This window comes from Candidatus Macondimonas diazotrophica (assembly GCF_004684205.1).
Lineage (GTDB): Bacteria > Pseudomonadota > Gammaproteobacteria > UBA5335 > UBA5335 > Macondimonas > Macondimonas diazotrophica.
Window position 1 is genome coordinate 54,573 of the sequence record NZ_SRIO01000011.1, and the last position, 43,266, is coordinate 97,838.

A 43,266-nucleotide genomic window follows, 5' to 3' on the forward strand; every position below is an offset into this window, starting at 1 on the left:
CATCGACGGACTCCAGCCCAACGGACAGGCGCAGCAGGCCGTCGCCGATTCCCGCGGCGTGCCGATCCTCGGGGCTGAGCCGCCCGTGGGTGGTGGTTGCCGGGTGAGTAATGGTGGTCTTGGTGTCGCCCAGATTGGCGGTGATGGAAATCAGCCGGGTGGCGTCGATCAGCCGCCAGGCAGCGGCCTGCCCTCCGCTCAATGAGAAGGAGACGATGCCGCCGAAATCCGACTGCTGCGCTGCGGCCAGATGGTGCTGCGGGTGATCGGGCAAGCCCGGGTAGTGCACACGCGCAACGCCGGGCTGCTGCTGTAGCCAGCGCGCCAGGACCAGTGCGTTTTCACTGTGGGCGCGCATGCGCAGGGCCAGCGTTTCGAGCCCTTTCAGAAAGACCCAGGCATTGAATGGACTCAACGTGGGTCCGGCCGTACGCAGGAAGCCGAAGATGTCCCTGCCGACCGTTTCGGCATCCCCGACCACCGCGCCGCCCATGCAGCGTCCCTGCCCGTCGAGGTACTTGGTCGCGGAATGGATCACGATATCGGCACCCAGCGCCAATGGGCGCTGCAGTGCGGGCGTGCAGAAACAGTTGTCCACGATCAGGCGGGCGTCGGCCGCATGGGCCATCGCGGCAAGTTTTTGAATATCCACAACTTCGGTCAGGGGATTGGTGGGGGTTTCCACGATCAACAGCCGCGTGCGCCCGGCCTCGATCGCCTCGGCCCAAGCGGCATAGTCGGTAGCCGGTACGAAACGGACTGCAACCCCGAAGCGGGTCAGGTACTGGTTCAGCAGGCTGGTGGTCGTGCCGAACAGCCCCTGCGCGGCAACGACCTGATCTCCCTGGCGTAGCAGGGCCATGCACACCGAGAGAATCGCCGACATTCCAGAACTGGTGGCGACGCAGGATTCGCCGCCCTCCAGCGCTGCCAGCCGGCGTTCGAACATGCGCACCGTGGGATTGGTGAAGCGGCTGTAGATATTACCGGGGCGCTCGCCCGAAAACCGGGCCGCTGCCTCCTCCGCGCTCTCGAAGACGAAACTGGAGGTGGCGTAGATGGCCTCGGCGTGCTCGCCCTGGGCGCTGCGCTCGATACCCGCGCGGATAGCGCGTGTCTCGAAGGCGAATTCGTCCAGATCGTGTTCATCCATCGACTCAGATCCCGTTGTAGATTTCGATCACCGGAAAATCGCTACCCGGCGCATTCCCCTTGGCCCCGTCGGAACGCCGCATCGCCAGGCTGTCGAGATAGGCGGGCGTGACATCACCAGTGACATATTCACCCGAAAAGCAGGAACTGTCGAAACGATCGATGCGCTCACCGTCCTTTTCCCAGCGCACGGCGCGCTCCAGATCAGTCAGATCCTGATAAATGAGCCGATCGGCGCCGATGGCCCGGCAAATCTCCTCTTCGGTGCGACCATAGCCGACGAGCTCGGAAGACACCGGCATGTCGATACCGTACACGTTCGGATACCGAACCGGGGGCGCCGCGGAGGCAAAGTAGACTTTCCGGGCGCCTGCTTCTCGGGCCATTTCGATGATCTGGCCCGAGGTGGTGCCGCGTACGATGGAATCATCCACCAAGAGGACGTTCTTGCCGCGAAACTCCAGATCGATCGCGTTGAGCTTCTGGCGGACCGATTTCTTACGCAGCTGCTGGCCCGGCATGATGAAGGTGCGCCCGATGTAGCGGTTCTTCATGAAACCTTCGCGGTATTTCACGTTCAGGTGGTGCGCCAGCTGCACCGCCACCGTCCGGCTGGTGTCGGGAATCGGAATCACCACATCGATATCCCGGTCATGCCATTCACGCTCGATCTTCTTGGCCAGATAGTCGCCCATGCGCAAACGCGCCTTGTAGACCGAGACGTTCTCGATGATCGAATCGGGCCGCGCGAAATAGACGTATTCGAAGATGCAGGGCGAATGCAGGGTATCTTCGGCGCAGACCTTGCGATGAATCTGCCCGTTGAGGTCGATGAATACCGCTTCCCCCGGCATGACGTCAGCGACCGGTTCGAAGCCGAGCACCTTCAGTGCCACGCTTTCCGAGGCGATCATGTAACTGGTGCCCTTGGGCGTTTCGCGCCGCCCGTAGATCAGCGGCCGAATCCCGAAGGGATCACGAAAACCGACGATGCCATAGCCGGTGATCATGGCCACGACGGCATAGGCGCCACGGCAACGGCGATGCACTCCGGCCACAGCGGTAAAGATATCCTCAGGCTGAATGCGGATCTTGCCCTGCCCCTGCAGTTCGTGGGCGAACACGTTGAGCAACACCTCCGAGTCCGACGAGGTGTTGATGTGACGCATGTCCTGTTCGAACAATTCCCGCTTGAGCACCTCGGCATTGGTGAGATTGCCATTATGGGAAAGCGAAATCCCGAAGGGGGAATTGACATAGAACGGCTGCGCTTCGGCCGCGGTGGCGCAACCGGCCGTGGGATAGCGGGTATGGCCGATGCCCATGTTGCCCAGCAGGCCGTACATGTGCTGTGCCTGGAAAATATCGCGCACCAGACCATTGTCCTTGCGCAGATAGAGGCGATCACCATCGCAGGTCATGATGCCCGCGGCGTCCTGTCCCCGGTGCTGAAGCACCGTCAAGGCATCGTATAGATCCTGGTTCACTGGCGCTTGGCCAACGATGCCGACTACACCGCACATAATCTTCAATCCTCGGAACTGTGAAGCAACAATGTCGTTACCGGGTATCGGCTTCGGACAGGAAATCAGTGTGCGCATCCATGGGAAGCTTTTCCCGCAGCTGCGTTGCCAAGGGCAAGAAATAGGGAATCAGTCGCGATTGGAGCCACCAGTCGCCTCGCGGCAGGCTGGTGAGTTGAGCCAGCAGGATGGCGACCGTGATCAGGGCGGTCGCTCGAAATGCGCCGAAGCCCATGCCCAGCAGGCGATCCATGCCGCTCAATCCCAGACGCCGCACGCTTTGCGACAGCAGGCGATTGAGGATACCGCCCAGTATGAGCACCAGCACGAAGACCACAACCCCGGCCAGGACCCGGCGCGCGGTCTCATGGGCGATCAACCAGGACAGATACGGCGCAGCTGGCTCAGAGCCCCAGTAGCCGGCAGCAGCGGCAGCAATCCAGGTGGCCAACGACACGCTCTCCTGAACCAAGCCGCGCAGAAAGGCCACACCCAGAGAGACCGCCAGGACCACCAGGATAAACGCATCGATCGGATTCAGCATCGCCACCTTTTCAGGGAATCGTACAGACCGCCATCACGGATTCGGCACGACCCGACCGTTCAAGCCCATGGATTGCTCGATGCGCGCGCGTAGCGCCTCGGCTTCCTCCCGCCGGGCCATATGGCCCACGCGAACCCGATACAACGTTCGCCCATTGAGTACCAGCGTGCTCACCTGGGCACCGTGTTGATGTTGTCGCAAGCGCGCCGCCAGACTCTGGGCATTTTGCAGATCTCCGAAACTGCCCACCTGGACGGACCATCCCGCACCCTTGGTGGCCGCCGGGGCGCGGCTCACGGACGGCGCCGAAGATGACGCCGCTCTGGGAATATCAGAAGCGCGCGGCGGTGCTGATCGGTTCGAGGCGGCGACCTCATCGGCCGGCCGTGCGGGTTCGACTGGTGCGGAGACCGGCTGGGCCGTATCGGTCACGGCCTCTGCCGTCCCATCCGGCTGCCGCTCGGCCGGCGCCAACCGGGCCAACTCAGGGGGCGCCCCCTCTGCAGGCCTGCTCCCTTCGGACGGAACCGTTTCACGCAACGGCGGCGGTGCGAGATCAATCGTTCGCATCTCGCGCTCCGGATCCTCCGCGGCCACGAAGGTGGTTTCCGCCCCTTCTTCGGGATTCTGATCCAGAATCCAGGGCAACAGCAGCATGGCGCCAAGCCACAATACCGCCGCCCCAGCCAACCGCCGCTTCAGGACCGGATCCATCATGATTCTCCCTGCCTGATCATGGACGCGCATCCACAACCGCCTATTATACGGGCGCGGGACTCGCAAGAGCCACGGTCAGGAACGAGCCGGTTACCACCACGCGATCCGTTGGCCCGCTGTCCGCCAGTGCCTGCGTACGCGCCTCTGACGGGGTCGCGAACTCAGTCACCGGTGCATGCGGCGCGAGCGCCCGTACCAGGGCCGCCAGCGCCACGGCCGTATTGCCCCGGGACCCGGGAAGGTCCGTCACATACCAGACATCGGTCTGGGGCCGCAGGGTTTCGATCATGGCTGAGGCGTCCTTGTCCTGGAGGACACCCAGAATCGTGCGCCGCGTTCCGGCAACGGGTATCGTGGCCAGGTGCGCCGCCAAGGCCGCTGTGCCGGCCGGATTGTGAGCAACGTCGTACCATTGCGTGACCGGACCGGCGCGACGTTCCAGCCGCCCGGGAAGTCGCGCGTGGGTCAACCCGTCGACCACCGAGCGCCGATCCGGCTGGAGTCCCGATGGCAGCAAGGCCAGCACGGCCAAGGCGCCTGCCGCATTTGCGTACTGATGTTCACCCGGTAAGGCCGGGGGCGGCAGATCGCTCCAGCAGACCGTGGCGCTGAGGAAATCCCAGCGACGGGCCTCGCGCCGCAAGACTCGATAATCTGAGCCTGCACACCATCGCGGTGAGCCCAGCCCATGCTGCAGCAGTCCGAGCGGTGGCTCCGGGTCGGTGCAGACCAGCGGCCGGGTCGCCCGGCTGATGCCGGCTTTTTCCCGACCGATGGCGTCTCGATTCGGGCCCAGCCAGTCCATATGGTCGAGCGCAATCGGCGTAATGAGCGCGACATCGGGATCCATCACGTTGACGGCATCCAGGCGCCCACCCAGGCCGACCTCGAGCAGCGCCACTTCGAGATCGGTGCGGGCGAATAGATCCAGCGCCGCCAGTGTGCCGAACTCGAAATAGCTCAGGCTGACTCCGTCGCGTGCCTGTTCGACCCGCTCGAACGCCGCGCACAGCGCCGCATCGTCTACTGGATGGCCATTCAGCCGGACCCGCTCGTTGTAGCGCCACAAATGGGGAGAGGTATAGCTCCCGACTCGCCGCCCCGCAGCCACGAGAATGGCCTCGAGAAAGGCTACGCTGGAGCCCTTGCCGTTGGTCCCGGCCACGGTAATGACCGAAGGCGCCGGTCGTGGCGCACCCATGGCCGCATAGACCGCCCGGATTCGCCCCAGTCCGAGGTCGATCTCGCGCGGATGCAGCTGTTCGAGATGCGCCAGCCATTGCGCCAGCGTGCGTGCCTCGGGAGTTGCGCTCACTCGGTTGGGGCGGCCGGCATCCCCATCAGGACGCGCAGTAGCGTAGCGAGGCGATCACGCATCTGACGCCGATCGAGGATGAAATCCACGGTACCGTGTTCGAGCAGAAACTCACTGCGCTGGAATCCTTCGGGCAGAGTCTGACCGACCGTCTGCTGAATCACACGCGGGCCCGCGAAACCGATCAGGGCGCGCGGTTCTGCCACATTGACATCCCCCAGCATGGCGAGCGACGCCGACACGCCGCCGGTAGTGGGATGGGTCAACACCGAGACATAGGGCAGTCGGGCAGCCGACAGCTCGGCCAGCGCAGCGCTGGTCTTGGCCATCTGCATCAAGGAAAACAGGTTTTCCTGCATGCGCGCCCCACCACTCGCGGAAAAACAGACCAGTGGCGCCCGGTCGGCGAGACTTTGGCGAACTGCGCGGGCGAATTTCTCGCCGACGACGGCGCCCATGGAGCCAGCCATGAACCGAAAATCGAAGGCAGCCGTGACGACCGGCAGATGCTTGAGCAGGCCTTTCATGACCAAAAGTGCGTCCTTTTCGCCGCTCGACTTCTGCGCCTGCGTCAAACGATCCTTGTATTTTTTACTGTCCCGAAATTTCAGGGCATCGACTGGCTCGATGCCGGCAAACAGTTCCACGGCCGAATCCGTGTCAAGGAACTGTGCCAGCCGGCGCCGCGGCTCGATGGGGCCATGATGTCCACACTTGGGGCAGACCTCCAGATTACGCTCGAGCTCGGGGCGATACAGCGTCGCCTCGCAAGCCTCGCAGCGATGCCATACGCCCTCGGGAACCGCGCGTTTCTGCTCTCCCTCGGTGCGAATGCGTGAGGGCATCAATTTGGTAAACCAGTTCATCGCTCATCCTCCAGGGCCGGCCGCGCCACCCCATCCATGGCCACACGCAAGGCCCGAACCTGGGCTTCAAGCTGATCCGGCAACGTCTCGGGTACACCGCCCGCGATCGTCTTGACCAGTGCACTGCCGACAACAACCGCATCGGCAATGGCCGCCATCTTCCCCGCCTGTTCGGGGCCCGAAATTCCGAAACCCACACCCACCGGGAGGCGCGTCAGGCCTCTCACGACGGCGAGACGATCGCCGACGGCGTCCATATCCAGGCTGGCCGCGCCCGTCACGCCCTTGAGTGATACGTAATAGACGAAGCCTTGTGCCTGATCACAGATCCAGGCCATGCGCCGGTCCGTCGTGGTCGGTGAAACCAGAAAAATGGGCGCCAACTGGGTCTCGCGCAGTGCCGGCAGCAATCCATCGCCTTCCTCGGGCGGCAGATCCACGGTCAATACGCCGTCCACGCCGGCACTTGCCGCGGCCTGGGCAAATGCATGGTAGCCCATGCGTTCGATGGGATTGAGGTAGCCCATGAGAACGACCGGCGTATGTGAATCTTTCTCGCGAAAGCGGCGCACGACATCGAGCACGCCCAGCAGCGTCATCCCCGAACGCAAGGCGCGATCGGCCGCCAGCTGAATGGCAACCCCATCGGCGACCGGATCGGAAAACGGCACGCCTAGTTCGATCACATCGGCGCCGCCGGCCACCAGGGCATGCATGAGTGCAACCGTGGTGTCGGCATCCGGATCGCCAGCCATGAGATAGGTGACCAGTGCCGCTCTACCCTGCTCGCGCAGGTCTGCAAAGCGGTGATCGATACGCAACGGCGCACGGCTCATAGCGCGATGCCCTCCCGCGCGGCGATGGTGGGAATGTCTTTGTCGCCTCGACCGGAGAGGTTGACGACGATGATCTGTTCGGGCGACATCCGCGCCGCGAGACGCTCGGCATACGCCAGCGCGTGCGAACTTTCCAGTGCGGGAATGATGCCTTCGGTACGCGTCAGTCGGTGGAAGGCTGCCAGCGCCTCTTCGTCATCGGCGTAGACATACTGTGCGCGCCCGCAATCCTTCAGCCAGCTGTGTTCCGGTCCGACGCCGGGATAATCAAGACCGGCGGAGATCGAATGCGCCTCCTGGATCTGGCCGTCCGCATTGTCGAGCAGATAGGTCCGGCTGCCGTGCAGCACGCCCGGCCGGCCCGCCGAGAGCGGTGCCGAGTGCTGTCCCGATTCCAGCCCATGGCCGGCCGCCTCGACACCGTAGAGCGCCACTTCTCGATCGTCCAGAAACGGATGAAACAGCCCCATGGCGTTGGAACCGCCGCCGACACAGGCGACCAGGGCGTCGGGTAGACGGCCTTCCAAGGCCAGCATCTGCTCACGGGTTTCACGGCCAATGATGCACTGGAAGTCGCGCACCATCATGGGATAGGGATGCGGTCCCGCGACCGAGCCGATGACATAGAAGGTATCGTCCACATGGGTGACCCAGTCGCGCATCGCCTCGTTCATGGCGTCCTTGAGCGTGCGGCTGCCGGACTCCACGGGCCGCACCTCGGCGCCCAAGAGCTTCATGCGATAGACGTTCGGCGCCTGGCGCTTGACATCCTCGGCACCCATGTAGACCACGCAGTCGAGCCCCAGCCGGGCCGCCACGGTCGCGGTCGCCACGCCATGCTGACCGGCGCCGGTTTCGGCGATGATGCGCCGCTTGCCCATGCGCTGGGCGAGCAGGATCTGGCCGACGGTGTTGTTCACCTTATGGGCCCCGGTATGGTTCAGATCCTCTCGTTTGAGGTAGATGCGGGCACCACCCACCTCGCCGGTCAAGCGTTCGGCCAGATACAGTGGCGAGGGTCGCCCCACGTAATGCGCCAGATCCACATCGAGTCGGCGGCGGAACTCGGCATCCAGCCCGATCTCGTGATAGGCCTCGGCCAGCGCCTCGAGCGCGGCCATCAAGGTCTCGGGGACGAAGCGCCCCCCATAGGGGCCGAAATGCCCCCGCGCGTCGGGAAGCGAATTTCCTGCACCATCAAGCTTCGGCATCGGCACGTCTGATCCTCTCCATAAATTCACGCATGCGCTGCGGATCCTTGATTCCGGGCGCGCACTCCACCCCGCTGCTCACATCCACTGCCCAAGGCCGTACCTGGCGAACGGCATCGGCGACATTCGTCGCGTCCAGTCCGCCCGCAAGAATCAGCGGCAACGGCCGCTCGGTAGGGATCTCCGCCCAGGCGAAACGAAGCCCCCGCCCCCCCGCCTCGCCGGGCGCATGGCTGTCCAGGAGCATCCCGCGCGCATGCGCATGGGAACGGGCTTGCGCCAGGACATCCGTCCCAGCACCGCCCATGCCCAATGCCTTGATGTAGGGCCGTTGGTGACGCTGGCAATCGGCCGGCGTCTCGACACCGTGAAATTGCAGCATATCCAGATCGATCTCGGCCAGCACGTCGTCGACAAAGGCCGGATCGGCATTCAGGAACAGGCCGACCACCGTCACGAAGGCCGGCACGCGATGGATCCACTGCGCCGCAGTCGTAGCCGCAAGATAGCGTGGGCTTTTCGGGTAAAACACCAACCCGATGGCATCCACCCCCAACTCCGCTGCCTGCAGGGCATCGTCGAGACGGGTAATGCCACAGATCTTGACCCGTGTACGGATCGCCACCTGGCCTCCCAAAAGTGGTGAGCTTACCAAATGCGCCGCCAAACCGGGACCGGCCCCGCTGCGCTGCCCATGCGCCTCGTCGGCCAGCCCACCAATCATGCGCGAATCTTCTGCCTTACGGACGCCTGATTCGGCGCGGCCAGAGGTAATCGATGCGCGCGGCCTCGATCCAGTTCTGGTACAACCCCTGCAGGGCAGCATCGCCGGTCGACTCGAGAGGAAGCGGCGCCCCGATCTCCAGGTGCGGGCGGCCGCCCTCGCGCCGGCATCCCACGGGGAGGACTATGGCGCCGGTCCATTGCGCCAGGCGCGCGATGCGTTCCGCGGCCGGCGCCGACTGGGGACTCTGATCCAGGGGATAATCCGCCAGGATCAGCACTGTCCCGCCGCGCTGCAATGCTCGGACAATGGCTTTGGGGTTACCGCCGTCGATCAGACAGCCGCCCGTCCGCTGGGCCAGACGCGCTACGGGACGACGAAACGCCGGATGCCGGAACAGACGCGCGACCAACTGGACCGGCACCCGTTCGGCCAGTGCACGCACCCCGGCGGGCAGATCGATGAAATGACCGGCGATCAGGATCACGGCGACGCCTTGACGCTGATACTGCACCAACTGTGGCCAACCGGTCACCGACGCCTTGTCGAGGATGCGCGCCGGTCTGCCCCACAGCGCCTCTACGAGACCGAACACCCCGGCCGCACGGCGATACAGATGGGCCTGCAGCAGGCGCGTGACATCGTGTCGCGCCAATGCGGGAAGTGCTTCGACCAACGTTTCGTGTATCACAGGATGGCGCGCTTCGGCGCTCTGCAGTACCGCGTTCAGCAGCCGGCTTCCGCCCCGCTGGGCCATCTCGGGCAAGCGGGCCAGCGCCCAACCGAGGCCGTCGATTGCCGCGGCGGTTACCGATTTCGGTGACCGCGCGCGATCCGCTGTATTGCGCTCAAGCAGGAAGGGGCGCCACATGCAGCGATTCAAGCGCCTGCTCGACCACCGGCCAGCCTGCCCCCGATCGACAACCGTTTTCACTCAGGTGTCGACGAAACGCTCGCGCGCCCGGCATTCCGTTGAACAGCCCCAGCAAAGGCCGCGTCAGCGCGCTGAGCGGCGTGCCGGCGCGTAGCGCTTCCTGGGCATACACGCCATAGGCCTCGATCACCGCGTGACGGCTCGGCGCCGGCCGCGGATCGCCGTAGAACATGGCGTCTACGCCGGCCAGGCAATACGGGCTGCCATAGACGGCCCGTCCCAGCATCACCCCGTCAAGGCCGGCACCCGCCGTGCGTGCGCTTTCGAGGTCAGTCAATCCGCCATTCAGGATGATTTCCAGATGGGGCATTGCCGATTTGAGATGATGAACCCGTTCGTACTGCAGCGGCGGTACCGTACGGTTTTCATGCGGGCTCAAACCCTTGAGCCATGCCTTGCGCGCATGGAGGATAAAGGTGCGGCAACCGGCGCTGGCCACGGTTTCGACGAAATGATGCAAATGAGCGTCATGATCGAGCTCGTCGATGCCGAGCCGGGTCTTGACCGTTACCGGGATGGTGACCGCCGCGGCCATGGCGGCCACGCACTCGGCCACCAGCGCCGGTTCGGCCATCAGGCAGGCGCCGAACCGTCCGCCCTGAACGCGATCGCTGGGACAACCCACGTTCAGATTAATTTCATCGTAGCCATAGTCCTCGGCTAGCCGCGCACATTGCGCCAATGCCGTCGGGTCACTGCCGCCGAGCTGAAGCGCCAAAGGATGCTGAATGGCGCTATAGCGCAGCCAGCGCTCAGGCTGCCCGCGCAACAGCGCAGGCGTGGTGATCATTTCGGTATACAACCACGCATGGCGGCTGATCAGCCGCATGAGATGACGCGCATGGCGATCGGTACAATCGAGCATGGGCGCTACACAGAACCGGCGGGTGCGAAGCAGACTCATTCGGCGATTTTATCAGGCCTGCAACCGGGCCGCGCGGGAACCTCGGGGGACGGTTATCGGTCTTTTGGACCCAAGCCGGTCGCCACAGGAAGCCAGACATCATGCAATTCAAAGACTACTACCGGATCCTGGGCGTCTCGCGCGAGGCAAGCGCCGACACCATCAAGGCAGCCTATCGTCGCCTGGCGCGGAAATATCACCCCGATGTCAGCCGCGAAACCGACGCCGAGTCCCGCTTCAAGGAAATCAACGAGGCCTACGAAGCGCTCAAGGATCCGGAAAAACGCGCAGTCTACGATCGGATCGCCACAGGCCATCATGCGGGCGAGCCCTTTCGTGCGCCGCCGGGATGGGACAGCGGACCCGGTTCCGCCCATGCGTCGAACGGCTTCAGCGATTTTTTCGATGCGCTGTTCCGGGGGTCACGGCAACGCGGCGGCGTCAAAGGGCAGCGCGGCGGCGACCAAGTCGCTGCCGTAACACTGACCCTCGAGGAAGCCTTCCGGGGTGGTTCCCGACAAGTGTCCATCACCGGTCCGCGCGGATTGCGCACTCTGAACGTCCAGATCCCGCCTGGGGTCACGCCCGGACAGCGGATCCGTCTTGCCGGACAGGGAGAAGTCGGCCTTTCCGGCGGGCCGGCCGGCGACCTTTACCTGACGGTGGAAATCGCCCATCACCGGTGGTTTCGACTGGATGGGCGGGATGTCTACCTCGACATTCCCCTCGCCCCTTGGGAGGCCGCGCTCGGGACGATGATCACCGTCCCGACACTGGGCGGTCCCGTGCAGGTGTCGATCACGCCCGGGAGTCAGAATGGTCAGCGCTTGCGTCTCAAGGGGCGCGGCTTTTCCGGCACGCCGACAGGCGATCAGTATCTGACGCTCAAAATTCACATTCCGCCGCTGTACTCGGAACGTGAAAAAGCCCTCTACGAAGAACTAGCCCGGGCAGCGACGGTGGACATCCGCAAGGATTGGCCGGTCTGAGCCGGCGCTGTCAACGGCCTGGTGAATCCAGAGCGGGTCCGAGCGCAGGCAAGGACCGGCTCACGCACCAATGAGCTGCGCTTCGATGTCCTGACGCAGCGTTGCATCCTCGGGCGGGGTCTGGGGCGCATACCGCGCTACCACGCCACCGGATGCATCGACAAGGAATTTCTCGAAATTCCAGCGGATGGGGCCGGGATGGCCCTGCTCCGGTGCGGTCAGCCATGCATACAGGGGATGGGCGCCGGCGCCGTTCACTTCAAGCTTCGCGCTCAGCGGAAAACTGACCCCGTAGTGCGTCTCGCAGAATGACCGGATCGCTTCGGCATCGCCCGGTTCCTGATCCATGAACTGGTTGCAGGGGCATCCGAGCACCACCAGCCCTCGATCCCGGTATTCCCGATACAGCGCTTCGAGCCCGGCATACTGAGGCGTCAACCCACAACGGCTGGCCACGTTCACGATCAACACGGGCTGCCCGTGAAAACGCGACAGCGGCAGCGCTTCGCCTTCCAGGCTCTGCACTGCAAACTGGTGAAATTCGTCCATGGCCATTCCTCCGTTGGTTTTCGGTGCCGGCGCGGCACCCCGCCCGCCTCAGGCCGTCGCCTGCACGTCCGGCAGTCGCGCCGGCAATGCCCCCTTCAACTTGAATCGCAGTTCCCGCAGCAGCTTCTCGGTAGTTTCCCAATCAATGCAGGCATCGGTGACCGACACCCCGTAGGTCATGCGGCTGCGATCGGCAAGAATCTTCTGGTTTCCCCACCCGATGTTGCTCTCCAGCATCAGTCCCACAATCGACTGATTGCCTTCCAGGATCTGATTGGCGACGTTTTCGGCCACGAGCGTCTGCAATGCCGGATCTTTGTTGGAATTGGCGTGGCTGCAATCGATGACGATATTCTCAGGGAGCTTCGCCTCGCGCAACGCGCGTTCGCACAGGGCCACACTGACCGAATCGTAGTTTGGCTGGTGTCCACCCCGCAGCACGACATGGCCGTAGGGATTGCCGCGCGTGCGGATGATGGCGCTTTTGCCGTCGCGGTCGATGCCCAGAAAACTATGGGGACTGGAGACCGAATGCAGGGCGTTGATGGCCACGGTCAGACTGCCGTCAGTGCCGTTCTTGAACCCGACGGGCGTCGACAGGCCGCTGGCCATCTCGCGGTGGGTCTGCGATTCGGTGGTGCGTGCCCCGATGGCCGTCCAGGTGATCAGATCCGAGAGATACTGCGGGACGATCGGATCCAGCGCTTCGGTGCCCGATGGCAGGCCCATTTCCGCCAGATCGACCAACAGCCGGCGCGCGATGTGCAGGCCGTCCTCGATGTGGAAGGAATCGTCCAGATGCGGATCGTTGATCAGACCCTTCCAGCCCGTGGTGGTGCGCGGCTTTTCGAAATACACGCGCATCACGATGAGCAGGGTATCGCTCACCTCGCTGGCGAGCGCCAGCAAGCGGCGCGCATAGTCATGCGCCGCATCAACATCGTGGACCGAACACGGACCGATGACCACCAGCAACCGATGATCCTTGCGATCCAGGATCTGTCGGACGCTGCGGCGGCCCTCGAGCACCGTGCGCTCACCCGTCGCGCTCAGCGGGATCTCGGCCTTCAGCTGCCCTGGCGTGATGAGTACATCCTGCGCCACGACGTTGACATTGTTCAGCAATTCATCAGACATCCGATAACCCATTCATTAAAGGTCTTTGCCCGGAAAGGCACCTTTCACATGCCGATCGGTCCAACTGCCACACCGGGGTCATCATGCTCGTCCCGAGTAGGATAAACTCGTGCGACCCCTCATCATTGCGGCAGTCATGACCGAACAACATCACCTCAAACTGTTAACGTACAACATCCAGGTCGGTATCGAAACCAGTCGGTATCGCCATTATCTCACCCGCGCCTGGCGTTACGCCCTGCCGTTCCGCTCGCGGCGGGAGAACCTGAACCGTATCGCCCAGATCCTTGCACCCTATGACCTGGTTGCGCTACAGGAAACCGATGCCGGCAGCCTGCGCAGCAACTACGTCGACCAGGTCGCCTATCTGGCAGACCAGGCGGACTTCCCATTCTGGCATACGCGCATCAACCGCCGTCTCGGTCCCTGGGCACAGCACAGCATGGGCCTGCTCAGCCGCTACCGTCCGACCGAGGTGCGTGAAGTCAGCCTGCCCAGCCGGATCCCGGGCCGGGGTGCGCTGATCGCCCGCTTCGGCGAGGAGGCCGACGGGTTGTTGGTCGTGGTCGCCCACCTTTCGCTCGACCGGCGCACCCAGGCCCATCAGCTCGCCTTCCTTGGGAGTCTGATCGGCGACCAAACCCACGCCATCCTGATGGGCGACCTCAACTGTAGTTGGGATGCCATCCGCGCGCATGGTGCGCTCGCGGGATTGCGTGGCGCGCCCCATCCGCTGCCGAGCTACCCGAGCTGGCGGCCGACCCGCAGTCTGGATCACATTCTGGTCACGCCCAGCCTGGATATTCAGCACACCCAGGTCGTGAGCCATGTCACCTCGGACCATCTGCCGTTGGCCATGCATGTCGCGCTTCCGCGCGATCTGCGTCTGGCCGACGATCCGGCAGTCTGACCCGCACGAAGCAACGTGGTGGATCTCAGGGCCTACATCCGCCAGATCCCCGATTTCCCCCGGCCGGGGATCGTGTTCTACGACCTTGCGCCGCTCCTCGCCAGCCCGGATGCCTGGCCTGTTGCGCTCGGCCGCCTCACCCGAGGCGTGCTCGCCCATGCGCCGGACGTTTTGGTCGGGATCGAATCGCGCGGCTTCCTGCTCGCCGCACCCTTGGCGCTGAAGCTGGGTTGCGGATTCGTCATGGCACGCAAGCCGGGCAAGCTGCCCGGACCGTGCCTCGGTCATGACTACGCCCTCGAATATGGCAAGGACCGCCTTGAGATTCAGCAGGGTCTGCTTGCGCCGGGACAGCGCGTGCTCGTGGTCGACGATGTGCTGGCTACCGGCGGGACGCTCGCCGCTGCCTGCGCATTGGTGCGCCAGAGTGGCGCCCAGGTGGTGGCGGCAGCCACCCTGATCGAACTCGGTTTTCTGGCCGGACGCCAGCGCCTCGCGGTGCCCTATATCCACGTCATTGGCTACGACTAAGGGGCCATACCGGATGCCCCGCAGCGGCGACTCCGCTCAAACGCCGTAATAAGCCCGGTACCAGGCGACGAAGCGGGTGATGCCCTCGCTCACCGGCGTGGACGGCTTGTAGCCGGTATCGCGCTGTAAGGGCGTGCAGTCCGCCCAGGTGTCAGGCACGTCCCCGGGCTGCATGGGCTGCAGGTCAAGGCGCGCCGATCGCCCCAGCGCGGCTTCCAGGGTGCGGATGTAGGTGATGAGATCGACCGGCTGGCCGTTGCCGATGTTGTAGAGACGATACGGCGCGCTGCTGGCCGCAGGGTCGGGACGCGCCGGATCGAATGCGGCATCGGACTGCGCCGGACGGTCGAGCACGCGCACGATGCCCTCGACCACATCGTCGATATAGGTGAAATCGCGCTTGTGGTGCCCGTGATTGAACACGGGAATGGCTTCACCAGCCAGAATGGCACGGGTGAAGCTGAACAGCGCCATGTCTGGCCGTCCCCAAGGCCCGTAGACGGTGAAAAATCGCAGGCCGGTGGTCGGAATACCGTACAAATGACTGTAGGCATGTGCCATGACCTCGTTGGCCTTCTTGGTCGCCCCATAGAGCGCGAGCGGGTGATCGGCCGCCGCCTCGGCTCGGAACGGCATGGCGGTGTTGCTGCCGTAGACCGAGCTGCTGGACGCATAAACCAGATGCACCACACCACGCACCCGGCAACCTTCCAGGATGTGTAGGAACCCCGTCAGATTGCTCTCCGCGTAGGCATGTGGATGGGTCAGGGAATAGCGCACGCCGGCCTGCGCCGCCAGATGCACCACCCGGTCGATCGACTCGTCTCGGAACAGCGCCTCCATCCCGGCGCGGTCGGCCAGGTCGAGCCTCTGAAACGTGAAACCTGGCCGTTCCCGGAGCTGCGCCAGGCGCGCCTCCTTGAGGCTGACCTCGTAGTAGTCGTTGACGTTGTCCAGCCCGATGACCGTCTCGCCACGCGCCAGCAGGCGCTCGGCCAGATGAAAACCGATGAAACCGGCCGCGCCGGTAACCAGAATCGCCATTTACAGATCCTTAGCTGAGTGGACGGCTGTCACAGGCCGGCGTTGTTGCGAGCAAAGACCCGCTCGGCGCGGTAGCTCGAACGCACCAACGGCCCGGCGACCACCTCGAGGAATCCCATCTCCAGACCCCAAGCCCGGTAGCGCGCGAAATCCTCGGGTGGCACATAGCGCTCGACCGGCAGGTGGTTGGCCGTGGGGCGCAGGTACTGGCCGAAGGTAACGATGTCCACATCGGCTGCCCGGGCATCGGCGAGCGTCTGCTCGATTTCGGCATCCGTTTCGCCCAGGCCCAACATCAGGCTGGTTTTGGTCAGCACCTCGGGCGCCGCGGCCTTGGCCATTTGCAAGACATCGAGCGTCTGCTCATACCCCGCCCGCGGATCGCGGACCGGATGCGTCAATCGGCGCACGGTTTCGAGGTTCTGGGCGTACACCTGAAGACCCGAAGTGGCCACTGCCGCTACGGCCGCCTGCCGTCCCCCGAAATCGGGGGTAAGCGCCTCGACGGCGGTCTCCGGACTGGCGGCGCGGATCGCGTGCACGCAGGCGGCATAGTGCGCCGCGCCCCCATCGGACAGATCGTCACGATCGACCGAGGTCAGGACGACATACTTGAGCCCCATGAGCCGGACCGCCTCGGCAGCATGGGCCGGCTCGTCCGCATCCAGGCGTCCCTGCGGATTACCCGTCGATACTGCGCAGAACCGGCAGGCACGAGTACACACGGCCCCCAGGATCATCAGCGTGGCCGTGCCGTGACTCCAGCATTCGGCGAGGTTGGGGCACAGCGATTCCTCACACACCGTCGCCAGACGGTTTTCGCGCACGATCTGCCGCACCTCGACATAGCGCCCGGCTCCGGGCACCGACACCCGCAACCACGGGGGTTTCTCCCCTCGAGCTACAGGGGTTCCGTTTCGTTGCACCTTGACGCCGTGCTTGATGGCGGTGACCCCATCCTGGGAGAACTTCTCACCGCTACGCACGGAAGCTTTGGCCGGAGGGGGGACTTCAGGCATGGAATGCTTCCTCGGAATATGCTTTGGCCGCGTCCAATGATATCAGGCCGAGGCTTGGCAAGCGGGTGACCCGCATCTCATAATGCCAAGCCTTGTCCGGTTGATAACGTCTTTATTCCAAAAATCTTATAACCTTACTTCGCGCCAAATACCCGTCGAGGAGCCTTCGGAATGGATTGGGCTGCGTGGATGACGCTTGCCATCGTTGCCGGCATGGTCGGAACGCTGATTTTTTCGCGCCTGGCTGCCGATGCGGTTTTCCTGGGGGCGGTTACCGTGCTGATGATCTCCGGCATCATTACGCCCAAGGAAGCCTTTTCCGGTTTCGGAAACGAAGGTCTGATCACCGTTGGCGTACTGTGCGTCGTGGCCGTGGCGCTCGAGGAAACCGGCGGCATCCACTGGCTGGTGCAGAACGTTCTCCGCAAACCCTTCTCGTTTCGCCATGCCCTCTGGCGCACTATGGCGCCGACTGCCGTATTCAGCGCATTTTTGAACAACACCCCCCAAGTCTCCATGATGATTCCGGCGATCAACAGCTGGGCCAAGAAGTTCAACCTGCCGGCATCCAAGCTGCTGCTTCCCATGAACTACGCCACCATCCTCGGCGGAACCTGCGCGCTGATCGGAACCAGCACGAATCTGGTGATCTCGAGCATGCTCATTGGTGAGAACATCCACCTCAGCTTGTTCAGCATCGCGCCGGTCGGCATTCCGGTCGCCATCGTTGGCATCCTTTTCCTGCTGTTCTTTACGGACCGCTTGCTGCCGGATCGACGCCCCACCATCAGCCAGCTTGCCGATCCACGCGAATACAGCGTTGAAATGCTGGTCGAAGCAGCTGGCCCGCTCGTGGGACAGACCATCGAGCAGGCGGGACTCCGTCATCTGCCCGGGCTTTATCTTGCGGAGATCGACCGCACCGGCCAGATTTTAGCGGCCGTCTCACCGCAGGAAACGCTTCAGGCCGGCGACCGGCTTCTGTTCGTCGGTATCGTCGATTCGGTGGTCGAACTTCAGAAGATCCATGGGCTGGTTCCCGCCACAGAACAGGTGTTCAAACTCGACGGCCCCCGATCGGGCCGTTGCCTGGTCGAGGCCGTTGTCTCGGGTCAGGGGCCGCTTTCCGGCAAGAGCATCCGCGATATCGGTTTTCGACGCCGCTACAATGCGGTCGTCATTGCCGTCGCGCGCAGTGGCCAGCGTCTTGATCAGAAAATCGGGGACATCGAACTCGAACGCGGTGATACCTTGCTGCTGGAGGCACGCCCCAATTTCTTCGAGGAGCATCGCAACTCGCGGCATTTTCTGCTGGTGCGGCGCATCGAGGATTCAAGCCCCCCGCGACACGACCACGCCCGCCGCGCGATCCTCATCATGCTCGGCATGGTCCTAACCGCGGCGTTCGGCATCTTCAGCATGCTGGAAGCCGCCTTGTTGGCAGCAGGCCTGATGATCGCGACCGGTTGCGTCAGCCCTGAGACCGCCCGTCGCAGCATCGATTGGCCAACCCTCATCGTGATTGGTGCCTCTTTTGGTCTGAGCGCCGCGCTGGAGAAAACCGGGGCCGCACGCGCCGTGACTGAAACATTGCTGACCTTGACCGGACCGGGGCCGATCAGCAACCTTGTGATGATTTATGTCGTGACGGCAGTGATGACCAATATCATCACCAACAATGCCGCCGCAGCGCTGATGTTCCCATTTGCCGTCAGCGTGGCGAACAACCTCGAGGTGAGTCTGCTACCTTTCGGCATCGCGATCATGATGGGCGCTTCGGCCGCATACGCCACGCCCATGGGCTACCAGACGAATTTGATGGTGATGGGCCCGGGGGGCTACCGGTTCATCGACTACTTGCGGCTGGGTCTCCCGCTGACATTCATCACGTCAATCGTTACGCTCTTGTTGATTCCCCAGATTTGGTCCTTCTGACCCAGCCATTGTAGGTTCTGCTCACTTTTCCTGTAGTCATCTGACAAGCGAGTAATCATGTCTGAACTCATCTCTCCACACGGCGGTGTTCTCAAACAACTCTATCTCGACGGTGACTCGCGCCAGAGAATGCGGGATCAGGCGCGCACCTACCCGGGCTGGCACCTGACGCCTCGTCAGCTGTGCGACCTGGAATTGCTGCTCAACGGCGGCTTCTCTCCGCTTGAAGGCTTCATGGGGCAGGCCGATTACGCGGCGGTACTCGCCGACATGCGACTTGCCGACGGAACCTTGTGGCCCATGCCGATCACTTTGGATGTCGATGCGACCTTCGCCGACAAGCTCTCGATCGGCGACTGGATCGGGCTGCACGACCCCGAGGGCGTACTGATCGCCGTGATGCGTGTCGACGAGCGCTGGCAGCCGGACTTCGGCGCCGAGGGCGAAGCCATCTTCGGGACACGCGATGAGGCCCATCCCGGTGTTGCGTATCTGCTGCACCGCAGTCATCCGGTCTATATCGGCGGTCCGGTTCATGGCCTGGATGCACCAACCCATTATGACTTCAAAAGCCGCCGCCACACCCCGGCCGAATTGCGCGCGCTGTTCGACAAGCTGGGCTGGCGCCGCATCGTGGCGTTCCAGACGCGCAATCCCATGCATCGCGCGCACCAGGAACTGACCATCCGCGCCGCACGTGAAGCCGAGGCCAATCTCCTCATCCAGCCCGTGGTCGGCATGACCAAACCAGGCGACATCGACTATTACACCCGGGTGCGCTGCTATGAGCAGTTGCTCAAACGCTACCCGGAGCAGACCACCCAGCTCAGCCTGTTGCCGCTGGCGATGCGCATGGGCGGCCCGCGCGAGGCGCTGTGGCACGCCATCATCCGCAAGAACCACGGCTGTACGCATTTCATCGTGGGCCGGGATCATGCCGGCCCCGGCAAGGACAGCCAGGGGCGCGATTTCTACGGCCCTTATGACGCCCAGGAACTCGTGGCACAACACGAAGCGGAATTGGGTATCACCATGGTTCCGTTCCAGGAAATGGTTTACGTCGAGAATCGTGCTCAGTACGCACCCGGCAACGAGGTTCAGCCCGGGGAAACGGTACTCAACATCTCCGGCACAGAATTCCGCCGCCGACTTCGCGAAGGCGCCGATATCCCCGAATGGTTCTCCTATCCGGAGGTCGTTGCCGAACTCAAACGCAGCTACCCGCCTCGCCAGCAACAAGGCTTCACCGTGTTCTTCACCGGCCTGTCGGGTTCCGGAAAATCCACCATCGCCAATGCGCTCATGGTCAAACTCATGGAAATGGGCGGCCGGCCGGTCACCCTGCTGGATGGCGACCTGGTACGCAAGCACCTGTCCAGCGAGTTGGGATTCTCCAAGGAGCATCGCAACCTCAACATCCTGCGCATCGGCTATGTCGCCGCGGAAATCACCAAGCACCGCGGCATCGCGGTATGCGCGCCCATCGCCCCCTATCGAGAAACGCGGCGTCAGGTGCGCGAGATGGTGCAGGCGGGCGGTGGCTTCATCGAAGTGCATGTCGCCACGCCCCTCGAGGTGTGCGAAGCGCGTGACCGCAAGGGACTCTATGCCAAGGCGCGTGCCGGGCTGATTCCCGAGTTCACCGGCATTTCCGATCCCTATGAAGTGCCGGAACAACCGGAGCTGGTGATCGATACCCGGGATTGCTCGGCCGATGAGGCCGCACAGCGCGTGCTGCTGAAGCTGGAGAGCCTGGGGTACATCGGCTGATCGTCTGGCGCAGATCGTGCTTCGAATAACGCGGTTGTGAAGGAGAAAACCGCATGGGTCTCGAATTTCATTGCGTGGATGCATTCACCGATACACCCTATCAAGGAGCACCGATCCTGGTCTTCCCGCAAGCCGACGGGCTGGTGGAAGCGCAAATGCGCCGCATCGCCCGCGAATTCGGCTATTCGGACACCGTCTTCCTGCAAACCGCGGACCGCGTGAACCAATGGCACATGCATCTTTTCGGTTCACGCGGAACCCCCCAGCCGTTCGCTGGCCATCCGCTGGTAGCCGCCGGAGCGACCCTGATTCATTCCGGCACGCTCCCGGCCGTTGACGGCGAAACCGCCTTCAAGTTCCGCTTGCCAATCGGCGAGGTGGATCTTCAGGTTCGCTGTGAATCCGGCAAGGTGATGCACAGCGCCTTCCGGATGGACTGCGATCTGGCGGTGGACGCTTACGTTCCCAGCACTGCGGATATCGCCGCCATCCTGAGTCTTCCTGACGGCGATTTTATCGGCATGTCGGGGCATGTTCCCCTGAACCTGATGGGACCGATGTCCTGTTTCATCGTTCCCCTGAATGACACGGCGACACTCCGACAGGCATCGTTCGATCGCGCGGCATGGGCGCGGTCAAGTGCCACCGCGACACTGCCGCCACAGCTGCTCGCCATCGCGCCTGCCGGCATGCAGGCCGATGGAACGCTGCGCCTCGAGGCCCGCCTGTTCGGGCTTGATATCAGTGCACAGGAAGATCCACCCATCGGTTCGGCAATGCCTGCCCTGGCGAGCTTCATGGCGCTCTCGGAGCCAGCCGACCCGCTGCGCTTCGTGGCAATACGCGGCTCCGGGCACGGCCGCCTCAGCACGCTCGAGGTCGAAGCCCGCCGCAGCGGGCAGACGGTCATGGAAGTCCGTGTCGGCGGCGCTGTCACCCCCATCGCGCAAGGGCAGGTGATGATCGACTGAGCGCTTCACCGATCGTGCGCGTTCAGTGCACAAGGGTTATGATACACGCGGACCGTGTGTTCCGGCTCGGAAACTTCTTGATCATCCGAAGATAACCCCATGAAAATCCCTGAGATCCTTATCATCGAATCTGCCCATAAACCTGGCAGTCTGGGAAAAATCCTCACGGTCATCGGCGAAGCCGGCATCGTGGTGGAGCATCTCAACGCCCTTCGCCGCGATCAGGACCAGACCATCTGGGAAATCACCCTGGAAATGGATCCGGAAACGGATCATGGGGTGATCGACAAGCTCAACGAGCTGCCGAATGCCAAGATCATCGGTCGATCCGACCGCATCATGGATCGCCATCGAGATGGCAAGATTCGGATGACGTCGCGCTTACCGCTTTCCTCCATCCAGCAGCTGCGCGACATCTATACCCCTGGCGTGGCACGGGTGTCGCTGGCCATCCAGAAAGACCCGACCTTGCAGTGGGAATACACGGCGCTCAGACACACGGTGGCCATCGTCACCAACGGCACGGCCGTACTCGGCTTGGGCGATGTCGGCGTTGCGGCCGCCTTGCCCGTGATGGAGGGGAAATCGGCGCTATTCGCCAAGTTGATCGGCATCAGCGGCATCCCTATCCTGATCGACGAGAAAGATCCGGATCGGCTCATCGACACCATCTGTGCCATCGCGCCCTCCTTTGGTGCGATCCAGCTCGAGGACATCGCTGCGCCATTGTGCTTCGAGGTGGAAGAAGGGCTGAAAGCCCGTCTCGATCGGCCCGTCATGCATGATGATCAACATGGAACGGCTGTGGTGACCTTGGCCGCATTGATCAACGCGGCCGCCCGCGTGGATGTCGATCTGCGCGACAGTGTCGTCGGTCAGATCGGACTCGGCGCCGCAGGGATCGGGATCGCCCGCTTGCTGCGCAGTTATGGCGTCAAACGCGTGCTGGGGACCGATCTGCGGGATTATGCGGTGGAACGTCTGGAGCGTTCCGGCGGCGAAGGACGCAGTCTCGAGGCCCTGATGGCGGAGGCCGACATCGTGGTGGCCACCACGGGCGTTCCTGGCCTCATCAAGCCCGAATTCGTGCGCCCGGGCCAGATCATCCTGGCGTTGTCCAATCCGGATCCTGAAATCTCGCCCCGCAAAGCCTTGCAGCATGGCGCAATCTTCGCGGCCGACGGTGGCAGCGTGAACAATGCACTCGGTTTTCCGGGCCTGTTCCGTGGCGCCCTCGATGCCTGCGCAACGCGTTTTACCGACGAGATGCTGTTTGCTGCAGCCCATACGCTGGCCAGCTTGGCTCCCGCCGATGCGCTGGTCCCCTATGTCCTGGATCCGGAGGTGCATGCCAAGGTTGCAGAGGCCGTCCGGGAGGCGGCGCTGGGACCAGCATCCCGGGGAACCATGCATCTCAGCATCTGATTAATCAGTTATAACCCGGTCGGCCGCACAGACAAAAGGCATAGATCCCACTCTGCGCGCGGCCGGCCTGTTGCCCCGCTGTTTTCAGCCAGCCTTGCACGATCGGTCCCAGCTCCGGCGGAAGCACAGCCACAAGCCCCCGCGTCAATACGCTGACCCCTTGCATACGGCCCAGAATGTATTCACTCAGCGTGAGATCAGGTTCCAGATAGCGAGTCTGGTATTGCCCGGCAAGATTGGCGAGTTCCGCCGCTGCCGTCACCGCCTCGTCGATTTCGCCGAACCCGTCGACCAGCTGAAGTCTGACGGCATCCGATCCGCTCCAGACGCGCCCTTCGGCCAGCGTGGCGACCGTTTCCACCGGCAAATCGCGCGCATCTGCGACCCGCAGCAGGAAATCTTGGTACGTGCGCTCGACCATGGCCTGGATCGCCTGTCCCACTGCTGGATTGAGCTTGCGATCAGCGCGCAGCGCGCCGGCTAAGGCAGTGGTTCCCACGCCATCGACATGCACACCCAGCTTGGCCAGTGTGTCTTGATAGGTCGGCAAGATGCCGAACACACCAATCGAGCCCGTTAGTGTCGCCGGCGACGCCAGTATGCGATCGGCCGCCGTCGCGATCCAGTATCCGCCTGAAGCCGCCACGCTCCCCATCGATACCACCACGGGCTTCCCGCTCTGACGGGTCAGATCCAGTTCACGGCGAATGACCTCGGAAGCAAAGGCGCTACCGCCTGGGCTATCGATGCGGACCACCACCGCTTTGACCGCATCATCCAGTCGCGCCTGACGAATCTGATCGGCAAATGCATCACCGCTCACGGTGCCCGGCGCTGCATCACCCTCGACAATGGCCCCAGACGCCACCAGGATTGCCACCGTGGGTTTTCCGCGATGGCTCGGTGGCTGCTCCCCAACGGCGAGCAGATAGGCGTTTTGATCAATGCTCTTGAACCCATCGAACTCATCGGGATCTGCAGTCCGACGCACGCGACCGATGAACTCATCGCGATGACTTAGCGCATCGACCAGCTTTTCCTGCAACGCCAACTGGGCACCGTCACCGGCGGTCTGGACCAATCGTTCGGCGAGCTGATCGGCATAGGACTGGATCGCATCGGGATTGACAGAGCGAGCGCTGGCAACGGCTTGTTTATAGACCGCCCACAGGTCTTCCAGCCAGACACGGTTGGCTTCCCGCGCGGACTCGGACATGTCGTTGCGGATGAACGGCTCGACCGCCGACTTGAATTCGCCCACCCTGAACACATTGACATCCAGGCCGATTTTATCGATCAGATCCCGGAAGTAGAACGGGTAGGTCGAAAACCCCTCGATTCCCACCTGTCCCATGGGGTGCATGTGGATCTCGCTGGCTTGGGCAGCCAGCAGGTATGCCGATTGCGTGTACTGATCGGCGTAGGCGTACACCGGCTTTCCGGAGGTCTTGAATCGCTGCAGGGCATCGGCGATCTGGACCAGCTTGGACAGCTCGCCCCCCTCGAAGTGGCTGAAATCCAGCACCACCGTTTTGATACGGAGATCATCAGCCGCCTGATTCAATGCGCGCAGCAGATCTCGCACACGGGTTTCGCGGACCGGCGCGCCGAGCGCCTCGTCGACTGCCTTCTGAAAGGGGTCCTGCTGGGACTGTTCTACCAGCACGCCTTGCAGCTTCAGAACCAATGCCGCGTTGTTCGGGACTTGAATCGCCAGATCGGTGCGGAGCAGCACGACAACGACCAGTACAAACCCCACAAACATCAGCCGCGACAACCAGCGCCGCAGACCATCGATGATCCATCCGGCACGACGGACAACACGGCGGATCAAGGAAGGGTTCTGATTCATCTAGCTACCTCGGTGGACACCTGCAAGTCGACATCATAATGCAGCATCATGCGGACTTGCATGAGTCATCCCGATCCGCATATCGACGAGCGAACCCGGGACGCAAGATTGCCTTGCCTATATGGCGAAGCACCCACTTCCCCCATGATAGGCCTGACGGTCGCGGGAACGGTCAGTGGCTCCCATACCAGGTGGTATCGGGCGCTGATGGCAACGCTGGAGCGAACACACGCCCGCAAACCGGGCACGATTCACCAGCCAACGCCCTCCCCCCTCAATCCGGGCGCCAACATCATCGCCAGCGTCCCTGGGGTCGGGAGGTCGCCGCGAGTACGGACCTTCGGTTCGACCGGCCGCGCTAGCGGCAACGACCGAAACGAAGTCGGATCAGCGGCGCCCTGCGAACGTGACCGGTGCAATGGCCCAAGCATCAATACGGCGTACCGTCCTTGTGGGCAAAGCACCATTGACCGTCCAGCCATGCGGCGACGAGATCATCGTCCGGGTAGCTGACCCGATCTCCTGGCGTGCGATCGCCCACCTCCAGATACACCACGTCGCTATCGCCGCGATTGATGAGCTGGTGAGCATCATCGCTACCGGCTGCAAAGCCCGCGCACATGCCTGGCTGCAGCAGCGTTTCTCCGGCATTAGTCATCAGGGTCGGCGTCCCTTGCAGCACATAGATGAACTCGTCCTGGACTGCGTGCGCATGCCGCAGTGCCGAGATCGCACCCGGGGCCAGCCGAGTGAGATTGATCCCAAAGCGGGAAAGGCCGAACACGTCACCGAGCGGACGCTTTTCGCGGCCGGTCAGTTGGCTTGCGTAGCGCGCAATCACGGCGGCTGGGTATACCGACGGACGCTGGCGCGGCAAACATGCGGCGGCCTCCACGGCAATGGGTGATTGATCGGGATGCATGCCTGCTCCTATATGGCGACCTACAAGACTGCGTGCATGGTTGCGCGCATGATCCGGCCTTCAGGGTCGAACTCGAGCAGTTCGACGATCGGAGCATGATCCGTTTGATTGTGCAGCAGGATGCGGCCGGCACCAAGGTAAATGCCCAGCGCATCGCCGTAGCGCTTGCCCGGGTGGTCGATCAGGCGACCAGCCCAGTACGCGCCCACCGTCGTCCGACCACGCAGCACACCGTCACGGTGACTGGGCATCGCCGTGATATCCGGCGAGGAGATCTCCACGTCCTGGGTGCATTGACCCAGGATGGCCTCCAGGTCGCGCCGATGCCACGCCGCAATCCAGTTCGCCGCGATGCGCCCGGCAAACTCGCAATCGTGATCCGCGTCACGCATCACAGGGTCCTGGGATACGGCGGGCGCGCCGAAACATCACGGCCTGCTTCACCAGACCATCCCGGTCGAAGTGGAAGGTCTGAGCGCCCCGCCGACCACGGTCTTCGTGAATCAGGGTCACGCTGTCAATACCCACCGCGATGACGATCGGTTCGATGAACAGGCTCAGGCTCACCGTGAGCGATGGCGGCGTCAAGACTCGCGCCCAGTGAGCGCCCACCCGGCGCTTGCCGCGCAATGGCGTACCGGCCGAGGCACCATGCGACACGATAAGCTCGATATCTTCCGAGCACTGCGTGAGAACGGCATCGATATCATGCTGGTTCCACGCACGCACCCACTCGCCAGTGAAACGATGGGCAAAGGCGCTTTCGATCATGATCCGGCTCCCGGGGGCACAACGGTCTCGCCGATCCGGGCCACACCCGGCATCCAGACCAGATCGATATCGCCGTAATTCATGCCCAAGCGGCTGAGCAGTGCGGTCAGCTGCCCACGATGATGGGTTTGATGGTTAAAGAGGTGCACCCAGACCGCCCAGAGCGACATGCGCATCTCCCGGCCTGTCATGACGCTGACATAGCGCACATCCCGATCCAAATCCCGCGCCGTGAGTGCACCGACCGCTGCCTGGATCGCCTCGTCAGTGCACTCCCGCTGGGTACGCAGCTGCACAAAATCAGCATACAGCTCGGCGTTGAGCGGCAGGGACACCGGCGTCTCAACGCCTATGCGGCTCAGCCACAGGCGATCGGTCAACAGCACATGGTTGAGTGTGCCATGGATGGATTTGAAAAAGGCCCCGAGGTCACGGCGATAATCTGCCTCATCGAGGTCGGCGCAGACCGCGTAGAGGCGCGCGTTCACCCACTGGTTATAGGCGGCCGACAGACGCAGCGACTGCAACAGCATTATGATGACTCCCGGGTTTCTTCATCGATGAGCGCTTGAAAGCGCGTGCTCAGCTCGGTGTAGACCGGCCCTGGACACTGCCGAAGCGGCCGGCCGTCGATTTCGGCGACCGGCACCACCTCGGCCGCGGTACCGGTGAGAAAGCATTCATCGGCGGTATAAAGATCGTAGGGCGACAGCGGGCGTTCGGCTGCCCGAATGCCTGCGGCAGCGGCCAGTTCCATCAGGATTCCACGGGTTACGCCATCGAGGGCGCCTTCGGTGACCGGCGGAGTGAACAGTTGCCGCTCGCGGACGATGAACACGTTGTCTGCCGTGCCCTCGGCGACTCGGCCGGCCGTATTGAGCATGATCGCTTCGTCGGCGCCGGCATGGTTGGCTTCCAGTCGCGCCAGAATGGGGTTGAGGTAGTTGAGGCTTTTGATCCTCGGATCAAGACCATCCGCACCGAGCCGGCGAGTGGCGGCGATGATCAGCCGCGCGCCGCGATGACTGTCCTCCGCCATCAGTTTCAAGCGGTCCGCAATGATGAACATACAAGGCTGCGAACAGCTACGCGGATCCAGCCCGAGTGCACCCACCCCGCGGGTCACCACGAGACGCAGGTAGCCCGATTCCCATGGAGTCGCGGCAATGGTCTGCGCAATGGCGGCGCCGAATCCAGCGGTATCCAACGGCAGCTCCAGTGCCAGGACGCGAGCCGAATCGGCCAAGCGGTGCAGGTGCGCCGCCAGGCGAAAGACGCGCCGGTGATAAAACCGGATGCCCTCGAACACACCGTCGCCATACAGCAGGCCATGATCGAATACAGAGACCGAAGCCTCGGCTGCGGGAATCAGGTGGCCATCCAGCCAACAAATGGCCTGATCAGACATAAAGCACCCCCGCAGAAACCGTTACGGCCCGTCCCGACAGCCTGACCCGATCCCCCATGACTTCAACGCCGACCACCCCGCCGCGACGGGAAACCTGATAGCCCATCAAACGGCTCTGGCCCAGACGTTCGGCCCAGTAAACGCCCAAGGCGCAATGGGCTGATCCGGTGACTGGATCCTCCGGAACCCCATTTCGGGGCGCAAAAAAACGGGAGACGAAATCATGATCCCCACGGTCACTCGGGGCGGTCACGATCACGCTGTCGGCATCCAGCGCTGCCAGCGCGGCAAAATTCGGCGTCAGGTCTCGCACCTGCTGAGCCTCGTCGAATACCGCCAGATAACCGGATCGCTGCCGACCGAGCCATGCCGGGGACCGGCCCAATGCTGCAGCAACATCCGGAACCGGCGACACGGCGATGGGTGAATCGGCCGGCAAGTCCAGATGGATGGCGTCTGTTCCCAGATTCGCGGTCAGCAATCCACTCGCGGTATGAAATCGGAGCGGCCGCGTCTCGTGATTCCGCTCGTGCCACAACACATGAGCACAGGCCAGAGTGGCATGCCCGCACAATGCCACCTCGACCCGCGGTGTGAACCAGCGCAGATCCCAATCCCGATCCGGTCGCAGCCACAGAAACGCCGTATCCGAAAGATTCAGTTCGGCGGCCAGCGACTGCATCCAGCCAGCAGCGCGCAGCCCATCAAGCAGGCAGACACCGGCTGGATTGCCGGCGAAGGGTTGGTCTGCGAATGCATCCACATGAAAGATCGCGATGGACATTTGAAGAGGCTCCTGGAGACGACCCCTTCACTGTACGCGCCCGATACCCGACCAATACAGCTCCACAATCGTGATATTGTTACGGTACAGTTTGACTTCACCGAATACTGTACCGGTCACCTTGCCCAGATGCTGTACTGGAGGCGGCATGGACCCATTGTATGATCGTCTCGCCCGCGAGCTGCGGGAATGTATCGTGACCGGGGTGTATGGCGCCGGCGAACGATTGCCCGGCGTGCGCACGCTGAGCCGTACACGTGGGGTCAGTGTAGCGACCGTTCTGGCCGCCTATCGCCGCTTGGAAGACGATGTGTTGATCGAGGCGCGACCGCGCTCCGGTTACTACGTCCGCAATCGCCCCACCAAAGCGATACCGGCGCCGGCGCGCTCGGCGCCGGCCGCCCAGCCGAGCCCGGTAACCGGGCAGGAACTCGTGCTGAGCCTGGTCAAGGCCAGCAACGATCCGGCGGTGGTGCAGTTCGGCGCTGCCGTACCGGACCCGAGCTTCCTGCCGGTACGGACGGTGGAACGGGCGCTCGCCCGCGCCGCCCGCCAGCACCGCAACCGGGCGGCGGCGTACGCGTTTCCACCCGGGCTGCCGGAACTGCGGCGGCAGATTGCGCGCCGCATGTCCGCCTACGGCTGCGCCACCGGCGCCGATGATGTGGTCATCACCAACGGCTGCCAGGAAGCGCTGGTGCTGGCGCTGCGCGCCGTGACGCGACCGGGGGACGTGGTGGCCATCGAGTCGCCCACGTTCTACGGCCTGCTGCAGGCGCTCGATTCCCTGCAACTGGAGGCGCTGGAGATTCCCACCGACCCGGTGGACGGCCTGTCGCTGGAGGCGCTGCAGCTGGCGCTGGAGCGCTGGCCGGTGCGCGCCTGCATCGCCACGCCGAACTTCAGCAACCCGCTCGGGTACTGCATGTCCGAGTCGCGCAAGCGGCGCCTGCTGACACTGCTCGGCGCCCGTGGCGTGCCGCTGATCGAGGACGACATCTACGGCGATCTCGGCTTCGGCCCGCGCCGGCCACCGCCGTGTCTGGCGCTCAGCGAGGGCACCGGCGCCGAGGTGCTGTACTGCGCCTCGTTTTCCAAGACTCTGTCGCCGGGGCTGCGCGTAGGCTGGCTGGTACCGGGGCACCACCAGGCGCGGGTGGAGTACCTCAAGTACGTGCTGAACATGGCCAGCCCGACGGTGCCGCAGCTGGCGCTGGCCGACGTGCTGCACAGCGGCGGCTACGAGCGCCACCTGCGTACCGTCCGCAGCGACTACGCGCGTGCCGTGGGTCGGATGATCGAGGCGGTGACGCGGCATTTCCCTGCCGGCACGCGCATCACCCAGCCGGCCGGCGGTTTCGTGGTGTGGGTGGAACTGGCGCCGCAGGTGGACAGCCTGCGGCTGGCGCAGCTGGCCCGCGCCGAGGGGGTGAGCATCGCACCGGGGCCGATCTTCTCGGCCACGCAGAAGTATCGGAACTTCATGCGCCTGTCGTGCGCTTGCCCATGGCATTCGGACGTGGAGACTGCACTCGCCCGGCTGGGGACCTTGACGGCCAATCTATCCATCGGGTGACCCCCAGTCATTACGCATCTCCGCCATCCGAAACACGTTTGCCCGCTGCACGCAGTCGGTATCGGCCATCGGTACAGCCAACGTACCCAACCCGAATTTGGCCGCTCAAGTGGTTCTCCAGTAGGCCGCTAAGCCATCTAGCCAAATCATGGAAAGGCTTGGCCTGCGCGGATGTCCAGAACGCTGGGCGAGTGGGTTATCGCGGTGCAAGCCGTCCCAATATCGCAAATGGATTGGATATGACAGGTTGAAATGAAAGCTGGCCACAAACCTGTTTGAACGTTTGATTTGAACAGAAATTGCGGCTTAAGATAAAGATAAGGATAAGAACATGAGCTGTTCAAGCCTTGACATCATGGGCGCTTTCCCATCGACGCTTTCTGTACAAATCACGCTCCTGTGGCCGCCGGAAAATCATTGTCGGCCAACCTGTGATCAATAGCCATGAACGCCCGTTCCCGCCCTCGCAGATCTTCGCCCCATCTGTCGCATGGCAACGCGCTTGCCCCCTTTAAATTACTGGCCGATGAGAGTTTCGACGGCGTACTGGTTGCCGATACCGAAGGTCGGATCATCACCGCCAATAATCACGCCTGCCAGATCCTCCGGTATGCGCATGACGCCCTGCTGGGGTTAACTCTGGCGGATATCCTGGATTGCTCTGATCCTCGAACCGAAAGGCTCCATGAGAGCTGGCAAAACCATCGCCCTTTTCAGGGTGACCTGTACTTGAGGACCCGCATCGGCGCCCGCTTGCCCGCAACGGTGCAATGTCGACTCCACCTTGATCGCGACACGCCTTTGGCCACGACTCTGGTTTTCCGTGATGAATCCGTCCGCGCTGAACTGGACAATCAGCAAAAGCTGCTGCTCGGTGCGATCGATCGACTGAGTGACGCCATCCTGGTGATCAGTCCGCGTCTCAGCAAGCATCGCGGACCTCGAATTCGGTTCGCCAACCGGGCATTCCAACGCATCACGGGAGAAACGTCGTCGACCTGCGCTGGCAAGGATCTTCAACAGATTTTCACGGCAGCGTCCAATCAGCCATCGGTGGATCGCATCGCTTCGGCAATCGACACTGAACAATCCTGCTTTGTTCGTCTCGAAGGCGAAGATTCCAGTGGATACCCGTACTGTCTCGAGATGAATGTTCAGCCCGTTGCATGGGAAGACGGCAAGATCCATTCCTACATCGCCCTCGGGCGTGACATCACCGAAGAGCGCAGATCCGTCCAACGCCTGCTGGAAAGCGAGCAGCGTTTCCGAGCGATCTTCGATCAAAACCCGGCGGCCATATTCGTCGCCGACCTGATGGGGAACATCACCTCTTGCAACAATGCGGCGGCCGCAATGGCTGGCGTGCGCCCTGGAGCGGTGAAGAACGTCATATTCACCGATCTGCTTCATGCCGATGATCATTCCCGTGCATTCAAGGCTTTCATTGGCGCCTGCAAGGGTGATACGCATCGCCTGTTCCTTTGCGGCAAGACGGCGCGAGGCCAGCTTCTGGACATCGATGTGACCATCGTACCGATCGTCGTGGAAGATCAGGTGATCGGGCTGACCGCCGTGGTCGTCGACATTACCGAACAGGTCCAGGCCCAGAAAAAACTCAAGGAAAGTGAAGAAACCTACCGGGCACTCTTTGATCAGAATCCGTCGCCGATTTTCGTGACGGATACCGACGGCCGAATCACGTCCAGCAACGCCGCAGCAGGAACCCTCGCCGCCTGTGCGCCGGGGGATCTGATCGGTTTACCGTTCGACACGTTGATCGACACCCAGAAGAATTCCGAAATCTGGCAGGCCTTTCGCGATGCACTGCACGGGGAAATGCGCCACCTCGTCACCCGTGGGATTCGTCGAGATGGGATTCATCGCGACATCGAATGCACGCTTGTCCCCATTGTGGTGAGCGGCGAAAGCAAGGGCGTGACCTGTATCGCGACGGATATCACCGAGCTGCGTAAGGCTGAAGAAGGATTGCGCCTCTCTGCAAAAGCCATGGAAAGCCTCGCGGAGGCCTTGACCATCACAGACCTGGGTATGCGAATCGTATCGGTGAACAAGGCGTTCACCGATATCACGGGTTATCACGAGGCAGAAATCAGAGGAACAAGCCCATTTGATCTGATGACCGATTCGAACGATCCAGAGTTGATCGGCACCATCCCGGAACGCATCGCGGACATCGGTCATTGGCAGGGTGAGATGTGGCTGGCCCGCAAAAGTGGCGACGAATACCCTGTCCTGATGACCGTCAGCGCGGTTTACAACGAAGCCAGTATCTGTACCCACTATGTCACCGTGTTTACGGATATCTCTCAATACAAACGCTACGAAGAACGCCTGGAATTCATGGCGCATCACGATTACCTGACCCATCTGCCGAACCGGGCGCTCTTTCAGGAACGGGTTGAAGACGCGATTGCTCGAACCGTGCGTCATCACCGGCTGGTCAGCGTGCTCTTCATCGATCTCGACCAATTCAAGTCCATCAACGATTCACTTGGTCATGGAATCGGTGATGCCCTGTTGATGAAAGTGGCAAGCCGGGTGCAGGCATTGCTCCGACATACCGATACCGTTGCGCGCTTGGGTGGCGATGAATTTGCCGTGTTGCTGGAAGATCTGAAGAAGCCAGAAGAGGTGATGCAGGTCGCTGACAAACTCATCGCAGCATTTGAATCGCCCTTCGAAGTGGAAGGATACGAACTGTTCACCTCGGCCAGCATTGGAATTGTGTGCTATCCGGACGATGGCGAGGATGCGGCCACGCTGCTGAAAAAAGCCGACGCGGCCATGTACCAGGCAAAGGACTATGGGCGCAACAACTACCGCTTCTTCTCACCGGAGATCAACACCAAGGCACATGAATACCTCATTCTGGCGAATAACCTTCGCTATGCCTTGGAACGGAATGAGTTCCGTCTGCACTACCAGCCATTGATCGAGTTGGCCACGGGGACACTTTGCGGCGTCGAAGCGTTGATTCGCTGGCAACATCCTGAACTCGGACTGGTCTCGCCAGCGACCTTCATTCCGGTCGCTGAAGCAACCGGAATGATCAATCAGATCGGAACGTGGGTCCTGAGGACTGCTTGCCGGCAAGCCAAACAGTGGCAAATGGCCGGATATGAACCGATCCGAGTCGCGGTCAACTTGTCCGCACGTCAATTCCGTGACAGCGGATTGGCGGAGACCCTGTCCCAAATTCTCGCGGAAACGAGCCTCGAGGGCCGATGGCTCGAGCTCGAAGTGACCGAAAGCATGATGATGGAAAATCCCACCCGCGTGAAAGAAACCATGCACGCCCTCAAACAAAAAGAGGTCAGCATCGCAATCGACGACTTTGGTACCGGCTATTCGTCACTGAGCTATCTGAAGGAATTTCCCTTCGATTTCATCAAGATTGACCGGTCTTTCATCATGGGTGTACCAGAAAGCAAAAGCGATATGAGCATCACGAAAACCATCATTGCGATGGCGAAGAGCCTCGGCATTACGGTGATCGCCGAAGGGGTCGAAACACCGGGTCAGGCAAGCTATCTGCTGGAACAGGGATGTGATGAAGGACAAGGGTATCTGTTCAGCAAACCCGTTCCGGCCGAACACCTTGAGAGCCTTCTGAGGAAGAAAACCGGCAGGAACGCGCCGACGCGCTAGCTGTCGATTCGGTCATGCATCCCTTCCACAGGGGCGGGCGCGCCGCCGGTTTGGCATGTGCATCCCTTGTCACACTGTCACCGCGTGACAAGGGATTACGGGCCTCACTGAAGCAGCGCGAACTCACCGCACTTTGGGGGCAAGCTTCTCTTTGATTCGAGCGGCTTTTCCGCGCAGATCACGCAGGTAATAGAGCTTCGCACGGCGGACGTCGCCCCGGCGCTTCACCGTAACCGTGTCGATCGTGGGGCTATGCGTCTGAAAGACCCGCTCGACTCCTTCTCCGTGAGCGACTTTGCGCACGGTGAACGATGAATTGAGTCCCCGATTGCTTTTGGCAATGACCACACCTTCGAAGGCCTGCAACCGCTCGCGATTGCCTTCCTTGACCTTCACCTGCACGACGACGGTGTCGCCAGGTGCAAACTCGGGCAGGTCATTGCGCATCTGCGCGGCTTCCAGTTCTGCAATCAATATGCTCATGATCAATTTCCTTACCCGCAAGCCGGGTCATCAAGATCGATATTGTCAATAAATTCCTGAAGCAGGTCTTCCTGCTCCGGCGTCAACTTGCGGCCTGCCAGCAAAGAAGGTCGCCTCAACCACGTACGCCCCAACGATTGCTTGAGGCGCCACCGACGAATCGCGGCATGATTCCCGCTTCTCAAAACCGCCGGCACATCGCCGACACCGTGCAATTCCGGCCGAGTATAGTGCGGACAGTCCAGCAATCCGTCGGAGAAAGAATCCTGGCTACAGGATTGCGCATCACCCACTGCTCCCGGCAGCAAACGGATTACCGCATCCATCACCACCATCGCAGCCAACTCGCCGCCACTCAGCACATAGTCGCCAATCGACAGTTCCTGATCGATGACGGACAAAACACGCTCGTCGATTCCTTCATATCGCCCTGCCACCAAGATGATTCCGGGCAGATCCGCAAATCGATGCGCCAGGTCCTGATCGAAGCGCCGACCCTGCGGACTCATCAGGATCACCGGCGTGCCCGGCGGCGACTCCCGCTGCCCACGCGCGATCGCAGCCAGCAAGGGTTCCACCTTCATGACCATGCCGGGGCCGCCCCCGTACGGTCGGTCGTCCACCGTTCGGTGGACATCGCACACAAAATCGCGCGGATTGATGCAGGCCACGCGGATCAATTCCCGAGCCCTTGCCCTGCCAACGATACCGCCATGAAACAGCGCATCGATCAGCTCGGGAAACAGGCTCACCACGGTCAGCCGCATGCTCCGGGTTCCCACTCAAAAATCCGGATCCCAATCCACCTCGATCACACCGGCGCTCAGATCGATCCTCTGAATGACGTCGGGCTGTACGAAAGGAATCAACCGTTCCGCATCGCCGTGCACCACCAGCACATCATTGGCACCGGTCTCCATCAACGAATCTACCCGCCCGAAGTCAAAGCCCTGGGTGCTCACAACGCGCAGACCAATGAGATCAATCCAGTAATAAGCACCTTGTTCGGCTCTTGGGAGCATCGTCCGGGGAACGCTGATCATAGCGCCCGTCAGCTCTGCAGCCGCATCGCGATCAGCAATACCCCCCAATCTTGCGATCCACCCTTTCCCTTGAGCTTGAGCCGCTTCAACGGCCAACTCGCGAAGTTCGCCCGACTCACCGAGCCCCCATAGGGGATAATCAAAGAGCTGTTCCGCAGGACGCGTATGGGAATGTACCCGGATCCAACCTTTCACACCGAACGGACTGCCAAGTCGTCCGATAATCACACGTTCGACCGCAGCCCCGCCGGAACTGCCCGGCATCAGACGCTGGCTTCGCTCATTTTCGCCGCCTGCTTGAGCAACTGGTCGACACGTTCGGAGGGCTGGGCACCCTGAGCGATCCAGTGTTGAGCCCGAGCCAAGTCGACGCGCAACGCTTCGCCCTTTTCGCCCGCAACAGGATTGAAAAAACCGATCCGTTCCAGATAACGACCGTCACGCCGATTGCGGCCATCTGTGACGACCAAGTGGTAGAACGGCCGCTTCTTGGCGCCGGCACGAGCAAGACGAATGGTGACCATGTAACCCTTGAACCTCCAGATTGGGATCCAGCCAGCGCTGTCCGTGCGGACAACCCAGCCCCTTTCAAACGGGCGATTTTATCTAAACTGGTGAGCAAAGCGCAATCAAAAACCCATACCCGGCGGCAGCCGCCCGCCCTTGAGCAGTTTACCCATGGGACCCTTGGTCATGCGCTTCATCATTTTCTGGGTTTGTTCAAATTGCTTGAGCAACCGATTCAAATCCTGAACCTGCAGACCCGAACCACTCGCGATGCGCCGCTTGCGCGATGCCTGAATGATCTCCGGACGCCGCCGTTCGACCGGCGTCATGGCATTGATCAACGCAACCATGCGCCGGATATCTCGGTCCTGTACCTGGTTGCGTGCCGTCTCGGGTATCTTCATGGATCCCGGCAACTTTTCGAGTATTCCCTTGACCCCGCCCATGTTGAGCATCTGCATCAGCTGGTCGCGGTAGTCCTCCAACGTGATCCCCTTGCCTTTCTGCACCTGCGTTGCCAGCTTGTCGGCCTTGGCGCGGTCCGTGCTGCGCTCGATCTCCTCGATCAGCGTCAATACATCCCCCATGCCCAGGATGCGAGAGGCCACACGCTCGGGATGGAATGGCTCCAGCGCGTCGGTCTTCTCACCTGCGCCCATCAGCTTGATGGGCTTGCCGGTGATCTGCCGAATCGACAGGGCAGCACCTCCACGCGCATCACCGTCGGTCTTGGTCAGAATGACGCCGGTCAGCGGCAGGGCTTCGTCGAAGGCCTTGGCGGTGTTAGCGGCGTCTTGACCCGTCATGGCATCCACGACGAACAGGGTCTCATGCGGCGAAACCGCCTCGTGAATGCGGCGCACCTCAGCCATCATGTCAGCGTCGATATGCAACCGCCCGGCGGTATCGACGATGAGCACGTCGATGAATTTGAGTCGCGCGTGCGCCAGGGCCGCCTTGGCGATTTCTGCGGGATCCTGATCGGTGCTGCTCGGGAAAAAACTTGCTCCGACCTGCTGCGCCAAGGTCTGCAGCTGATCAATCGCCGCCGGGCGGTAGACGTCGCAACTGACCAGCAGCGATTTCTTGCGCTGACGCTCCTTGAGATGTCTCGCGAGCTTGGCGGCCGTCGTGGTCTTGCCCGCCCCCTGCAGACCGGCAAGCAGGATGACGACTGGGGGACGGTGATTGAACTTCAGCTCGGCCGTGTGTTCGCCCAGTACACGGATCAATTCCTCATTGACGACCTTGATCAGAACCTGGCCCGGGGTCAGGCTGGTCGTGACTTCGCGCCCCACCGCCCGCTCGCGAACCTGATCGATGAACCCCTTGACGACCGGAAGGGCAACATCGGCATCGAGCAAGGCCGCGCGCACCTCACGCAGCGCCTGCTGGATGTTTTCCTCGGTAAGGCGCGCCTGGCCCCGCAGCTGCATCAGGGTTCGGTTGAGGCGTTCGGTCAGATTTTCGAACATGTCAGATTACTACTCAAAAATTAGCTCGATATAGAGAGACGAATCGGGCCGTCATCCGGCGCGATGACCGCGCCAACGGTAACTGTTTACGTTACCCGAAACACCGGAAATCGTCATCCGCCCGCTTGTGGCACGCTTCAGTCAGGTTATGCCATCATGCCGTATAACCCATGGCGGCATATCGACGATGAACAGTTACTGGATTGCACCGGCTGTCGCGCTGAGTTACTTCGGCAGCACCGCGGTATTGCTCTGGCGCGCCTGGCGAATGCTCAACGGCCGCCCGGCAGGCAAGGCCGGCGCGCTAACTCTGGCGGCAGCGGGTTTTGTACTGCACACCCTGATGCTCTCTCCGGTCCTCGCACAAGCCAGTCTCCACCTCGGTTTTTCGGGAGTCATCCTGTTGATGGGATGGCAACTGGTGCTACTGCTCTTGCTGGGGTCGATGCGGGCTCCACTGGAGAACCTGGGGATCCTGCTTTTCCCCATCCTTGCGATCTCCGTGCTGCTCTATCGTCCGCATGCGACCGGGGCAACGGGCACAGTGGCAAGCGGACCGGTTGAGCTGCACATCCTGACCGCCAGCATCGCTTACAGCCTGGTCATCCTTGCCGGCGCCCAAGCCATCCTGCTGATGATCCAGAATCATCTACTGCACCGGCATCGCACCAACGGCATCGTTCGCGTTTTTCCCCCGCTACAGACCATGGAGCGGCTGCTGTTTCAGCTCATTGGACTCGCATTCTTCGTGCTGTCGCTGGCGTTGTTGAGCGGAATGGTCTTTGTCGAGCATCTGTTCGCACAGCATCTGGTTCACAAGACCGTGTTGTCGATACTGGCCTGGATCATCCTCGGGATGCTGCTGTGGGGGCATCATCGATTCGGCTGGCGCGGGAAAGTGGCTGTTCGCTGGACCTTGAGCGGCGGCGCAGTCCTAACCATGGGCTATTTCGGCAGCAAATTCGTGCTGGAAACACTGCTCGGGCGGCAATGGGGATAAAGAACGTCCCAGAGGGCTTCGCGACGCCCCTGTCACGTCTCATCCGACTCAGGGATGGGCTCAACCGTTCCGCGACAACTCGATCGCGCTGTTTTTTGCATTGATGCGCCTCGTCCCGATTGCTATAGTTCGAGCCATTCCAGCCGCCGCACTGTCTACCAGGACAGCGATTCGACGATGGAAAATCCTGAGGTCTGAACGGGCAAGATATGACCGCTTCCATGACGATCGACGCGTTCGCCGCGCACGCGAGTACCCGCGCGCAGCGCCACCTCGGGATTCTGGTTTTGACGTTGGGAACCCCCTTCTTGCCAGACTGGCAAGGAAAGCTTCCCTCACCGAATATCCTTAATTTGCATGCCTAGGCGATTTCCCGCTGCCGCCGAACGTTCAGGAGTCAGACCGATGACTGCAACGGCTGGTTCATGCTTGATCCGCATGGCCCCAGCTGCAGCGCTCCGGACCGGCCCGGCGCAAACACGCACGGACACGGAAAACGCGGCGGGCACCGAAGAGTACCCCCCTTATGAAAAGAATGCTGATCAATGCCACACAACCCGAAGAGTTGCGGGTTGCGCTGGTTGACGGACAAAAGCTATTCGATCTCGATATCGAAACGCCATCCCGGGAACAAAAAAAAGCCAACATCTACAAAGGCCGCATTACCCGAATCGAACCCAGCCTGGACGCCTGCTTTGTGGAATATGGCGCAGAGCGCAACGGGTTCCTGCCCCTGAAGGAGGTTTCCCGCGACTACTTCAAGGGCGGCACCGAACCCGGCGGCAAGCTGAACATTGCGGAACTGCTCCACGAAGGACAGGAAGTCGTCGTTCAAGTCGAGAAGGAAGAGCGCGGCACCAAGGGTGCCGCCTTGACCACGTTCGTCAGCCTGGCTGGACGCTATCTGGTCCTGATGCCAAACAATCCTCGGGCGGGTGGCGTTTCCCGGCGTATCGAGGGTGAAGATCGCGACGAGCTGCGCGAGATCATGCGCAATCTGGACGTGCCGGAAGGCATGGGAATGATCGTACGCACGGCCGGAATGGGCCGCACGCCCGAGGAACTGCAATGGGATCTCGGGTATCTGCTGCAACTGTGGCGCGCCATCGAGCAAGCCGCCAACGAACGGCAGGCGCCATTTCTCATCTACCAGGAAAGCAACATCATCATCCGGGCCCTGCGCGACTACCTCCGTGCGGACATCAACGAGATCCTGGTCGACGATCCGACTGTCCATGAGCAGGCACGCGAATTCATGGCCACCGTGATGCCCCACAACCTCGGGCGCCTGAAGCTGTACCAAGACGCGATACCGCTGTTCACCCGCTACCAGATCGAGAGCCAGATCGAGCTCGCGTTTGCACGGGAAGTCAGACTCCCATCTGGTGGATCGATCGTCATCGACCATACCGAAGCGCTGACCAGCATCGACATCAACTCCGCACGGGCTACCCGGGGGGCCGATATCGAGGAAACGGCGCTACAGACCAACCTCGAGGCAGCTGAGGAAATTGCGCGTCAGCTGCGCTTGCGTGATCTGGGCGGACTGCTGGTCATCGATTTCATCGACATGACCCCGGCCAAGAATCAGCGAGAAGTCGAGAACCGCCTGCGGGAAGCCACCCAGCTCGACCGTGCGCGCATCCAGATCGGGCGTATTTCTCGCTTCGGCTTGCTCGAACTGTCCCGCCAGCGCCTGCGCCCCTCGCTGGGTGAACACAGTCATATCACCTGCCCTCGCTGTGAAGGACGGGGCACGATCCGTTCGGTCGAATCTCTGGCATTGGCCGTGCTTCGACTGATTCAGGAAGAGGCTATGAAAGACCGCACGGAGCGCGTTCTGGCTCAGCTTCCGGTTCCTGTGGCCACATTCCTGCTCAACGAAAAGCGTGCGGCCTTGAGCACCATTGAAGCGCGCCATGGGATCGTGCTGATCATCGTGCCCAGTCCACATATGGATACGCCGCGATATGAAGTGACGCGAATCCGGCAGGACGAATCACGCGCCAATGGTGAGGCTGAACCCACCTACAAGCTGCTCAGCCCGCCGCCCGCCGCGCAATACGAACCCAAGATCGGGACCCGCAGCACGAGCCAAACCCCGGCTGTCCGGATGACACCGCCACCACCCTCGCCGACCCCTGAAGCGTCGCCGGTCCGGAGCAAGTCACAACCGGCACCACCCGCGGCGAAACCCCGAGCATCATCGGGCAGTCTGTTGAAGAAAGTATGGGATCGGCTGTTTGGGGAGAGCGCCGCACCACAGCCGCAACCCGACAAACCGGAAACCGCCGAAGCTGCCCCCCCTGCAGAACAGGCGACTGAAAAGCCAACTCGCCGCCGCCGCAGCGCCACTGGAAATCGCCGAGGACGCACCAAACAACGGACGGAAACCGATACCGGCACTACACGTGCGCGATCGGTGGCACACCGTGCCGAAGCGACGCCCACCGAACCGCCACAGGCTAGTGATTCCACGGACGAATCTGTCGATCAAAGGGGGACGGATACCGACAACGGTGCACCAGACACGACTGGCGAGGACGCGCCGCGGAGTCGCCGTGGAAGGCGCGGCGGACGCCGGCGTCGACGCCCCGCGACCGCAGCAGCGCCGGACACGCAGACCCCAGCTCCTGAGACCGAGCTGGGCGGGGGACAACCGGAAAGTCGCGACATCGCCAGCAGCACTCCGCTGTCCTCGACACCCGCCGAGGCCGCGTTGCCGTCGGATCCATTCAAGCGCACTGCCGAAGGCGAATAAACGAGTCCCTACCGCGGCGGAGGGCGGTTCAGCGGTGACGTGACCCGTCGCCGCCGGCTGTCAATCAAGCTGGACAACCAGTCGGTTCATCAATGCAGTACACCCGGCGTCCAGCAAGTCGAGGACACGATCGAATCCTTGGACGCCGCCATAATAGGGGTCCGGTACGTCCTGCGGTACGCTGCCGCCCAACAAGTCCAAGAACAACTCGGGTTCGCATACCGCAGTGGCGGGTCGCAGCGTTCTCAGATGACGCAGGTTCGCCTGATCCATCGCAAAAACATGGGTGAATTGGGCGAAATCCGCCGGCTTCACCAAACGCGCCCGCATGGAACTCAGATCGATACCGCGGCGGCGGGCGGCGTCGTGCATTCTCGGGTCGGGCGACCGGCCAACGTGATAGGGATGCGTGCCCGCTGAATCAATGTCGATGCGATCCAACCATTGGGGCGCCTCCCGCTGGAATCGGTCACGCAACAGCCCCTCCGCCGCCGGGGATCGGCAGATATTCCCCATGCAGACAAACAAGATCCGGTACACGTGCCTTCGCCCTCCGATGTGAAGCGTGCTGCAGTGGGGAGCTACGCCGACGGGCGGCGGAGTGCCGCTTCAACGCGCTCAAGATCGGCTTCGGTATCGACGGCGGAACCGGGCAAGGCCGGCGCATCACCGACATGAATCCGAATCCCGCCCCACTGGAATCGCAGCTGCTCCAGCGATTCCTGCCGTTCCAGCTCGCTTGGTACCAGACTGGCGAAAGTCCGCAGCGCGCCGGCACGATAAGCGTAAATTCCCAGGTGTCGGAGCCACAGGCCCGGTGGCATTCCTGCATCATGGGAAAATCCACCGTCGCGATGCCAAGGAATGGGAGCTCGGCTGAAATACAGCGCCAGATCGTCCTGATCCAGAACCACCTTCACGACATTCGGATCGAGCAGCTCCTCCACCGTTCCGATGGGGGTACAGAGTGTCGTGACCGGCGCCTGTGTCTGCGTCAGCAGATGTTCGGCCACCCGGGCCACATTCACTGCGGGCATGGTGGGCTCGTCACCTTGCAAGTTGACGACGACCGTGTCATCCGGCCACCCGCGCTGCTCCACCACCTCGGCGATGCGATCGGTCCCGCACAAGTGCTGTTCGCCCGTCATGCAAACCGTAGCGCCGAAGGAGCGCGCCATCTGCGCGACAAGCTCATGCTCGGTCGCAACGATGACTTCCTCGGCGCCGCTCTCGAGCGCCCGCTGATAGACATGCTGCACCATCGGCAGACCGGCAATCAGTCGCAGCGGCTTGCCAGGCAGGCGGGTCGCACCGTGACGGGCAGGGATAACCACCTTGAACGGCATCAGCGCTCCTCCTCGCTCGACAAGGGGCGAGCTTCGTCGACCAGCATCACCGGGATCCCTTCACGGATCGGAAACGCCAATCGATCCGCTTTGCAAATCAACTCACCCGCCGCAGGCCGGTAGATCAGCGGACCCTTGCAGATCGGACACGCCAGAATCTCAAGCAATTTTCTATCCACTTTTCTTCCCTCGCCTTGGCGACACGGCCGTCCCAGCAGGGCGTCGCTGCCGGATCCATGTCAGTAATTCATCATCAATCGCTGGTGCTACCCGCGCGCTGACGGGCACGAACCAGGCATTGGCCGGTGCGAATCCCACGCATTTGACAGCGTCTTTCTCCGTCATCAGCAAAGGCGCATCCGCAGCGAACGCCAGATCCTGCGGCCGGTAATCATAATGATCGGGAAATGCGTGTTCTACTACCCGCAACCCGGCTTCCCGCAGTGCGTTGAAAAACCGCTGGGGATGTCCGATCCCGGCGATGGCATGGACGGTCTGCCCGCCGAACGCCGCCAGTGGGCGCCGTTGCCTCGCAGTCGCCACATCCAGCGTATCACCAAGCGGCAGGCTCATTCGTCGGACCGGACGCCGGATATCGAATTCCTCACCTTGGATCACCACCGCATCCGCGGTCGCCAAACGCCGAACCGGCTCGCGCAGCGG

The 43,266-nt window shown here is 62.2% G+C and carries 42 protein-coding genes (1 of these 42 cut by a window edge); 11 read left to right on the forward strand and 31 right to left on the reverse strand.

All coding sequences use genetic code 11. The features are described from left to right. From E4680_RS09285 to dusA, 11 genes are all read right to left on the reverse strand, one after another. Positions 1-1,153 carry the 5' portion of an O-succinylhomoserine sulfhydrylase gene (locus E4680_RS09285; RefSeq protein WP_135282126.1) on the reverse strand. The gene continues 35 nt to the left of window position 1, outside the view, so 1,153 of the gene's 1,188 nt are visible here — the first part of the coding sequence; its start codon is at positions 1,151-1,153; its stop codon lies off the left edge, out of view. Positions 1,154-1,157: 4 nt separating this feature from the next. Then, a complete protein-coding gene (gene purF, locus E4680_RS09290; RefSeq protein ID WP_135282127.1) occupies positions 1,158-2,675 on the reverse strand; it encodes an amidophosphoribosyltransferase in 1,518 nt (505 codons plus the stop codon). Between the two features lie 37 nt (positions 2,676-2,712). Beyond that, the gene (locus tag E4680_RS09295) at positions 2,713-3,219 is read right to left on the reverse strand and encodes a CvpA family protein (RefSeq protein ID WP_135282128.1); all 507 of its coding nucleotides are present in this window, start codon (positions 3,217-3,219) and stop codon (positions 2,713-2,715) included. Between the two features lie 33 nt (positions 3,220-3,252). Then, the gene (locus tag E4680_RS09300; RefSeq protein WP_167792463.1) at positions 3,253-3,933 is read right to left on the reverse strand and encodes an SPOR domain-containing protein; all 681 of its coding nucleotides are present in this window, start codon (positions 3,931-3,933) and stop codon (positions 3,253-3,255) included. 46 nt (positions 3,934-3,979) lie between these two features. Further along, a complete protein-coding gene (gene folC / locus E4680_RS09305; RefSeq protein WP_135282130.1) occupies positions 3,980-5,251 on the reverse strand; it encodes a bifunctional tetrahydrofolate synthase/dihydrofolate synthase in 1,272 nt (423 codons plus the stop codon). Next, positions 5,248-6,117 carry an acetyl-CoA carboxylase, carboxyltransferase subunit beta gene (gene accD / locus E4680_RS09310; protein ID WP_135282131.1) on the reverse strand — a complete coding sequence of 290 codons (870 nt, stop codon included), beginning with the start codon at positions 6,115-6,117 and terminating at the stop codon, positions 5,248-5,250. The genes folC and accD overlap by 4 nt, the downstream gene beginning before the upstream one ends. Further along, a complete protein-coding gene (trpA, locus tag E4680_RS09315; RefSeq protein WP_135282132.1) occupies positions 6,114-6,953 on the reverse strand; it encodes a tryptophan synthase subunit alpha in 840 nt (279 codons plus the stop codon). Before trpA ends, accD begins: the two co-directional genes overlap by 4 nt. Beyond that, the gene (trpB, locus tag E4680_RS09320; protein ID WP_135282133.1) at positions 6,950-8,164 is read right to left on the reverse strand and encodes a tryptophan synthase subunit beta; all 1,215 of its coding nucleotides are present in this window, start codon (positions 8,162-8,164) and stop codon (positions 6,950-6,952) included. Before trpB ends, trpA begins: the two co-directional genes overlap by 4 nt. Next, on the reverse strand, positions 8,151-8,783 hold the full coding sequence (locus tag E4680_RS09325; protein ID WP_135282171.1) for a phosphoribosylanthranilate isomerase: 633 nt from the start codon (positions 8,781-8,783) through the stop codon (positions 8,151-8,153). The genes trpB and E4680_RS09325 overlap by 14 nt, the downstream gene beginning before the upstream one ends. Positions 8,784-8,904: 121 nt before the next feature. Continuing rightward, positions 8,905-9,759, reverse strand: coding sequence for an LpxL/LpxP family acyltransferase (locus tag E4680_RS09330; RefSeq protein WP_135282134.1), 855 nt, complete (start codon positions 9,757-9,759; stop codon positions 8,905-8,907). Next, the gene (gene dusA / locus E4680_RS09335; protein ID WP_135282135.1) at positions 9,737-10,726 is read right to left on the reverse strand and encodes a tRNA dihydrouridine(20/20a) synthase DusA; all 990 of its coding nucleotides are present in this window, start codon (positions 10,724-10,726) and stop codon (positions 9,737-9,739) included. Before dusA ends, E4680_RS09330 begins: the two co-directional genes overlap by 23 nt. A gap of 101 nt (positions 10,727-10,827) precedes the next feature. Between dusA and E4680_RS09340 the strand changes: the two genes are divergently transcribed. Continuing rightward, positions 10,828-11,715, forward strand: a complete 888-nt coding sequence (locus tag E4680_RS09340) for a DnaJ C-terminal domain-containing protein (protein ID WP_135282136.1) — start codon at positions 10,828-10,830, stop codon at positions 11,713-11,715. A gap of 60 nt (positions 11,716-11,775) precedes the next feature. Here the strand turns inward: E4680_RS09340 and E4680_RS09345 are convergent, their stop codons facing one another. Both E4680_RS09345 and E4680_RS09350 read right to left on the reverse strand, forming a co-directional pair. Further along, positions 11,776-12,264: a glutathione peroxidase gene (locus tag E4680_RS09345; RefSeq protein WP_135282137.1), complete on the reverse strand. Its 489-nt coding sequence runs from the start codon at positions 12,262-12,264 to the stop codon at positions 11,776-11,778. 48 nt (positions 12,265-12,312) lie between these two features. Then, a complete protein-coding gene (locus E4680_RS09350) occupies positions 12,313-13,401 on the reverse strand; it encodes a 3-deoxy-7-phosphoheptulonate synthase (protein ID WP_135282138.1) in 1,089 nt (362 codons plus the stop codon). 109 nt (positions 13,402-13,510) lie between these two features. Between E4680_RS09350 and E4680_RS09355 the strand changes: the two genes are divergently transcribed. Together E4680_RS09355 and E4680_RS09360 are read left to right on the forward strand one after the other, a co-directional pair. Then, entirely contained in the window at positions 13,511-14,311 is an 801-nt protein-coding gene (locus tag E4680_RS09355) for an endonuclease/exonuclease/phosphatase family protein (RefSeq protein WP_240696169.1), read from the forward strand. Between the two features lie 15 nt (positions 14,312-14,326). Continuing rightward, positions 14,327-14,842: an adenine phosphoribosyltransferase gene (locus tag E4680_RS09360; protein WP_205688874.1), complete on the forward strand. Its 516-nt coding sequence runs from the start codon at positions 14,327-14,329 to the stop codon at positions 14,840-14,842. Between the two features lie 36 nt (positions 14,843-14,878). On the opposite strand, the gene E4680_RS09365 is transcribed toward E4680_RS09360, so the two are convergent. Beyond that, positions 14,879-15,886: an NAD-dependent epimerase gene (locus E4680_RS09365; RefSeq protein WP_135282139.1), complete on the reverse strand. Its 1,008-nt coding sequence runs from the start codon at positions 15,884-15,886 to the stop codon at positions 14,879-14,881. 29 nt (positions 15,887-15,915) lie between these two features. Beyond that, on the reverse strand, positions 15,916-16,905 hold the full coding sequence (lipA, locus tag E4680_RS09370) for a lipoyl synthase (protein ID WP_135282140.1): 990 nt from the start codon (positions 16,903-16,905) through the stop codon (positions 15,916-15,918). A gap of 171 nt (positions 16,906-17,076) precedes the next feature. On the opposite strand from lipA, the gene E4680_RS09375 reads away from it, so the two are divergent. From E4680_RS09375 to E4680_RS09390, 4 genes are all read left to right on the forward strand, one after another. Further along, positions 17,077-18,840 (forward strand): SLC13 family permease, encoded by a 1,764-nt coding sequence (locus E4680_RS09375; RefSeq protein ID WP_135282141.1) that lies wholly within the window; start codon positions 17,077-17,079, stop codon positions 18,838-18,840. A 57-nt stretch (positions 18,841-18,897) separates the two neighbouring features. Next, positions 18,898-20,610, forward strand: a complete 1,713-nt coding sequence (locus E4680_RS09380; RefSeq protein WP_135282142.1) for a bifunctional sulfate adenylyltransferase/adenylylsulfate kinase — start codon at positions 18,898-18,900, stop codon at positions 20,608-20,610. A gap of 53 nt (positions 20,611-20,663) precedes the next feature. Continuing rightward, positions 20,664-21,581, forward strand: coding sequence for a PhzF family phenazine biosynthesis protein (locus E4680_RS09385; RefSeq protein WP_135282143.1), 918 nt, complete (start codon positions 20,664-20,666; stop codon positions 21,579-21,581). Positions 21,582-21,680: 99 nt separating this feature from the next. Beyond that, on the forward strand, positions 21,681-23,006 hold the full coding sequence (locus tag E4680_RS09390; protein WP_135282144.1) for a malic enzyme-like NAD(P)-binding protein: 1,326 nt from the start codon (positions 21,681-21,683) through the stop codon (positions 23,004-23,006). 4 nt (positions 23,007-23,010) lie between these two features. Here the strand turns inward: E4680_RS09390 and sppA are convergent, their stop codons facing one another. From sppA to E4680_RS09425, 7 genes are all read right to left on the reverse strand, one after another. Beyond that, positions 23,011-24,858: a signal peptide peptidase SppA gene (gene sppA / locus E4680_RS09395; RefSeq protein ID WP_135282145.1), complete on the reverse strand. Its 1,848-nt coding sequence runs from the start codon at positions 24,856-24,858 to the stop codon at positions 23,011-23,013. Positions 24,859-25,288: 430 nt separating this feature from the next. Beyond that, positions 25,289-25,780, reverse strand: a complete 492-nt coding sequence (locus E4680_RS09400) for a cupin domain-containing protein (protein WP_135282146.1) — start codon at positions 25,778-25,780, stop codon at positions 25,289-25,291. A 20-nt stretch (positions 25,781-25,800) separates the two neighbouring features. After that, the gene (locus E4680_RS09405; RefSeq protein ID WP_135282147.1) at positions 25,801-26,172 is read right to left on the reverse strand and encodes a nuclear transport factor 2-like protein; all 372 of its coding nucleotides are present in this window, start codon (positions 26,170-26,172) and stop codon (positions 25,801-25,803) included. Then, the gene (locus E4680_RS09410; protein WP_135282148.1) at positions 26,165-26,551 is read right to left on the reverse strand and encodes a nuclear transport factor 2 family protein; all 387 of its coding nucleotides are present in this window, start codon (positions 26,549-26,551) and stop codon (positions 26,165-26,167) included. The genes E4680_RS09405 and E4680_RS09410 overlap by 8 nt, the downstream gene beginning before the upstream one ends. Continuing rightward, positions 26,548-27,084, reverse strand: coding sequence for a DinB family protein (locus tag E4680_RS09415; protein ID WP_135282149.1), 537 nt, complete (start codon positions 27,082-27,084; stop codon positions 26,548-26,550). Before E4680_RS09415 ends, E4680_RS09410 begins: the two co-directional genes overlap by 4 nt. Further along, positions 27,084-27,959 (reverse strand): branched-chain-amino-acid transaminase, encoded by an 876-nt coding sequence (gene ilvE, locus E4680_RS09420; protein WP_135282150.1) that lies wholly within the window; start codon positions 27,957-27,959, stop codon positions 27,084-27,086. The genes E4680_RS09415 and ilvE overlap by 1 nt, the downstream gene beginning before the upstream one ends. Next, complete coding sequence (locus E4680_RS09425; RefSeq protein WP_135282151.1) at positions 27,952-28,743, reverse strand: PhzF family phenazine biosynthesis protein; 792 nt, start codon at positions 28,741-28,743, stop codon at positions 27,952-27,954. The genes ilvE and E4680_RS09425 overlap by 8 nt, the downstream gene beginning before the upstream one ends. 148 nt (positions 28,744-28,891) lie before the next feature. Between E4680_RS09425 and E4680_RS09430 the strand changes: the two genes are divergently transcribed. After that, on the forward strand, positions 28,892-30,319 hold the full coding sequence (locus E4680_RS09430; protein WP_135282152.1) for an aminotransferase-like domain-containing protein: 1,428 nt from the start codon (positions 28,892-28,894) through the stop codon (positions 30,317-30,319). Positions 30,320-30,889: 570 nt separating this feature from the next. Beyond that, positions 30,890-33,988 carry a bifunctional diguanylate cyclase/phosphodiesterase gene (locus E4680_RS09435; protein ID WP_422666674.1) on the forward strand — a complete coding sequence of 1,033 codons (3,099 nt, stop codon included), beginning with the start codon at positions 30,890-30,892 and terminating at the stop codon, positions 33,986-33,988. Positions 33,989-34,111: 123 nt separating this feature from the next. Here the strand turns inward: E4680_RS09435 and rplS are convergent, their stop codons facing one another. The 5 genes from rplS to ffh all read right to left on the reverse strand — a co-directional run bounded on the left by rplS (position 34,112) and on the right by ffh (position 37,496). Continuing rightward, a complete protein-coding gene (rplS, locus tag E4680_RS09440) occupies positions 34,112-34,471 on the reverse strand; it encodes a 50S ribosomal protein L19 (RefSeq protein ID WP_135282154.1) in 360 nt (119 codons plus the stop codon). Positions 34,472-34,482: 11 nt separating this feature from the next. Beyond that, complete coding sequence (gene trmD / locus E4680_RS09445; RefSeq protein WP_135282155.1) at positions 34,483-35,238, reverse strand: tRNA (guanosine(37)-N1)-methyltransferase TrmD; 756 nt, start codon at positions 35,236-35,238, stop codon at positions 34,483-34,485. A 15-nt stretch (positions 35,239-35,253) separates the two neighbouring features. Further along, the gene (gene rimM, locus E4680_RS09450; protein ID WP_135282156.1) at positions 35,254-35,778 is read right to left on the reverse strand and encodes a ribosome maturation factor RimM; all 525 of its coding nucleotides are present in this window, start codon (positions 35,776-35,778) and stop codon (positions 35,254-35,256) included. After that, entirely contained in the window at positions 35,778-36,038 is a 261-nt protein-coding gene (rpsP, locus tag E4680_RS09455) for a 30S ribosomal protein S16 (RefSeq protein ID WP_135282157.1), read from the reverse strand. The genes rimM and rpsP overlap by 1 nt, the downstream gene beginning before the upstream one ends. Positions 36,039-36,143: 105 nt before the next feature. Then, positions 36,144-37,496 (reverse strand): signal recognition particle protein, encoded by a 1,353-nt coding sequence (ffh, locus tag E4680_RS09460; protein WP_135282158.1) that lies wholly within the window; start codon positions 37,494-37,496, stop codon positions 36,144-36,146. Between the two features lie 187 nt (positions 37,497-37,683). Here ffh and E4680_RS09465 point away from each other — a divergent pair, with 187 nt between their 5' ends. After that, positions 37,684-38,496, forward strand: coding sequence for a cytochrome C assembly family protein (locus E4680_RS09465; protein WP_167792464.1), 813 nt, complete (start codon positions 37,684-37,686; stop codon positions 38,494-38,496). A 526-nt stretch (positions 38,497-39,022) separates the two neighbouring features. Continuing rightward, positions 39,023-41,257: a ribonuclease E gene (gene rne / locus E4680_RS09470; protein WP_205688875.1), complete on the forward strand. Its 2,235-nt coding sequence runs from the start codon at positions 39,023-39,025 to the stop codon at positions 41,255-41,257. 60 nt (positions 41,258-41,317) lie between these two features. On the opposite strand, the gene E4680_RS09475 is transcribed toward rne, so the two are convergent. The 4 genes from E4680_RS09475 to E4680_RS09490 all read right to left on the reverse strand — a co-directional run. Beyond that, positions 41,318-41,797 carry a low molecular weight protein-tyrosine-phosphatase gene (locus E4680_RS09475; protein WP_276605622.1) on the reverse strand — a complete coding sequence of 160 codons (480 nt, stop codon included), beginning with the start codon at positions 41,795-41,797 and terminating at the stop codon, positions 41,318-41,320. Between the two features lie 41 nt (positions 41,798-41,838). After that, positions 41,839-42,603 (reverse strand): 3-deoxy-manno-octulosonate cytidylyltransferase, encoded by a 765-nt coding sequence (gene kdsB, locus E4680_RS09480; protein ID WP_135282160.1) that lies wholly within the window; start codon positions 42,601-42,603, stop codon positions 41,839-41,841. Then, positions 42,603-42,782, reverse strand: coding sequence for a Trm112 family protein (locus tag E4680_RS09485; protein WP_135282161.1), 180 nt, complete (start codon positions 42,780-42,782; stop codon positions 42,603-42,605). Before E4680_RS09485 ends, kdsB begins: the two co-directional genes overlap by 1 nt. Continuing rightward, positions 42,775-43,266: tetraacyldisaccharide 4'-kinase (locus tag E4680_RS09490; protein ID WP_205688876.1), on the reverse strand; the 492-nt coding region annotated here is incomplete at its 5' end. The genes E4680_RS09485 and E4680_RS09490, both read right to left, overlap by 8 nt.

What these genes read in the sequence shown, in the direction of transcription:
- E4680_RS09375 (WP_135282141.1), top strand. Translation starts at nt 17,077, where the DNA reads ATGGATTGGGCTGCGTGGATGACGCTTGCCATCGTTGCCGGCATGGTC.
- E4680_RS09430 (WP_135282152.1), top strand. Translation starts at nt 28,892, where the DNA reads ATGGACCCATTGTATGATCGTCTCGCCCGCGAGCTGCGGGAATGTATC.
- E4680_RS09380 (WP_135282142.1), top strand. Translation starts at nt 18,898, where the DNA reads ATGTCTGAACTCATCTCTCCACACGGCGGTGTTCTCAAACAACTCTAT.
- kdsB (WP_135282160.1), bottom strand. Translation starts at nt 42,603, where the DNA reads ATGCCGTTCAAGGTGGTTATCCCTGCCCGTCACGGTGCGACCCGCCTG.
- E4680_RS09405 (WP_135282147.1), bottom strand. Translation starts at nt 26,172, where the DNA reads ATGCGTGACGCGGATCACGATTGCGAGTTTGCCGGGCGCATCGCGGCG.
- E4680_RS09415 (WP_135282149.1), bottom strand. Translation starts at nt 27,084, where the DNA reads ATGCTGTTGCAGTCGCTGCGTCTGTCGGCCGCCTATAACCAGTGGGTG.
- trpA (WP_135282132.1), bottom strand. Translation starts at nt 6,953, where the DNA reads ATGAGCCGTGCGCCGTTGCGTATCGATCACCGCTTTGCAGACCTGCGC.
- E4680_RS09350 (WP_135282138.1), bottom strand. Translation starts at nt 13,401, where the DNA reads ATGTCTGATGAATTGCTGAACAATGTCAACGTCGTGGCGCAGGATGTA.
- E4680_RS09390 (WP_135282144.1), top strand. Translation starts at nt 21,681, where the DNA reads ATGAAAATCCCTGAGATCCTTATCATCGAATCTGCCCATAAACCTGGC.
- lipA (WP_135282140.1), bottom strand. Translation starts at nt 16,905, where the DNA reads ATGCCTGAAGTCCCCCCTCCGGCCAAAGCTTCCGTGCGTAGCGGTGAG.
- rpsP (WP_135282157.1), bottom strand. Translation starts at nt 36,038, where the DNA reads ATGGTCACCATTCGTCTTGCTCGTGCCGGCGCCAAGAAGCGGCCGTTC.
- dusA (WP_135282135.1), bottom strand. Translation starts at nt 10,726, where the DNA reads ATGAGTCTGCTTCGCACCCGCCGGTTCTGTGTAGCGCCCATGCTCGAT.
- accD (WP_135282131.1), bottom strand. Translation starts at nt 6,117, where the DNA reads ATGAACTGGTTTACCAAATTGATGCCCTCACGCATTCGCACCGAGGGA.
- E4680_RS09340 (WP_135282136.1), top strand. Translation starts at nt 10,828, where the DNA reads ATGCAATTCAAAGACTACTACCGGATCCTGGGCGTCTCGCGCGAGGCA.
- trpB (WP_135282133.1), bottom strand. Translation starts at nt 8,164, where the DNA reads ATGCCGAAGCTTGATGGTGCAGGAAATTCGCTTCCCGACGCGCGGGGG.
- E4680_RS09410 (WP_135282148.1), bottom strand. Translation starts at nt 26,551, where the DNA reads ATGATCGAAAGCGCCTTTGCCCATCGTTTCACTGGCGAGTGGGTGCGT.
- E4680_RS09425 (WP_135282151.1), bottom strand. Translation starts at nt 28,743, where the DNA reads ATGTCCATCGCGATCTTTCATGTGGATGCATTCGCAGACCAACCCTTC.
- E4680_RS09400 (WP_135282146.1), bottom strand. Translation starts at nt 25,780, where the DNA reads ATGCATCCCGATCAATCACCCATTGCCGTGGAGGCCGCCGCATGTTTG.
- E4680_RS09465 (WP_167792464.1), top strand. Translation starts at nt 37,684, where the DNA reads ATGAACAGTTACTGGATTGCACCGGCTGTCGCGCTGAGTTACTTCGGC.
- E4680_RS09365 (WP_135282139.1), bottom strand. Translation starts at nt 15,886, where the DNA reads ATGGCGATTCTGGTTACCGGCGCGGCCGGTTTCATCGGTTTTCATCTG.
- E4680_RS09385 (WP_135282143.1), top strand. Translation starts at nt 20,664, where the DNA reads ATGGGTCTCGAATTTCATTGCGTGGATGCATTCACCGATACACCCTAT.
- purF (WP_135282127.1), bottom strand. Translation starts at nt 2,675, where the DNA reads ATGTGCGGTGTAGTCGGCATCGTTGGCCAAGCGCCAGTGAACCAGGAT.
- E4680_RS09345 (WP_135282137.1), bottom strand. Translation starts at nt 12,264, where the DNA reads ATGGACGAATTTCACCAGTTTGCAGTGCAGAGCCTGGAAGGCGAAGCG.
- trmD (WP_135282155.1), bottom strand. Translation starts at nt 35,238, where the DNA reads ATGCGGCTGACCGTGGTGAGCCTGTTTCCCGAGCTGATCGATGCGCTG.
- E4680_RS09295 (WP_135282128.1), bottom strand. Translation starts at nt 3,219, where the DNA reads ATGCTGAATCCGATCGATGCGTTTATCCTGGTGGTCCTGGCGGTCTCT.
- rplS (WP_135282154.1), bottom strand. Translation starts at nt 34,471, where the DNA reads ATGAGCATATTGATTGCAGAACTGGAAGCCGCGCAGATGCGCAATGAC.
- E4680_RS09300 (WP_167792463.1), bottom strand. Translation starts at nt 3,933, where the DNA reads ATGGATCCGGTCCTGAAGCGGCGGTTGGCTGGGGCGGCGGTATTGTGG.
- rimM (WP_135282156.1), bottom strand. Translation starts at nt 35,778, where the DNA reads ATGCCGGGCAGTTCCGGCGGGGCTGCGGTCGAACGTGTGATTATCGGA.
- E4680_RS09330 (WP_135282134.1), bottom strand. Translation starts at nt 9,759, where the DNA reads ATGTGGCGCCCCTTCCTGCTTGAGCGCAATACAGCGGATCGCGCGCGG.
- ffh (WP_135282158.1), bottom strand. Translation starts at nt 37,496, where the DNA reads ATGTTCGAAAATCTGACCGAACGCCTCAACCGAACCCTGATGCAGCTG.
- rne (WP_205688875.1), top strand. Translation starts at nt 39,023, where the DNA reads ATGAAAAGAATGCTGATCAATGCCACACAACCCGAAGAGTTGCGGGTT.
- sppA (WP_135282145.1), bottom strand. Translation starts at nt 24,858, where the DNA reads ATGAATCAGAACCCTTCCTTGATCCGCCGTGTTGTCCGTCGTGCCGGA.
- ilvE (WP_135282150.1), bottom strand. Translation starts at nt 27,959, where the DNA reads ATGTCTGATCAGGCCATTTGTTGGCTGGATGGCCACCTGATTCCCGCA.